We start from the raw sequence: 56,992 nt of genomic DNA, 5'->3' as shown, positions 1-56,992 counted from the left end.
GGCCTCGATCCGCGACGCGGGGGTGTTCTCGACGTCCCTCGTTCCTGACCGTGTGCTGCGCCTGTGCGCCACCCGTGACATCGGTGCCACGGCCGCCCGGCTGCTCCTCGACGACTCCTGGACCGGACAGGAGGACGTTCCGCTGGTCAGTCCCGACGACCTGACCCCCGAGGGCATGGCCGGCGTCCTCTCCGAGGTGCTCGACCGGCCCGTCCGCGTCGAGTTCACGACCACCGCGGAGCTCAGGGCGCGGTGGGTCCGTTTCGGCGCGAGTGAGGCATGGGTGCGGGGTTTCGCCGACATGGTGGACGCCCAGAACGCGCAGGGCTTCTACGGCGCCTCGCAGCCCAGCACCCCCGGCACCGCGCCCACCACCTTCCGCCAGTGGTGCGAGGAGGTGTTCAAGCCGGTCGCCCTTCAGCGCTGAGCCGGGGCTCATCGCTCCAGCAGCATCCGCTGCAGCTCCCGCGCCGCCCGCGGCGGTGCCACGTCGCTGCGGTGCGCGAGGGCGATCGTACGGTGCAGGCCGGGCCGGGCGAGCGGTGTGACCCGCAGCCCCCGGCCCGACCGGGCGGCGACCATGCGCGGCACGACCGCCACGCCCAGCCCGGCCCGGACGAACCCGAGCACCGCGTCCATCTCGCCGCCCTCCACCGCGAAGTCCGGCTCGAAGCCCTCGGCGCGGCAGGCCGCCACGGTCAGCTCCCGCAGGTCGTAGCCGTGCCGGAACATCACAAGACGCTCGCCCTCCAGGTCGGCGACACGCACCGTCCGACGGCCGTTCCCCGGCTTCGCCGCGTCCGGCGACGACACCACCACCAGGTCCTCCCGCAGCAGCTCCACCGTCGTCAGCGCGGGCGACGGCGTGGGCAGCGGCAGGACCACCAGCGCCAGGTCGAGCGCGCCGCGCGCCAGCTCCCGTACGAGATCGTGGGAGCCGCCCTCCTCGATCAGCAGCCGGATACCGGGATAGCGGTCGTGGAAGGCGCGCAGCACGTCCGGGAGCAGGCCCGTGCACAGGCTCGGCGTGGCGCCCAGCCGCACCCGGCCGCCGCGCAGCTGCACCAGCTCCTGCACCTCGTGCCGCGCGGTCTCCGCGTCCGCCAGGATGCGCCGGGCCAGGGGCAGCAGCGCCTCGCCCGCGTCGGTCAGCGTGATGTTGCCCCGCGCCCGCAGGAAGAGATCCGCCCCGAGCTCCCGCTCCAGCGCCTTGATCTGCTGCGACAGCGACGGCTGCGCGACATGGACCAGGTCGGCGGCCCGGGTGAAGTGCCGGGTCTCGGCGACCGCAACGAAGTACTGGAGCTGCTGGAACTGCACCCCACCAGCATAGGCGTTCCCTATGGAATCAAGCCGGACCATGTCTTGGACCGATCGGGGTGGCCGGGCCTAGCGTCTTGAGCCATGGCTCTGGCAACGCGGACGGACCGACGGCCGTCCATGGCACGCACCGTGTGGGACTCCACCGTCGGCAAGAAGACCGTGATGGCCGTCAGCGGCCTGATCATGCTGCTGTACCTGATCGCCCACATGATCGGGAACCTGAAGATCTTCTTCGGCGCCGGTGAGTTCAACCACTACGCGCACTGGCTGCGCACGGTCGGCGAACCGTTCATGCACTACGAGTGGACGCTCTGGCTCATCCGGGTGGTCCTGGTCGCCGCCGTGGTCGCCCACGCCACGTCCGCCTACCAGCTCAGCCGCCGCGACATCAGGGCCAGGCCCAGCAAGTACGTGCACAAGAAGCCGCGGGCGAGCTACGCGACGCGCACCATGCGCTGGGGCGGCATCATCCTCGGCCTGTTCATCGTCTGGCACATCCTCGACCTGACCACCGGCACCGTGCACTCCGGCGGCTTCCAGGCGGGCCGCCCGTACCAGAACGTCGTGGACACCTTCTCCACCTGGTACGGCAACGTCATCTACATCGTCGCGATGCTCGCGCTCGGCCTGCACATCCGGCACGGCTTCTGGAGCGCCGCCCAGACCCTGGGCGCCGGCAGCCGTACCCGGGACCGCGCCCTCAAGACCGTCGCCGACGTCCTCGCACTGCTGCTCACGGCCGGCTTCATCGCCGTACCCGTGGGCGTCATGACCGGAGTGGTGAGCTGAAGATGACCTACACCGATTACCCGACCGGTGAACCGGTCCTCGACACCAAGGCACCGTCCGGCCCCGTGAACGAGCGCTGGGACAAGCGCCGCTTCGAGGCCAAGCTGGTCAACCCCGCCAACCGGCGCAAGCACACGGTGATCGTCGTCGGCACCGGCCTCGCCGGCGGCTCCGCCGGCGCCACCCTCGCCGAACAGGGCTACCACGTCGTCCAGTTCTGCTACCAGGACTCCGCGCGCCGCGCCCACTCGATCGCCGCCCAGGGCGGCATCAACGCGGCCAAGAACTACCGCAACGACGGCGACTCCGTGCACCGGCTGTTCTACGACACCGTCAAGGGCGGCGACTTCAGGGCACGCGAGTCCAACGTCCACCGGCTCGCCCAGATCTCCGTCGAGATCATCGACCAGTGCGTGGCGCAGGGCGTGCCGTTCGCCCGCGAGTACGGCGGTCTGCTCGACACCCGCTCCTTCGGCGGCGTGCAGGTGTCCCGTACGTTCTACGCACGCGGCCAGACGGGCCAGCAGTTGCTGCTCGGCGCGTACCAGGCCCTGTCGAGGCAGATCGCCGCGGGCAACGTCGAGATGCACCCGCGCACCGAGATGCTCGACCTGATCGTCGTGGACGGGCGGGCGCGCGGAATCGTGGCCCGGGACCTGATCACCGGCAAGATCGACACGTACTTCGCCGACGCCGTCGTACTCGCCTCCGGCGGCTACGGCAACGTCTTCTACCTGTCGACCAACGCCATGAACTCCAACGCCACCGCCATCTGGCGGGCCCACCGGCGTGGCGCCTACTTCGCCAACCCCTGCTTCACCCAGATCCACCCGACCTGCATCCCGCGCACCGGCGACCACCAGTCCAAGCTGACCCTGATGAGCGAGTCGCTGCGCAACGACGGCCGGATCTGGGTGCCGAAGGCGAAGGGCGACACCCGGCCGCCGGACCGGATCCCCGAGGACGAGCGCGACTACTACCTGGAGCGCATCTACCCCTCCTTCGGCAACCTGGTCCCTCGTGACATCGCCTCCCGCGCGGCCAAGAACGTCTGCGACGAGGGCAGGGGAGTCGGCCCCGGCGGCCAGGGCGTCTACCTCGACTTCGCCGACGCCATCGAGCGGATGGGCCGGGGGGCCGTCCAGGCCAAGTACGGCAACCTCTTCGACATGTACCAGCGGATCACCGACGAGGACCCGTACGAGGTGCCGATGCGGATCTACCCCGCCGTGCACTACACGATGGGCGGACTCTGGGTCGACTACGACCTCCAGACCACCGTTCCCGGTCTGTTCGCGATCGGCGAGGCAAACTTCTCCGACCACGGCGCCAACCGGCTCGGCGCCTCCGCGCTGATGCAGGGCCTCGCCGACGGCTACTTCGTCCTGCCGGCGACCATCAACGACTACCTCGCCCGCAACCCGCACCAGGACGAGGTGAACGACGAACACCCCGTCGTGCAGGAGGTGGTGGCGGAGACCCAGGACCGGCTGAACCTGCTGCTGTCCGTCGACGGCGACCGCACCCCCGACTCCTTCCACCGCGAGGTCGGCGAACTCATGTGGGAGTTCTGCGGCATGGCACGCACGGACGCGGGGCTGCGCAAGGCACTGGAGCGCATCCCGCAGATCCGCGCGGAGTTCTGGCGGCGCATCAAGGTGCCCGGGACCGGCGAGGAGTTCAACCAGTCGCTGGAGAAGGCCAACCGCGTCGTCGACTACCTGGAGCTCGCCGAGCTCATGTGCCTCGACGCGCTGCACCGGAGCGAGTCCTGCGGCGGCCACTTCCGGGAGGAGTCCCAGACACCGGACGGTGAGGCCGCCCGCAAGGACGAGGAGTTCTCGTACGCGGCCGCCTGGGAGTTCACCGGCACGGGCGAGGCCCCGACCCTGCACAGGGAAGACCTGGTCTTCGAGTACGTCCACCCCACCCAGCGGAGCTACGCATGAGGCTCACCCTGCGCGTCTGGCGGCAGAAGAACGCCGACGCCGACGGCACCATGTCCACGTACGAAGTGGACGGCATCTCACCCGACATGTCCTTCCTGGAGATGCTCGACACGCTCAACGAGGAGCTCATCGTCAAGGGCGAGGATCCCGTCGCCTTCGACCACGACTGCCGTGAGGGCATCTGCGGGGCGTGCTCCCTGGTGATCAACGGTGACGCACACGGGCCGGAGCGCACCACGACCTGCCAGCTGCACATGCGGTCCTTCAAGGACGGCGACACGATCGTCGTGGAGCCGTGGCGGGCGGCCGCGTTCCCCGTGATCAAGGACCTCGTGGTGGACCGGTCGGCGTTCGACCGGATCATCCAGGCCGGTGGGTACATCACCGCGCCGACCGGGTCCGCGCCGGAGGCGCATGCCACTGCGGTGCCCAAGCCGGACGCGGACCTCGCGTTCGAGCACGCGGAGTGCATCGGGTGCGGGGCGTGTGTGGCGGCGTGTCCCAACGGGGCGGCGATGCTGTTCACCTCCGCCAAGGTCAACCACCTCAACGTGTTGCCGCAGGGGGCGCCCGAGCGGGAGACGCGGGTGTTGGACATGGTCGCGCAGATGGACGATGAGGGGTTCGGGGGGTGCACGTTGGCGGGGGAGTGTGCGACGGCTTGCCCGAAGGGGATTCCGTTGGTGTCCATCACGAGCATGAACAAGGAGTGGCTGCGGGCTGCGCGGAGAGTTGAGCGGTAGCGCCGGAAGGGTGGCTGGTGGGCTTCGGGGCGCGGGCTGTGGGGGCTGGTCGCGCCCACGCGGCGGAGCCGCAAACCGATACAGTCCCGCGCCCTTGAGGGCGTCGCAGTCGCCTGGGGTTCAGCATTCCCACATGCGGGCTCCCGGCGTCGGTCATGTGCTCGCCAACCAGGATCGGGAGAAACGAGGGGTACGCCACCGTCCCCGAAGTGGCCCGTCCCTGGAGTGAGCCATGACCGGCGTTTCCACGCTCGACCGTCCCCCGCAGAACGTGGCACCCACCCGCTACACCGTGATTCTGGCCCGAGACGAAGACGACGTGCGGGCCGCGCAGCGGCTGCGGCACGATGTGTTCGCCGGTGAGATGGGCGCCCTGCTGAACTCCCCGCAGCCGGGCCTCGACGTCGACCCGTTCGACGCGTACTGCGACCACCTGCTCGTCCGGGAGACGCTGACCGACCGGGTCGTCGGCACGTACCGGCTGCTGCCGCCGGAGCGGGCCGCGGTGGCCGGGCGGCTGTACTCGGAGAGCGAGTTCGACCTGGCGCCGCTCGACGCGATCCGGCCGGGTCTCGTCGAGGTCGGCCGCTCCTGTGTGCACCCCGACCACAGGGACGGCGCGGTCATCGGGCTGATCTGGGCCGGGATCGCCCGCTACATGGTGGACCGCGGCCACGAGTGGCTGGCGGGATGCTGCTCCATCCCCCTCGCCGACGGTGGCGCCCTGGCGTCGGCGACCTGGGACCGCGTACGGGAGAAGCACCTGGCGCCCGAGGAGTACCGGATACGGCCGCTGCTGCCGTGGGTGCCCGAGGAGACGGCCGCCGTTGCCGGGCGCACCGAGCTCCCCGCCCTCCTGCGCGGCTACCTGCGACTCGGCGCCTGGGTGTGCGCCGAACCCGCGCACGACCCGGACTTCGGGGTCGCCGACCTGTACGTACTGCTGTCGATGAGCCGGGTCAACGCCCGCTATCTGCGGCACTTCCTCTCCCTCGTGCCCGCCTGATGAGCGTCTGGCTGCCCAGCGCGCCCTGCACTCCGCGGGCGTGCGTGGAGGCGACGGGTTCCGCCGCTGCGATACCGCGAGCCGTTGTGCGGCTCGCGGCGGTCGTGGCGCTGATCCTGGTCGGGGTGGTGCTGTCGCCGCTCGGCGGGCGGATACCCGCTCGGGCGGTGCGCCGGTGGTGCCGGGCCGTCGTGCGGGCGGCCGGGGTACGGGTCCGCATCAGCGGTGGCCCCGTGCCCGGTGGGGGACTGTTGCTGGTCGCCAACCACATCTCCTGGCTGGACATCCCGCTGCTGGCCGCCGTGCGCCCGGCCCGGATGCTCGCCAAGGCGGAGATCCGGGGCTGGCCGGTGGCGGGTGCGCTGGCCGCGCGCGGTGCCCTGTTCATCGACCGCGACCGGTTGCGGGCCCTGCCGGAGACGGTCGCGTGCCTGGCGCGGGCGCTGCGTGCCGGCCGGGCCGTCGCGGTGTTTCCCGAGGGCAGCACCTGGTGCGGCCGGGCCCAGGGCCACTTCCGGCGGGCCGTGTTCCAGGCCGCCCTCGACGCGGGGGTGCCGGTCCAGCCGGTGCGCATCCGCTACCGGCACACCGGGGGAGCGGCCAGCACGGCACCCGCCTACGTCGGCGACGACTCGCTGCTCGCCTCGGTGTGGCGGGTGGTCGTGGCGCGCGGACTCACGGCGGAGGTCGAGGTCCCGCCCCCGCTCGGCACTGAGCACCACACCGACCGCAGGACCCTTGCCCTTGCCGCCGAGGCCCGGTCACTGGGCCGTACGCGTCGGACACAGGCCGTCGCACCGGACCGCCTGCACCCCATCGTGCCGGGCGCGGCGGGCCACCGCCTCGACGCGTGCGCGGAGGGCCTGCCGGCGATTTCGAGGCGCGTGACGAAAACGGCGTAATCCGCTCGGCCGCCTGTCGCGGGCTCCGGCCCCGGCCGACGGTGGAGGGGCCCGGTGCTGGGCACGCCCTGCACGGACGTACGCTGATTTTATGGTGCTTTATCATGCTAAGTCTGGACATACGGGAAGGCAGTCGTCGACCGGTGCAAGCACCCCCGTGTTCGTCGACTCTTCCGGCCGGCGTGCGCTGATACTCCGGCGTACCGGATACGGGATGGCCGGGCTGGCAGCCGCGTACATGGCGGTGCTGGGGCTGAGCCTGATGGGAGCAACGCCCTTCGCGCCGCAGACGATCCTGCCCGTCCCCGGCGACGCGGCGGGGCCGGCCGCACCGGAACAGTATCCCCAGGGCCGAACACCGTCGGCGCCGGGCGACCCGCTCGCTCCGGTCGGGCCGGGGCCGTACGGCCGGGGGATTGCCGGTCCGGGAGTCCTGCTCATTCCGCAGCTCACTCCGAACGGTGTTCCGCCTCTTCTCGCGCCCTTCGCGCCCGGAAGCCCGCCGATGAGCACAGTGCCCGCGCCTCCCGCCACCGCCGGACCGGAGGCACCGACCGCGAAGGCGTCCCCTTCTCCGTCGGAGCAGGCCACACCCCCGCCCGGTGATGCTCCTGCTCCCGCCCCGGCACCCGGCACCGGCGGCACTCCCGCCTCACCCCCGCCGTCGCCCGAGCCCGCACCGGAGACCAGCGCCCCACCCGCCCCACCGCCACCCGAGCCCACCGCACCGGCGCCGCAGCCCACCCCGCAGTCGACTCCGCCGCCGGCCGGCTCCTCCGCACCGTCCACCGACACGAGTACTTCCCTGCCCTCCGGCACATCGGTGGCCGAGGTTCCCTGATGCGTCGGCGCCAGCACCGGCCGGTCCCCGGTGCACCGACGTCACCCGGCCCACGGCGGAGCCGAGCGCCGCTGCCGTCCCGGCATCGCTTCCGCGTCGTCGTACCCCTCGTACTGCTGGCCTTCCTCGTCTCGGTCCTCCTGGTCGAGGGGTACACCACCCGGGGTTTCACCGGCGACCAGGCAGGGCGTGTCAGCCGATCGTCCGCCGGCGTCCCCCGGGAGGTCATCGGCGGCGGCCCGGTCGTCGACACCACCCATGATCACCTGCGCACCTATCGCACCCCGGACAAGACGGTGGTCCTGACCTTCGACGACGGCCCCGACCCGGTCTGGACGCCACGCATACGGGAGGTGCTCGACCGCTCCGGCACGCCCGGCACCTTCTTCGTCACCGGGCAGCAGGTCGCCCGCCACCCCGCAATCCTGCGCTCGCTCATCCGCTCCGGCCACGAGATCGGCGTACACACCTTCTCCCACCCGAACCTGACCACCCAGTCCGCGAGCGAGATCGACCGTGAGCTGGCGCTGACCCAACTCGCCCTCGCGGGAGCCGGGGGCATCAACAGCTCGCTCATGCGGATGCCCTACTCCTCGACCCCCTCCGCCCTGGACGGCCCGTCATGGTCCGTGGCCCGGCGGCTGGGCGACAAGGGGTACATCCTGGCGTTCATCGACAAGGACACCAACGACTGGCGGCGGCCGGGTGCCCGGGCGATCGTCGAAGCGGCCACACCGAGCGCGCCCGGCCGCGGCGAGGTCGTCCTCCTGCACGACGCGGGAGGGGACAGGTCACAGACCGTCGAAGCTCTCGAGACCCTGATCCCCCGCCTCCAAGCGCAGGGCTACCGCTTCACCACCCTCGGGGACGTCCTCGGCACCGACCGTCTCACCGGCCCCGTCGGCACCGGGGACCGGTGGCAGGGCCGGATCTTCGTGACCGCCGTGACCGTGTCGGGGACAGCGGTGTCGGTCGTCAGCGTGCTGCTGCTGGTCGTCGGATCACTCGTCCTCGGACGGTGTCTGCTGCTGCTCGTACTGGCCCGTCACCACGCCCGTCGGGCCCGACGGGCCCGTTCCGACCAGGACCGGCCCGTCACCCGGCCGGTCAGCGTCGTCGTCCCCGCGTACAACGAGAGGCCGTGCATCGCCAAGACGCTCCGCTCCCTCGCGGCCGGCGACCACCCCGTCGAGATCATCGTCGTGGACGACGGCTCCGACGACGGCACCGCGGACGTCGCGGAATCCCTCGGCATCGAGGGCGTCACCGTCATCCGCCGGCCGAACGGCGGCAAGCCGTCCGCCCTCAACACCGGCATCCTGCGGGCCTCCCACGATCTCGTCGTCATGCTGGACGCCGACACGGTCTTCGCCCCCTCGACCGTCCGCCGCCTGGTGCAGCCGTTCACCGACCCCCGGGTCGGCGCCGTCGCCGGGAACGCCAAGGTCGGCAACCGCCGGCATCTGCTCGGCCGGTGGCAGCACATCGAGTACGTCATGGGCTTCAACCTCGACCGGCGCGCGTACGACCTGCTGCGCTGCCTGCCCACGATTCCCGGTGCCGTGGGGGCGTGCCGCGCCGCGGCGCTGCGCGACGCCGGAATGATGAGCGGGGACACCCTCGCCGAGGACACCGACATCACCATGGCACTGCACCGGGCGGGGTGGGAGATCCGCTACGCGCCGGACGCGCTCGCGTGGACCGAGGCGCCGTCCTCGCTGCGGGAACTGTGGCGCCAGCGCTATCGATGGAGCTACGGCACCATGCAGGCCGCCTGGAAGCACCGTCACGCGCTGCTCGAGCGCGGCCACGCGGGCCGCTTCGGCCGCATCGGCCTGCCGTTGCTGGCCGTCTTCCAGATCTTCACCCCTCTCCTCGCTCCACTGATCGACATCCTGACCGTCTATGGTCTGGTGTTCGGCGACCCGCTCGGCACGATGCTGGCCTGGACCGGCGTGCTGGCGGTGCAGACCGTCTGCGCCGTCTACGCGTTCCACCTCGACGGTGAAAGCCCCCGACCTCTCTGGGCGCTTCCTCTGCAGCAGGTCGTCTACCGTCAGCTGATGTACCTGGTTCTCATCCAGGCGTGCCTCACCGCGATCAACGGATACCGGCTGCCCTGGCAGCGACTCAAGCGCAGCGGAGACGTGATGCTGCCTCCGCAGCCGTCCATGCGGGAACCGTGAGCGTCCGTAGGGTGGTTGTGGTGGGATCATGACAGCCCGACGACCCGAGGGGAGCGCGTGTGAGAAGGAGCCCGGTCGGCGAGACGGTCCTGGTGACAGGGGGCAGCGGCTTCGTCGCCGCCCATCTGGTGCGGCAGCTCCTGGAGCGCGGCTACCGGGTGCACACCACCGTGCGCAGTGCCGCGAACGCGGCGAAGGCGGACCCACTGCGGGCGATGGGCCGGTCGCACTCCGGCCGCCTGGAGATCTTCGAGGCGGACCTGCTGCGGGAGGGCTCCTTCGACGAGGCGATGAAGGGCTGCGCGGTCGTCTTCCACGTGGCGTCGCCCTTCCTCATGCCGGAGAAGATCAAGGACGGCCGCAGGGACGTGGTGGATCCCGCGCTGCTGGGCACGCGCAACGTGCTCGCGAGCGTGGAGCGGACACCGACGGTCGACCGACTGGTCTTCACGTCCACCGTCGGCGCGATCTTCGGCGACTACGTCGACGTCCTGGCCATGGACGACCGGATCCTGTCGGAGAAGTACTTCAACTCCACGAGCACCGTGGAGAACAACCCGTACCACTACGCCAAGACAGTGGCGGAGCGGGCCGCGTGGGAGGCGGAGAAGGCCCAGGACCGCTGGCGCATGGTCTCCGTCAACCCGGGGCTGATCCTCGGCCCTTCACTCACCCCGGCCTCCGACTCGGGCAGCCTCTTCCTCCTGGAGGAACTCCTCAAGGGCTACTTCTTCTACGGCGCCCCCGACTTCAGCTTCACCACGGCCGACGTGAGGGACGTCGCCCTGGCGCACATCGAGGCGGCGGAACGCACGGAAGCGCACGGCCGTTACATCGTGGCGGCGCCGGAGATGACGTCCTTCCGTGAGATGTCCCGCATCCTCCTCGCACACGACCCGCGAAACCTCCGCCTGCCGCGGACCGCCCTGCCCCACTGGCCCGTCCGCCTCCTCGGCCCCGCCTTCGGCCTCACCCAGGACTACATCCGCAAACACCTCGGCATCCGCTTCCGCGTCGACAACTCCCGCAGCGTCAAGGAGCTGGGCCTCACCTACCGACCGATCGAGGAGACGCTCGTGGACCACTACGAGGCGTGGCGCGAGCAGCGCAGCGGGCGTCCCGGAGGAGGGAACGGCGGATCGCCCTGACAGGATGGCGCCGACCGGCAACACAAGTAGGGGGGAATGGTCGTGGACGTGCTCGTTCTGTCGTGTGTCCTCGCGCTCGTCATCGGGGGATGCGTCTGCGTGGTGTGGGCGGAGCGGGGCGGCCCGCGCTGGGTGCGCGCGGTGGCCCTCGTCACCGTCGCCCTGGGCCACCTGGTGAGCGGGGCCTCGAGCAAGCGCCGGAGCTCGGGCGGCGACAGCTCGGACGACTGAACCGACCCGGCGGCCCACCCCCGGGCGGCGGTCAGCCCTTGGCGCGCGCCCCCCGCCGCAGATACGGGGCCGTCGCGCTCCCCTCCACGCCCGCCACCTCAACGGGCGGCCCCGCCGCGACGATCCGGCCGCCCGCGTCGCCGCCGCCCGGGCCCATGTCGATCACCCAGTCGGCGCCGGCGACGACGGACATGTCGTGCTCGACGACGATGACGGTGTGCCCGGCCTCGACGAGGCCGTGCAGCTGGCGGAGCACGACCTCCACGTCGGCGGGGTGGAGGCCGGTCGTCGGTTCGTCGAGGAGGTAGAGCGTGGGGGAGCGGCGGCCGCGCTGGAGCTCGGTCGCCAGCTTGATGCGCTGGGCCTCGCCGCCGGACAGCTCGGTCGCGGGCTGCCCGAGCCGCAGATAGCCGAGGCCCACGTCGAGCAGGGCGGCCAGGCTGCGGGAGACGGCCGGGGTGTCCACGAAGAACTCGGCGGCGCTCTCCACCGTCAGGTCCAGCACTTGCGCGATGTTCCGCCCCCGGTACGTCACTTCGAGCGTCGCGGGTTCGTAGCGGGCGCCGCCGCAGTCGGGGCACGGCGCGTAGGTGCTCGGCAGGAACAGCAGCTCGACGCTGACGAACCCCTCGCCCTGGCAGGTCTCGCAGCGTCCCCCGGCGAGGTTGAAGGAGAAGCGGCCGACGCCGTAACCCCGCGCCCGCGCCTCCTCCGTGGCCGCGAAGACCCTGCGGACCACGTCGAAGAGGCCCGTGTAGGTCGCCAGGTTGGAGCGCGGGGTGCGGCCGATCGGTTTCTGGTCGACGGCGACGAGCCGGCCCACGCCCGCCAGGTCCTGCGTGATCTCGCCGATGAGCGTGGACTTCCCGGAGCCCGAGACGCCGGTGACCGCGGTGAACACACCCAGCGGGAACTCGGCCGTCACCTGGCGCAGGTTGTGCCGGGTGACCGGACCGACCGTCAACTGCCCGTGCGCGGTCCGGACTTCGCGGGCCGGTGCGGCGGAGCGGTCGAACAGGTAGCGGGCCGTGGCCGACTCAGGGACGGCCGCGAGGTCCGCCACCGGTCCACTGTGCAGCACGCGTCCGCCGTGCTCGCCGGCGCGCGGTCCGACGTCCACGAGCCAGTCGGCGGCACGGACCACGTCCAGGTGGTGCTCCACCACGAACACCGAGTTCCCCGCCGCCTTCAGCCGCTCCAGCACCGTGAGCAGCGCCTCGGTGTCCGCCGGGTGCAGTCCGGCGGACGGCTCGTCGAGGACGTACACGACCCCGAACAACCCCGAACGCAGCTGTGTCGCCAGGCGCAGCCGCTGGAGCTCGCCCGCCGAGAGGGTGGGGGTGGCGCGGTCGAGGCTCAGGTAGCCGAGGCCCAGCTCGACGACGGGCGCGATACGGGACCGCAGATCCTCAATGAGGACACGCGAGGCCTCGTCGTGTGCCGTCAGCGTCCCGGCGATCTCCGTGAGCGGCAGCGCCGCCAGCTCGGCGATCGTGCGGCCCGCGACGGTGACCGCCAGCGCCTCGGGCCGCAGCCGGCTGCCGCCGCAGGCCGGACAGGGCGCGCTGGTCAGGAACCGTTCCGCCTTCGCCCGCAAGGCCTGGCTCTTGGAGTCGGCGAACGTCTTCATGACGTAGCGGCGGGCACTCATGTACGTGCCCTGGTACGGCCGTTGGATACGGTCGGCGTCCCGCACCGGGTGCACGGTGACCACGGGCTGCTCGTCCGTGAACAGGATCCACTCCCGCTGCTCGGCGGGCAGCTCGCGCCACGGGCGGTCCACGTCGTACCCCAGCGCGTCGAGGATGTCGCGCAGGTTCTTGCCCTGCCAAGCGCCCGGCCACGCGGCGATCGCGCCCTCGCGGATCGACAGGGACGGGTCGGGGACGAGGGACTCCTCGGTCGTCCGGTGGACCCGGCCCAGGCCCTGGCACCCCGGGCAGGCACCCACCGCCGTGTTGGGGGAGAAGGAGTCCGAGTCGAGGCGCTCGGCGCCGGGCGGATAGTCGCCGGCGCGGGAGAACAGCATCCGCAGCGAGTTCGACAGGTTGGTGACCGTGCCGACCGAGGAACGGGACGTCGGCGCCGACCGGCGCTGCTGGAGCGAGACCGCGGGCGGCAGACCGGTGATCTCGCCGACCTTCGGCGCGCCGACCTGATGGATCAGCCGGCGCGCGTACGGCGCCACCGACTCGAAGTAGCGGCGCTGCGCCTCCGCGTAGATCGTGCCGAACGCCAGCGACGACTTGCCCGAACCGGAAACGCCGGTGAACACGGTCAACGCGTCCCGGGGGATGTCGACGTCCACCCCCTGGAGATTGTGTTCGCGGGCGCCGCGAACGCGGACGAACGAGTCGTGCGAGCGGGGCATGAGCGGGATCTCCATACGGGCTTTCGACTGCGGCTGGACAGACTCCCCAAGATCGAGGCTACTGCGCTGTGCGTCAGCTCTCGTCGTGGGGTTCGCGTGTGTCGTCAGCCGCGGACGGATGCCGCGCTGCGGCGGTGCCGGGTGCGGGCGATGATGAGGGTGGGGATGAGAGAGAGTGCGGCGACGCTGGTGCCGACCATGGCGGGCCCGGTGGCGCCGAGCGTGGAGATGGCCAGGGCTGAGCCCAGGCCGGGCGCCTTACCTGCGAAGCGGACGGCCAGGGAGATCAGCACCGGGTTGGCGCCGAGCCCGAAGAAGCCGCTGACCGGACGAGCCGGTCTTCGGAGGTGGTACCCGGTTCGGCGGTGTAGATGGTCAGATCGTCTACCGCCCGGCTCGACAGGGGCAGTCCATGGTGAGCCTCCTCGGTGGGCGAGCACCGAGGACGCTGCATGAGAATTGACCCCATTGACAATCGGCCCCGGGGGAGAGTCGCTGCTCCCGAGGCTCACTCGTCCGCGGCGCCCACCAGCATCCGCACCTCGAACTCCTCGTAGGGGGCGCTCTCGCGGCGGTCGCTCAGTACCGTGCCGAGCCAGCCGAGGAGGAAGCCCGCCGGGATGGAGACGATGCCGGGGTTCTGCAGCGGGAACCAGGCGAAGTCGGAGGTCGGGTAGATCGAGGTGGGCGTGGACGAGACCACCGGGGAGAACACCACGAGCAGGACGGAGGAGATCAGCCCGCCGTAGAGGCTCAGCAGGGCCCCCTTGGCCGTGAAGCGCTTCCAGAAGAGGCTGTACACCAGCGTCGGCAGGAGCGCGGACGCCGCGATGGCGAAGGCGAGGAAGGCCAGCGTCGCGCTGTTCGCGCCCCAGGCGACGAGGGCGAGCAGCATGCCGAGGACACCGATGAGGACCCCGGCCAGTCGGGCGACGGTGAGTTCCTCCCGCTCGCTCGCCCGGCCCTTGCGGATCACCTCGCCGTACAGGTCGTGGGCGAGGGAGGAGGCCGCGGCCAGGGTGAGGCCGGCGGCGACGGCGAGCAGGGTGACGAAGGCCAGACAGGAGAGCAGGGCGGTGAGCACACCGCCCCCCAGTTCATGGGCGAGCAGCAGTACCGAGGCGTTGCCGGTGCGGTCCGTGTCCGCGATGGTCTCCCGGCCGACGACGGCGGTGGCGCCGAGGCCGACGATGCCGGCCGCGAAGCAGACCAGGCCGACCAGTCCGACGGCCCACACGACCGAGGAGCGCAGTACCCCGACGCTGCGCGGGGCGAGCAGCCGCATCAGCACGTGGGGGAGGGCGGCGAGGCCGAGGACGATCGCCAGTTCCAGGCTGAAGAAGTCCAGCTTGCTGGTGGTGCTGGCGCCGTAGCGCAGGCCCGGTTCGAGGAACTGCAGGCCGTTGCCGCTGCGGTCGGCGGCCGCGGAGAGCAGGGTGTTGGGATTCCAGTCGAAGCGGTGGAGCACCCATCCGGCGGTGACCGTGATGCCCACGACCAGCATCACCGCCTTGATGATCTGGATGACCGTGGCTCCCGGCATGCCGCCGAGCGATGCGTACATGATGACGATGGTGCCGATCACGACCACGCACAAGGTGCGCGTGGCCGGGCTGGGTTCGCCCGTGAACTGGGTCAACAGGGCGACACTGCCGACGAGTTGCGCCACCAGATACAAGGTCGCGACGGCCAGTGTGCACACCGCGAGGGCGAGCCGCACGGGCCGCTGCTGCCGGGGCATGCGCAGGGCGACCGTGTCGCCCAACGTGAACTTGCCCGTACGGCGCAGGGGTTCCGCGATCAGCAGCATCACCATCATCCAGGCGACGGTGGTGCCGCCGAGATACATCAGCCCGTCGTAGCCGGTCAGCGCGACCAGGCCCGTGCTGCCCAGCAGCGTCGCCGCGGACAGGTAGTCGCCGCACATGGCGAGGCCGTTGCGCAACGGCGACATGGTGCGGTTGCCGAGGTAGAACTCGCCGATCTCGTCGCGCTGAGGAGCCGTCAGCAGCGCGGTGAACAGGGTGGCCACGACCACCGAGAGGAACAGGACGAACGTCAGCTGAAGGCTGAAGTTGTCGGTGACGGCGGCGGAGGTCGTCACCACGTGGGGAACCCCCTCGTACCCTGCGCCTGCGCCGGCGCCGGTGTTTGTGCCTGTGCGGCCGGACGGGGGCGCAAGGGCTCGTGCCGCAGCTGGGACCGGAAGTGGTCGGCGAGCGGGTCGACCTTGGTGCGCATGTACGTGGCGTAACGCCACGCGGTCACCGCCATCACCACGAACTGCCCCAGACCGAGGGCGAGTCCGAGCGTGAAGTGTCCGATCAGGGGCTCGTTCATCACGCCGGGTGCGAAGCTCGACAGCAGCACGTACAGCAGGAACGCACCGACGGACAGCGCCGTGGCCCGTGTCGCGAACCGCAGCCGGGCACGGCGCAGCGAGCGGAATTCCGGATCGTGCGATATCTGCTGCGGACTTATCGGCCGGGACTGTGGAGCGTGAAATGCGGACGAGTCGTCGGGCCACGGTGAAAATTCGGGCACAAACGCACCTTCTTCGCTGCCGTGTGCCCCGCACGGTGCGGGTTTTGTGGGGGGATCGTGAATCCGAATTCCCTGGTTTTCGGATTCCTCTGGGTGTCCGAGGTCGAATGCGGAGTATTGCAGCGGGCTCCTTGAGCAATCAACAGTCGGGCGGGAATTGCGTATGCCCGTGGCCCCTTCGCGATCCCCCCGCCCGTCAGAAGCGGGCGCCGACCGCAGCACCGCCGCGCGGGACGAGGAACGAGGGCGCCGGTGGCAGGGAGCCGTCGGACGCCCGGGCGCCCGTGAGCGGGGCAGGGTCCGTGCTGAGGACGGACGAGGCGTTCCATGTCCCGCCGAGGTCCCAGGAGTTGCCGGTCGCGACCGTGCCCGACCCCACGGCCGCCGCACGTGCGTCCGTGACGGACAGGTTGGCGGTGACCACGGCCCGGCCGCCCGAGGTGTCGACGTCGAAACCGGTGCCCCCATTGCCGTACGTGCTGTTCCTGCTCAGGCTGAGCGCGCCCGGGTTGCCGTTGTCCGTCAGGCCGTGCGCCGCGTTCTTGAAGGCGGTGGAGCCGCGCACCGTGTGGCCCACCGCGGGCGCCGGGCTGCCTCCGCCGAGCTTGAACCCGTTGCCGTCGCCCGCGAAGTCGGGGAAGCCCCAGCGGTTGAAGCCGTTGCCGTACGAGACGGTGTTCTCGATGGTGATCGGCGAGGTGAACTTCCAGGCGTCGAATCCGTCGTCGACGTTGTTCCACAGCCGGGCGCCCCGCACGACGTTCCCGGTGCCGCTGCCCTCCTTGACGGCCAGCCCGTCCGCGCTCTCGCCGTTCTTGCGCGGGTCGCGGTTGCCGTAACTGTCCAGGTTCAGGATCTGGTTGTTGCTGGAGGCGCCTTGGAGCTGGAAGCCGGACTCGTAGTTGTCATGAGTGGACAGGCGGGAGAAGACGTTGCCGTTGCAGCCGTCGCAGTACACGCCGTACGGCCCGTTGACGATCTCAAGGTCCGAGATCCGCCAGTACGAGGCCTCCTGGTGGATCGTCCCCCGCTCGGCCCGCGGGATGCCGCCGCCGACGGGGGTGTGACTCGCGGGCAGCTTCTCACCGTCGACGACCACCCGCTCGCGCTGGTAGGCGCCCAGGGCGATGGGCTGGGACGCGGTGCCCGAGGTGGCGATGGTGATGTTGTCGGTCAGGGCGTACGTCCCGCCCCGTACGGCGATGACGTCACCGGGCTTCGCCAGGTCAACCGCCCGCTGGATGGTCCTCAGCGGGCGGGCGAGCGTGCCGGGGGCGGTGTCGTCGCCGTTCGTGGCGACGACCAGTGTCGTGCCCGCTGTGGCGGCGGACGCCGGGCCGATGGGGCCCAGTGTCGCCACCAGGGCCGCGCTCGCCAGTGCCGCCGTCCAGATCGCCGTGTTGCGCATGGGGTGTCCCGCCTCCGCCTGCTGCCGGTGTCAGCCGTCGTCGGCTGACGTCGCACAGCAGTGGCCGCCCGAGGCGCCAAGGTTGCCGGGGTGCGTAGGGTGGCCTTGTGACGACCAGCAGCAGCCCTGCGGCGGCCGGCGGCGAACGCCCGCTCGCCGTGTTCGACCTCGACAACACCCTCGCCGACACGGCGCACCGCCAGCGGTTCCTGGAGCGCAAGCCGCGCGACTGGGACGCCTTCTTCGCGGCCGCGCCGCAGGATCCGCCGCTCCCGGAGGGCATCGCGCTGGCCGTGGAGAGCGCGCGGGAGTGCGAGGTCGTCTACCTCACGGGACGGCCCGAGCGGTGCCGTCGGGACACCCTCGACTGGCTGGAGGCGCACGGGCTGCCCACGGGGCGGGTGTACATGCGGCGCAACGACGACCGCAGGCCGGCCCGGCGCACCAAGCTGGAGATCCTCCGCAGGCTCGCCCGGACCCGGGAGATCCGCATGCTCGTGGACGACGACGAACTGGTCTGCGCGGACGCCGAACGCGAGGGGTTCGCGGTCGTCGTGGCACGCTGGGCGACACCCTCCGCCGAGCTGAAGGTGGCGCAGGAGGGAGAGGGACGGACCTGAGAAGGCCGCGTGCCCCGCCCTCCTTCGATGCCCTACTCGGACTCCTCCAGCCGGAACCCGACCTTCAGTCCGACCTGCCAGTGCGAGATCTCGCCCTCCTCGAGCTGGCCGCGCACCTGTGTCACCTCGAACCAGTCCAGGTTGCGCAGGGTCTGTGAGGCGCGGGTGATGCCGTTGCGGATGGCCTGGTCGACGCCGTCGGGAGAGGTCCCGACGATCTCCGTGACCCGGTAGGTGTGATTCGACATACGGGTTCCCTTCCAGGAGTACGCACGCGTGTCACGCGTCACTCCACCGTGCCCCAAGCTGCGGGGCCGCGCGAGACGTCGGGCCGCGGAAGGGCGCCCGGGACAGCCCGGCCGCCCTGCGTGGCATGCGCTTGTGCACCTCCCATCGGCTGATGTCCGCGGATCAACGCACCGTGCTCAGCGACAGCGCGAAACGCCCTTCCGTGTCGGTCCACCAGTGCGTCAACTCCAGCCCCGCAGCCGCGAGTTCCGAACGGACGCCCTCCTTGCGGAACTTCGCCGACACCTCCGTGCGCAGTTCCTCCTCCGCCGCGAAGTCCACGGCGAGGTCGAGGACGGGGATCTTCACCGTCTGCGCGGTGAGGGAGCGCAGGCGCATCTCGATCCACTCGTTCTCCGCGTCCCACAGCGCCACGTGGTCGAAGGCGGCGGGCTCGAAGTCCGCGCCGAGTTCCCGGTTGACGACGGCCAGGACGTTCTTGTTGAACGCGGCCGTGACGCCGGCCGCGTCGTCGTACGCCCGGACCAGCACCTGCTCGTCCTTCACCAGGTCGGTGCCCAGCAGCAGCGCGTCACCGGGGAAGAGCAACGACCGTACGGACGCCAGGAAGGCGGCGCGCTCGACGGGCAGCAGGTTGCCGATCGTGCCGCCGAGGAACGCCAGCAGCCGCGGCCCCGGCGTGTCCGGCAGGGTCAGCGTGTCGGTGAAGTCGGCGATCAGGGCGTGCACGTTCAGCCCCGGCCGCTCCGCGATCAGGGCCTGCCCGGCCCCGGTGAGGGCGCTCTCACTGACGTCGACGGGGACGTAGGTGTGCATGCCGATGAGCGCGTCGAGGAGGTGGCGGGTCTTGTCGGAGGAGCCGGAGCCCAATTCGACGAGGGTACGGGCACCGGTCGCGGCGGCGATCTCCCCGGACCGGGCGAGCAGGATCTCGCGTTCGGCGCGCGTGGGGTAGTACTCGGGCAACTCCGTGATCCGGTCGAACAGTTCGCTGCCGTGGGCGTCGTAGAACCACTTCGGCGGCAGCGTCTTGGGCTGGGCGGTCAGACCACGCAGGACGTCGACGCGCAGGGCGGCGTCCGTGGCGTCCTCGGGCAGGGTGCGGGTGACTTGGAACGGACTCACGTACGTGGCTCCTCGGACGGTGTGGATGCCGCGTCCTCGCTCGTGGCCTCGCTCAGGTCCTTGAGCGGGGTGAGCAGGACGTCGGCGCGGCTCGCCGTGAGCAGGGTGTGGTCGGGGACCTCCTGCCAGAGCGGATCGTCGTCGTAGGGCTCGGAGGCGACGACCGTGCGCCGGCCGGGCTCCGAGAGGTACCAGAGCGTGTCTCCCCAGGCGGTCGCGGCGATGGTCTCGCCGTTGGTGAGCAGCAGGTTGAGCCGGGACCCGGGAGCCGCCGCGGCGACTTCCAGGACCGTGGCGGCGAGCGCCTCCCCCTCGTCGTCGCCGGCCCGCAGACGGGCCAGGACCAGCGCCCACACGAGCGCCGAGTCGTTGCGGGCCTCCAGGGACAGCAGGTCCGCCGGGGAGAGGGTGGGCGCGAGCGGGGCCAGCGATTCAGGCCAGCCGGGGACGGCGCCGTTGTGGCTGAACAGCCAGGTGCCGGTGGCGAACGGCGCCGCCGCGGCCTCCGCGTCCGCACCCGCCAGGGTGGCGTCCCGGACGGCGGCGAGCAGGGCGCGGGTGCGCACCACCCGGGCCAGGTCGGCGAAGGACAGGTCGGCCCAGATCGGCCCGGCCCGGCGATAGCGCGCGGGCACCGGATCGTCCGGCGCGTACCAGCCGACGCCGAACCCGTCGGCGTTGACCGTCCCGTGCTTCTGTCGCCGGGGCGCCCACGACTGCCGGTACAGGCCGTGCGGGGGTTCCACGAGAAGCCGGCCGAGCGGCTCCTCGGGTCCCAGGTACGCCAGATGACGGCACATCAGGCGTCCACCGAGCGGGCGGTGCGGAAGCCGGAGAAGATCTGCCGCCGGATCGGATGGTCCCAGTTGCGGAACGTACCCCGGCACGCCACCGCGTCCACGGCGAACGAACCGCCGCGCAGCACCTTGTGGTCGGTGCCGAAGAACACCTCCGAGTACTCCTTGTAAGGGAACGCCTGGAAGCCCGGGTACGGCAGGAAGTCGCTCGCCGTCCACTCCCACACGTCGCCGATCAACTGCCGTACGCCCAGCGGGGACTCGCCCTCCGGATAGCTGCCGGCGGGCGCCGGGCGCAGGTGCCGCTGGCCGAGGTTGGCGTGCTCGGGCGCCGGGTCGGCGTCGCCCCACGGGTAGCGCATGGAGCGGTCGCCCGCCGGGTCGTACCGGGCGGCCTTCTCCCACTCCGCCTCCGTCGGCAGCCGGCGCCCGGCCCAGCGGGCGTAGGCGTCGGCCTCGTACCAGCACACGTGCAGCACCGGCTCGTCGGGCGGTACGACCTCGGTGACGCCGAACCGACGCCGCAGCCACTGCTTGCCGTCACGGCGCCAGAACAGCGGGGCATACAGGGAGTTCCGGCGTATGTGCGCCCAGCCCTCCGCGGTCCACCAGCGCTCGTCGTCGTAGCCGCCGTCGTCGATGAACGCCTGGTACGCGGCGTTCGTCACCGGCGTGGTGTCGATGTGGAACGGTGCCACCTCCCGCCGGTGCGCGGGCCGTTCGTTGTCCAGGGCCCACGGCTCGCTGGAGGTGCCCATGGTGAACGGGCCGCCGGGGACCAGGACTTCGGCCGGTCCGGTGACCAGCGGCGCGGGCTCGGGATCCGGGGCGGTCAAGGCCTGCGGTCCCTTGCGCAGCTGATGGGTGATCAGCATCGTCTCGTCGTGCTGCTGTTCGTGCTGCGCGATCATCCCGAAGGCGAATCCCGCCTCCGTCAGCCGCGTCCCGTGGAAGTCGGCGCTCTCCAGGACGTCCAGGGCGCGTCCGCGCACCTCCGCCGCGTACCGGCGGGCCTCGTCCGGCGGCAGCAGGGGCAGCGAGGGGCGTTCGGCACGGGGATGCTCGAAGGCGTCGTACAGGCCGTCGATCTCCGGTCGCATCGCCTCCCGGCCGGCGACCGCGCGCAGCAGCCACTGCTCCTCCTGGTTGCCGATGTGCGCCAGGTCCCAGACCAGGGGCGACATCAGCGGCGAGTGCTGCGCGGTGAGGTCGGGTCCGTCGACGCAGGTGGTCAGCAGGGTGGTGCGCTCCCGTGCGGTGACGAGTGAGGCGACCGCCCGCTCACGGACGGAATCGGCGTCGACCGCGGGCTCGGCGTCGAGGGCGGGCTCGGTCATGGGTGGATGTCCTTCCCGTGTGCGCGACCGTCCGCGTCGCGCGGTTGTTCGAGCAGATCGTCGGCGGGGCAGCGGCCCGGCCGGACGTAGCGGTCCAGGTACGCCGCGACGGCGTCCACGACCTGGGGGGTGGCCCCGAGCCGCGGCAGGGCCTCCAGCGCCGCCGTGAAGCAGCCGACGGCCGCCTCGTGCAGTTCGGGGTCCGTAAGGCCCTGCCGGGCCGCGTCGAGCCACAGCGGATTGTGCGGTGCCGGCAGCCCCAGAGCCCGCTCGGCCAGCGGTTTCACCATGCGGTACGTCGTCTCGGCGGCCTCCGGGTCGTCGAACAGCGCGGTCGTCACGGCGAGCGGCACGATCCACCCGTCCTCACCGGGCTGCGCGTCGATCATCCGCAGTTCCAGGTGCCCGCGCGGCCGGACCGGCGGGAACAACGTGGTGATGTGGTAGTCGAGGTCCTCGCGGGTGGGCGGCGGCGCACCCGACCTCGTCCACTCGCGGAAGGTCAGCCCCTCGGGCACGTCCCACGGGCCGCTGTCGCGCCGTACGCACATCACCGGGGCGTCCAGGACGTGCCGGGCCCAGGCCCCGCGTGGCTCGACGTCCAGGTCGGGGGCGCCCGCGCGGCCCGCGCCGATCTCCATCCACAGCAGCTGGCGGGTGGAGCGCCAGCCGGTGGGCTCCCGGTCGAGCAGCGGGGAGTTGGCGAACGCCGCCACCAGGACCGCGCCCAGTGTGTGCGCCAGCCACCAGCGCCGACCGACCCCGAGCGGGCCGGGCTCCTCGTGTCCGGCGTCCAGGCAGACCTGGACGGAGGCCGAGGTGCACATCATGGCGCGGCCGGCCGGTCCCGTACGGTCGAGAGCGGCCTCCATGGCGTCGTAGCGAGGTTCGCGCAGGAACCTGCGGGGCGCGTGCCAGGGATCGGCGCCCAGGCCGACGAGAGCGAGGCCGTCCCGGCGCAGGACCGCGCGGACGGCGGCGAGGTCGGCGGAGACGGTGCGGACGCAGTCCATCAGGGAGGCGGCGGGCGGTGAGCTGAGTTCCAGCTGGCCGCCGGGCTCGACGGTGAGCGCCGACCTCAGGGGCACGGTCCGCAGGGCGGCGTACGCCGCTCTGAGTCGTTCGGGTGACACGGGGAGCCGCGGCTCGCGCAGCTCGTGAACGAGCCATTCCACTTCCACCCCGACGGTGCGGGGCGGTCCGGTCTTGAAGCAGATGCCCCGGACCAGGGCCTCCACCTCGGCTTCGGTGACGGCGGTGCGGTGGGCCGTACAGCCGCCGGCCGAGCCGTCACTTTGCGTATCGGACATGTCGGGATCCTCCTGAGATTCCACCATGCCATCGGCCCGGCTTCGGTGGCGCCGGACCGCATCACTCGTCCCACCCAAGACCCTGGAACCGATTCGCACAAGGGTGCACAACGGTACTTTCGGGACCTGGAGCAGCTGCTTCCAGGGTCTTCTCGTACCCGGGAAACTCCGTTGCACCGCACGACCAGCATCGCTCACGATGCGTTCATGAGCACGACGGGGGAGACGGACGGTACGCAGGAGGCCGTGCGACGCGCGGTCACGGCGCCCACGGGGGTGACGCCGTGAGCGCGCGTCTGCGGGGCATCGCCCGCGAGACCGAACAGATCGTGGCGGCGGGCGCGTACCGTGCGCCGGACGGGCGCGAAGTGCCCCTGACGGCGGCTATACGCGCCGCGCGCGAAGGTACGCGGATGGTGGGGCCGGAGCCGGTCGCGGTGACGCCGCCCGAGGCCGTCGACGGGGGCACCCGTGTCGAGGTCACCGGCGAGAGCAGCACCGAGGCAGCCCGCCGGCTCGCGCGGGAGGGCCGGGTCGCCGTCCTGAACTTCGCCTCCGCCCGAAACCCCGGTGGCGGCTACCTCAACGGCGCCCAGGCCCAGGAGGAGGCCCTGTGCCGCGCCTCCGCCCTGTACACGTGCCTGGTCGAGGCCCGGGAGTTCTACGACCACCACCGCGCCCACCGCGACCCGTTCTACACGGACCGTGTCATCCACTCACCGTCCGTTCCCGTCTTCCGCGACGACCGGGGCCGGCTGCTCGACGAGCCGTACACCGCGGGGTTCCTGACCGCGGCCGCGCCGAACGCCGGAGTGGTCCTGCGTACGGCGCCGGAGCGCGCGCCCGAGCTGCCGCGCGCCCTGGCCGTCCGGGCCGAACGGGTCCTGGAGACGGCCGCCGCCCACGGCTACCGACAACTGGTGCTGGGTGCGTGGGGCTGCGGGGTGTTCCGCAACGACCCGGCGCAGGTGGCGGGCGCGTTCCGGACGCTGCTCGACGAGCCCGGCGGACGCTTCGCACGCACGTTCACGCACGTGGTGTTCGGGGTGCTGGACCGGACCCCGGGGAACGTGGTCCGGGGCGCCTTCGAGAAGGCCTTCGGCGAGCGGAGTGCTCAGGTCCAGCCGTAGCGCTCGTGCAGGCGCTGCCGCACCAAGTTGAACCGCATCCGGTCCAGCGCGCACGCCTCCCGGCGCATGCCGTCCTCGTGCAGCCGCAGGACGCGGTCCACGTCCACCCAGGAGTCCCGCCCGGAGCGGTCCCACGGCCCGCTGCCGATCGCCACCCACTCCCGGTCGCCGTCATGGCGCTTGCTGCTCAGCTGCACGGCGAGGAAGGTACCGGCCGCCTCACGGGCGACGACGAGCACCGGGCGGTCCTTGCCCCGGCCGTCGTTCTCCTCGAAGGGGACCCACGTCCAGACGACCTCGCCGGGATCGGGGTCGCCGTCGTGCGCGGGGGAGTACTCGGTGCGCACCCGGCCCACCTCGCGCGGGTCGGCCTCGGTGGTCGCGGAGGGGCCGAAGCGGCCCGGGACGTCCTCATCGGTAAACGCGGTCACGGGGGCACCTTACGGGCTGCCCCCGTGACCGTCTCACCGGCGGGTCACTTCCCTTCGACCGGCACCCTCTGCGACGGCGGTGCGACGGCCCCGTTGAGGGACGCGGTTCCGTTCGAGGTCTGCCCGTTCTGGTTCATCGACGCGAGCAACTGCCGCGCCAGGCCCAGCCCGGTCCCGCCCATGGTGAGTGCCTTCGCGAACACGTCGGCCATGCCGTCGGCGCCGTTCAACAGCACCATGTTGTCGACATTGCCGAAGGCGGACGCGCCCGCCTGGACGATCTCCGGCCACTTCTCGGCGAGTTGCTGTGCGACCACCGCCTCCTGGTTCTCGGCGAGGGCGGCGGCGCGGGCCTTGATGGCCTCCGCCTCCGCGAGACCCCGCGCCTTCGTCGCCTCGGCCTCCGCCAGACCACGCGCCTGCGCGGCGGCCGCCTCGGCCTCACCGGTGGCCCGGGTCGCGGCCGCGGTGGCCGTACCCCGGGTCTTGGTCGCCTCGGCCTCGGCTCCGGCGGCGGTCTTCACCCGGGTCGCCTCGGCGGCGGCCGCGAGTTCCGTCTCCTTCGCCTTGGCCTGCGCCGCCGAAATCCGCGCGTCACGTTCGGCCTCGGCCAGCGTGCGCTTCTCGTACGCCATCGCGTCGGCCGGCTTGCGGACATCGGCCTGGAGCTGCTGCTCGCGCCGGTGCGCCTCCAACTCGGCGACCCGGGTCTCCTGGACGACGACCTCCTGACGGGCGGCCGCGTCGGCGTGCGGACCCGCCTGGCGGGCCTTCGCCGCCGCCTTGTCCCGCTCGGCCTGGTAACCGGCCTGGAGGATCTCGCTGTCCCTGGTGGCCTCCGCCATCCGGGCGAACGAGGCCTGCTCCGCCTCCGTGGCGAGACGGTTCGCCTCCGCCTGCGCGATGCGGGCGTCCCGCTGCACGGCCGCCGCGTGCGGCATGGCCAGGTTCTGGATGTACCCGGTCGGATCCTCGATCTCGTGGATCTGCAGCGAGTCCACGATCAGGCCCAGCTTCTCCATCTCCGTACCGCAGGCGGCACGGGTCTGCCCCGTGAGCTTCTCCCGGTCACGGATCATGTCCTCGACCGTCAACCCGCCCACGATGGACCGGAGATGGCCGGCGAACACGTTGTGCACCCGCTCCGACATCATCTTCTGCTGGTCGAGGAAACGGCGGGCCGCGTTGGCGATCGACACGAAGTCGTCGCCGACCTTGAAGATGACCACACCCCGCACCTTCAGCGGAATGCCCTGGTGCGTCACGCAGTCCACCTGCAGTTCGGTCTCGTTCAGGTCGAGCGACAGCTTGCGCACCACCTGCACACCGGGCATCACCAGCGTGCCGCGCCCCGTGACGATACGGAATCCCATGCCCTCCTCAAGCCCCTCCACACGGTGCTTGGAGCCGGAGATGACGAGTGCCTCATTGGGTTCCGCGACCCGCCACATCAACTTGAACAGACCGATCAGAACGAGAACGGCGACGACCGCCGCCCCCGCAACGACGCCGACAACCATCGGCATACGCCCCCTTTGGATGGTGCCCTCTCGGCACCGAACGAAGGGAGTGTGCGCCTGCGTGACGCCGGGGTACAGAGACTGACGGATCCTTGTCGAAACCTTGACGCGTACGGCTCTCACCTGGGGCGCGGTGGGCTCAACTGTCGTACGTGGACCGGCTCAACCGTCGTACGCCTCCGTCACGTAGACGGTCCTGGGCGGCAGGTGCTCCACGACCATCACCACGGTCCCGGGCGGAATGCGGCCGGTTCCGTTCGCCGGATACGCCAGGAAGTGTTCGGCCCCGCCCCGCACCCGCACGATCACCTCGCCGACGAGCCCGGGCCCGACCGTACCCGTGACCCGCCCCATGAGCCCGACCAACGACGCGTCCTCCATGGCCACAGGGTAAGGGCCGCCAACGGCTGACGCGGGCGCTTCTCGTGTCGTACGAGGGAAGCGGCATGCCCGCATGTCTGCCCACGGCGACGCGGCGCCGTGCTCATGGCCGGAGCGCCCTGCTCACACCGCCGGCGAGGAATCCGTGAGCGTGGTGTGCGGCGGCCACAGCTCGTGCCAGCGCAGTTCCGCCTCCAACTGCGCCGCGAGCGACAGCAGCAGAGGCTCGCTGTGCGCCGGGCCGAGGAGCTGCGCACCCACCGGCAGTCCGCCGGGCGCGAAGCCCGCCGGTACGTTGACGCCGGGCCAGCCCAGGACGTTCCACGGCCAGGCGTACGGGCACGCGGCGATCATGGCGCGGTCGGTGGCGAACCCGCCGAGGTCCAGCATGGCCCCGATCCGGGGCGGGGGAGCGGCCGTCGTCGGCGCGAGGACCACGTCGTACGTCTCGAAGAAGGCGCCGATACGGCGGTGCAGGACCGCTTCCGCACGCCGCGCCGCCCGCAATGGTGCGCCGCCGAGCAGCCGGCCCAGCCGGGCGGCCCCCCGGGTGCGCGGGTCGAGGAGCGCGGGGAAGGGCGCGTCGGCCACCCACTCGGCGATCCCCGCGGTCGCCCGGGGGATGAAGGTCAGCCCGATCTGCCCGTAGGGAGGGTCGGCCTCCTCGACGGTGTGGCCCAACGCGGCCAGTTTCTCCGCGAGTTCGACGACATGGGCGCGCACTTCCGGGCGCAGGCGGGCGGGCAGGGCGGTGAACGGCGGCTTGAGCGCGAGCGCGACGCGCAGACGGCCGGGGTCGCGGCCCACCGCGGCAGAGGCGTCGACGGCGGGCGGCCGGTGCGGGTCGAGGTCGTGGTTGCCGCTCGCCGCGTCCAGCAGCAGCGCGCCGTCGGCCACGGTCCGGGTGAGGGTGCCGTTGACCGTGATGCCCTGGAAGGACTCGCCGCGCGGCCAGGTCGAGATGCGGCCGCGCTGCGGCTTGATGCCGATCAGGTGGGTCCAGGAGGCCGGGATGCGCACCGAACCCGCCCCGTCGGAGCCGAGGGCGCCCGGCACGAGTCCGGCGGCGACGGCGGCCGCCGAACCGCCCGACGAACCGCCCGGGGTGTGCTCGGTGCTCCACGGGTTGCGGGTCGAGCCGAACGCCGGCCCCTCGGTGAAGGGCCACTGTCCCAGCTCACAGGTGTTGGTCTTGCCGACGATCACCGCCCCGGCCGCGCGCAGCCGGCGTACCGCCTCGCCGTCCTCGGCCACCGGCGGGTGTTCGCCCTGGCAGCCGAACGCGGTCGGCTCTCCCGCCACGTCCATGTCGTCCTTGACGGCGACGGGTACGCCGAGCAGGGGCCGGCGCATCCCGGCCGACAGCTCACGGTCGGCCGCCTCGGCCTCGGCGAGCGCAGCCTCGGCCCGCACCAGGCGGAAGGCGTTGAGGGTGCCCTGCGCGGTCTCGATCCGCGCGAGCGTCCGCTCGACCAGCTCACGGGCCGACACCTCCCCGTCGGCCAGCGCCCGGGCGGTCTCCACCAGGCCTTCGGCGCGGTCGGCACCGTTGGCACGGTCGGCAGGGTCGAGCGTCATGCGGGTACCTCCGGGCACTCCGGGACGGCATTGTCCTAGGCGTTGTCCTACCGAACGGTAACGTGTGGCGGCGTGGTCACGGAACGCCACGCCCGGGAGGTGTGCCGCCTTCCGCTACACGGTGTCGGGTCCCGCCCGCCACACGTTCCCCACAGGTGCGGTTCCGTCTTGCACAAACCATTGACGCGCCTGGGGCGCACCCCTACCTTTCGATCGACTTTCCGAACCTTGTTCGGGATGTCGAACGATCGAGTCCTCAGGACTCCACAGCCCAGGGAGAGCCGCCCGTGACCAGACGTCCCCCCACCCCGTCCCGCCGCACCCTGTTGCGCGCGATGGCCGCCCTGCCCGCCTCGGCGCTCGTGCTGGGCGAGGTGCCCGGCCTGCTCGGCACGGCCCTCGCCGCGGCCCCGCCCAGCGGCTCCGCCACCCGCTACACGATCGTCCCGTTCCTCAACAGCAACGACGGCACCGTCAACGTCTACCAGTCCGACGACGCGACGGACTTCCGCCTCCTGAAGTCATCTGCCTACACCCCGCCCAGCGACCGCATCCGCGACGCCAGCGTCTTCAAGCACACCGACGGCTACTACTACATCACCTACACCACGCACACCTGGCAGGACGTCAGCACCACCATCGGGTTCGCGCGCAGCTCCGACCGCCTCAACTGGACCTTCCTCTACAACTACACCGTTCCGATCGCCAACCTCTCCCGGGCCTGGGCGCCGGAGTGGTTCGTCGACAGCGACGGCAGCGTCAACGTCATCGTGTCCTGCTCGACCACCAACGACGAGTGGATCTTCACCCCGTACGTGCTCAAGGCCACCAACTCCGCGCTCACCGCATGGAGTTCACCGGTCGCCATGTCGGGCATCGGCGCCAACCACATCGACACTTTCATCGTGCGGATCGGCTCGACCTACCACGCCTTCACGAAGAACGAGACGGCCAAGTACATCGAGTACGGCACCGCCTCGCGCCTCACCGGCCCCTACACGATCTCGAAGACGGGCGACTGGGCCGGCTGGGGCAGCTACCGCGAGGGGCCCGCGCTGGTGCAGCTCGACAACGGCGGCTGGCGGATCTTCTTCGACGGTTACGGCGACGGCAAGTACTACTACAGCGACAGCTACGACACCTTCGCCACCTGGAGCGCGGCGAAGGCCCTGCCCGCCGTATCCGGTACGGCGCGCCACTTCACCGTCATCAGGGAGACGGTGTCCGGCGGGGTGAGCCTCGCGAAGAACGTCACGCGCTCCTTCCAGTCGGCCAACTTCTCCACCCGGTACTGGCAGGAGCAGTCCTCGCTCCTCAACCTGCCCGTGGTGAGCGGCTCCAGCACCACCGCCGAGAAGCAGGCGTCCACCTTCACCGTCGTCGCCGGTCTCGCCGACGCCAACGGCTACTCCTTCCGTGACGCCGCCGGCAACTACCTGCGCCACTACTCGTTCCGGGGCCGCTTCGACCCGAACGACGGCACCTCGACGTTCGCCAAGGACGCCACGTTCATCGCCCGGACGGGCACCGCGAGCGGCTCGGTGCGCTTCGAGTCGTACAACTACCCCGGCTACTACCTGCGCCACTACAACTACCAGCTCCGCGTCGACCCGTCGGACGGCACGGACCAGTTCCGGCAGGACAGTTCGTTCGTGCCGGTGACGGCCTGGGCCTGACCTGCGCCTGAGCTTCCCCGCCGAGTGTGCACTGGTTGTGCACTCGGCGGGCTGCCCCTACGCATCGACGAACCCGCCGAGATGCCCGCCGTGCGAGACGTGCGTGCTGTCGTCCGCCCGCACCGACGCCCTGTCCCGCGCGCGACGGTCTCCCTACGCGTGCCCCTCGGAGTTCGCCGACCAGCGTCTTCATCTCCCATGGCGTGTGGGTCGGCTCGAGCGTGTGCAGCGACCCCGGTGGCACCGCGCGGGCGGAGTGTGAGGCACGACGCCGGGCAGGCCGCCGCCGGATCCTGGCCGGAAGGCGCAGTGCGGCCACGGCTGCCTCATGAACCCGTCGCCCGAGCCCGGCAGTGGCGATCGGCAACGCCGTCCGTCATGCGGCGAGCGCGGTCGAGGGTGAGAATGCGGAGGCGGCGGTGTCTCCAGGCCTTACTGATGGTCCATGGTCTGGATCGGCCTTCTCATGCGCGCGCACCGGCCAATGACGGCGAACGATTTCGCCCGCTATGGTGAAAGCGGAAGCGGACAGCAGTCCGGCTTGGGGAAAGTATCGGACGGCTGTCCAGTTAGGCAAGGGCTTCGGATGCAAGCCCGGGAAGAGGGCGTGTGGAGTCGAGGACTGGCGGGCCTCAGCGGTCGGACGCGCAGCGCAACCGGGAGCGCATCCTGGAGGTGGCGCTGGTCGAACTGTCGCGCTCGGCGGACGTCCCGCTGAGTGCGATCGCCAAGAAGGCGGGCGTCGGGCAGGGCACCCTCTATCGCAACTTCCCCAACCGTGAGGCACTCGTTCTGGAGGCGTACCGCCACGAGGTGCAGCAACTCACCGACAGCGCAGCCGAGTTGCTGAGGAACATGGAACCGGACCAGGCCCTTCGTGCATGGATGGACCGCCTCGCCCGCTTCATCATGGCCAAGACCGGACTGGCTGACGCGCTGCGCCAGGCGGCCGGTGCGACGGGAGGGCCGGAGTCGTCCGGATACTCGCTGGTGTTCGGATCGATCGAGTTCCTGCTCAACGCCAATCACGAAGCCGGCACCATCCGCCCGGAGGTGACCGCTGACGACTTCCTCCGCGCCATCGCCGGCATCTGGCAGATCGACATCAGTGGCGACTGGCGCGCCCAGGCCACCCGGCTGCTGGACATCGTCATGGACGGCCTGCGTGCGGGGGCCCCGGGGCGGCGCTGAGGGCGGCCTTGTCGACGGCGCGAACCACGTCGGCCTGAGTGGCCTGACTTTCCGGTCTTCGTGCTCGGCCCTCTCGGGATACAACCTTGCTAACCGGATAGCTGTCCGCTACGTTCCCGGTATCGGACGGCTATCCGTTCGGCTCTGCCGCTGCCACGACAAGGGCGGCCGCCGGTGCGACAGGCGTACGCCCACTCCTGCCCTAGACGCTCACGGAAGACTCCCTTGCCATGAAACTGCTCATCCTCGGGGCGACCGGCCCCACCGGCCGTCATGTCGTCGACCTGGCCCTGCGCTCCGGTGACTCGGTCACCACCTTCGTACGCAACCCGGCGGCTCTCGGCGACCTGACCGACCAGGTCACGGTGGCCACCGGAGACGCCACGTCGCACCGCGACATAGCCGCCGCCGCGGTGGGACACGACGCGATCGTCTCCGCGCTCGGCAGGGGCAACTCCATACGCGCCGACGGCCTCTTCACGCGTGCCTCGGCGGCTGTGATCGGTGCGGCCAAGGAGGTGGGCGTCTCCCGGCTGGTCTGGCTGTCGTCGTTCGGCGTCGGCTACACCCTCGACGAGTCGAGCACCGCCCAGAAGGCGATCTACCGCACCCTGCTGCGGTCGATCTACGCCGACAAGGAGATCGCCGACGAGCGGATCCGCTCCAGCGGTCTGGACTGGACCGTGGTCTACCCGACCCGGCTGACCCACGGCCCCGCCAAGGGTGCCTACAGCGCGGGGGACAGTCTGCCGATGAAGGGCAACCCGACCATCAGCCGCGCGGACGTGGCCGCCTTCATGTATCAGGCGGCACACGGCAGCGAGTGGATCCACCGCAGCCCCGTGATCACCGACTGACGGTGACGATCGACCATGGCACCGTCCGGAGGTCCGACTCGATGATCGGCCTGCCGGGCGATGCCGCTCGGCGCGTGGCCGGGCCGTCGTCGGGACATGGCGCAGCAACAAGGATCTGGTGCCCCTCGCGGACGATCGCCAAGGTCCTGTCGCGGTGAGAGCGAGGCACCGGAGAATCGGCGCGCCGAGAACGGGCTCCGCCCACGCCTGCCGACCACCAGGCCAGGAACAGGCCGACCTGGTCAGCGTGCCGCCCTCCGAAAGCTTCGCGTGGGAACGTGCGCACCTTGCCCGCGCCATCGAGCGCCGCCGACTCGGCCCCCCGTCCTGTTCTTCGATCTGATCCTGGAGATCATCCACTCCTTACAAACCTTCACGCCCGCGTTCGTGATCAGCGGGGGAACCGGAGGACCGTCGGACTCGACGTTTACACCGACGCGGTCGACGGCGTGAGCGGCCTGTCCCTGTGGCGGCTGTTCGGCACCTCGCTGCGAATGTTCGTCGACATGGACGGCAGTGCCATGTTCGGCCCCATGTTCGCCATGTCCGTCCTCACCCTGGTACCCGTGCTGCTGTTCTTCCTGGCCTTCCAGCGGCTGCTGGTGGAGGGTGTGCAGACGACCGGACCCAAGGGCTGAGAGGGCGCGCCACCATGACCCGTACGTGGTTCGCCCGTTTCGCGGACTCTCTACTGCTCGGCGTCCTGCTGCTGTTCGCCTCGCTGCCGGTGGTCACCGCCTTTCCCGCGCTGCTCGCGGGCTGCGTCCTGTTGCGCGAACAGGCCACCGAGGGACAAGAGGTGACGGTCACTCACTTCCTGAACCGTTGCGCTCGGTGTTGCGCTCAGGTCCCGCCGTGTGGACCGCCCCACTGTCGTACCGGCGCTGCTGTGGCTGGACGCGCTGGCCCGGGACGCCCGGGGCTCCGGCACGGGACCCGCCTTCGCCACGGCCGCGGCGGTGCTCGCGGCACTGGGGCTGCGGTGCGCGGCCGCGTGGCGGGAGGACATGCGGTGGCGTACGACCCTGGCCTCCGTGTTCCGGACCGTGCCGCAGCGACCGATCGCACTCGCCCCGCTCGCCGCGGCGAGCGGAACCGCCGCCGTGCTGCTGACCATGGCTCCGGTCCTGCTGCTCATCGCCCTCGGCCCGCTGGCCCTCGCCGCCACGGCCGCGGACACCTGGCGGGCCCGTGACGCGCTGAGCCGCCCCAGCCATGACAGCCATGACAGCCATGACATCCATGAGAATCCATCCCCGAACGGAGATCTGCATGTCGTCCGACACCGCACGACCCCGAGCCGCCGTGGTCGGTCTGGGCGCCCGCGCCCGGCTGTTCACCCAGGCACTGGCCGGACCCTACGCGGACCGGTTCGAACTGGCCGGCTTCTGCGATGTCAACCCACACCGGATGGCGGTCCACAACACCTGGCTCGCGGAGCACCACCCGGGCCGGACGCCCGTACCGACGTACCTCGCAGAGGACTTCGACGAAATGCTGCGCCGCGAGCGGATCGACCTGGTCGTGGTGTGCAGCGTGGACCGCACCCACGACCACTACATCGTCCGGGCCCTCGAGGCGGGCTGCGACGTCGTCACCGAGAAACCCATGACCACGGACGCCGACAAGGCCCGCCGCATCCTGGATGCTCAGCGGCGCACGGGACGGGACGTGCGGGTCGCCTTCAACTACCGCTACAACCCCGTGCATTCGGCCGTACGGGAACTCGTCGCGTCCGGAGAGATCGGCGAGGTCGGATCGGTGCACTTCGAGTGGCTGCTCGACCTGCGCCACGGCGCCGACTACTTCCGCCGCTGGCACCGCGACAAGGTCAACTCCGGTGGGCTCATGGTCCACAAGGCCACCCACCACTTCGACCTGGTCAACTGGTGGCTCGGCACACGACCCGAGAGCGTGTACGCCCAGGGCGGCCTGTTCTTCTACGGCGACGAGGCCGGCCGGCGCCGAGGCCTCGCCCGTGACTACCACCGAGCGCACGGCTCCCCGGCCGCCGGTTCCGACCCCTTCGCCGTGCACCTGGCCGACTCACCCCTGCTCAGCGCGCTGTACCTGAACGCAGAGGCACATGACGGCTACCACCGCGACCAGAACGTGTTCGCCCCCGGGGTGACGATCGAGGACGACATGGCGGTCCTGGTCCGGTACGCCACCGGGGCCACCCTTACGTATCACCTGACCGCCTACTCCCCCTGGGAGGGCTACCGGATCGCCTTCAACGGCAGCGCAGGCCGCCTGGAGCTGCTCGTGGAGGAGTCGACCTGGACCCGCCCCAGGATGCCGACGAACGGCTCCGACCCCGTCCTGCACGGCGCCGAGGCGGACGACACGGCCGGACGTACCGAACTGCTGCTGCGCCGCTTCTGGGAGAAGCCGCGCGAGATCGAGGTCGCGACCGGCGAGGGCGGGCACGGCGGCGGTGACGTACGCATGCTCCAGGACCTCTTCGGCACCCGCGCCCCGGACCCCCTGCACCGCGCGGCCGACGCGACCGACGGCGCCCGCTCCCTGGTCACCGGCCTGGCCGCGAACCACTCCTTCGAGACGGGCCTCCCGGTGCGAACAGGGGACCTGCTCGAATTCTGACGGCGGTTGCTTTATCTATCGAGATTCGATAGATTCCCATCGCAGAACGATGGGGAAGGTGGGGCCATGGGAAAGCTGACAGTGCGTGCGCTGCGTGCGGTGCTCGTGGGGGTGCTCGTCGGCACCGTGTTCGTGCAGGCCATGATGGTGTGGGTGTTGGTCAGTGGGAGCGACCCGGAGGACGGGTCGCTCCCACTGACCGCGCTGCGCGTGATCACGATTCTGGGCATGGTGTCGGTCCAGGTCGCCGTGGTCTGCGTATGGCGACTGGTGACGATGGTGCGGCGCGGAACCGTGTTCTCCGACGCCGCCTTCCGGTACGTGGACGGCGTGATCGGCGCGATCGTGGCGGCTGCCCTCGTGTGGTTCGCGGTCACGGCCGTCAACGCGCCGGGCCAGCGGGACGACCCGGGCGTCACCGTGATCATGGGCGGGGTCGGCGTGGCCATCCTGGGCGTCGCGCTCATCGTGCTCGTACTGCGGATGCTGCTTGCCCAGGCCGTCGCCCGCGACGTCGAAGCCACGCAGATGCAGGCCGAGTTGGACGAGGTGATCTGATGCCGATCGCCGTCGACATCGACGTGATGCTGGCCCGGCGGAAGATGTCCGTGGGCGAGCTCGCGGACCGGGTGGGCATCACTCCCGCCAACCTGGCGGTGCTCAAGAACGGCCGCGCCAAGGCGGTGCGCTTCGCGACGCTCGCCGCGCTCTGCGAGGTGCTCGAGTGCCAGCCGGGCGACCTGCTGCGCTGGGAGGTCGAGGAAGCCGCCGGCGAATGACGTGGTGCACGCCGCAGCGGTCGCTGGTGGTGCACGCCCAGCCTCCCTACCAGGTCACCGGCAGTTCGTAGACCCCGTAGACGACCCCGTCGTTCTTGAACGGGATCCGGTTCAGGTCGGCGGCGCGGCGCAGGGTGGGGACGCGGCGGAAGAGGGTGCCGTAGACGATCTGGAGCTCCAGCCGGGCCAGGGGCTGGCCGAGGCACTGGTGGACGCGGAAGCCGAAGGCCATGTGCCGGCGGGCGTCGCGGCCGACGCCGAGCCGGTCCGGCTCGGGGAAGTGGCCGGCCTCCCAGTTGCCGGTGGCGCCGGGGATGATGACGCCGTCTCCGGCGTGGATGACCTGCCCGCCCGCCTCGACGTCCGCCAGGGCGACCCGGCGCTGGCCGTTGTGGACGACCGTCAGATAGCGCAGCATCTCCTCCACCGCGCCGGCGACGACCTGCGGATCGTCGGTGTCACGGACGACGGCCAGCTGGTCGGGGTGCTCCAGGAACGCCAGGACGCCGAGGGCGATCATGTTGGCGGTGGTCTCGTGCCCGGAGCCGAGCAGCAGCAGGCCCAGCATGGCGGCCTCGTGGCGCGTGAGCTCGCCGGCCCGTGTCCGGCCGGCGAGGTCGGAGAGCATGTCGTCGGCCGGGTGGGCGAGTTTGGCCTGGAGCTGCTCGTCGAGGTACGTCAGCAGCTCGCCGGTGGCGGCCCGGGACTCCGCCGGCGTCGCGTCCCGGCGGACGCCCACCTTGCTCCTGCTCTGGAAGAACTCATGGTCGTCGTACGGGACGCCGAGCAGTTCGCAGATCACCAGCGACGGCAGGGGCAGCGCGAGGGCCTCCACCAGGTCGACGGGGCGCGGCCCGGCCAGCATGGTGTCGATGAAGTCGTCGGTCATCCGCTGGACCGTCGGCCGCATGGCCTCGACGCGCTTGATGGTGAACGGGGCGGTGACCATTCGGCGGACGCGGGCGTGCTCGGGATCGTCCATGTTGAGGAAGGACGGCGGGTTCTTGGCGAAGGCATCCTGGAAGGCGGCGCTCGCGTGCGGGAATCCAGGCAGCCGGGGGTCGACGCTGAGGCGGTGGTCGCCGTACAGGGCCCTCTGGTCCGCGTAGCGGGTCACCAGCCAGGGTGTGCTGCCGTCCCAGAGCCGGACCCTGGACACCGGGTGCTCGGAGTGCAGCCGCATCATCTCGGGAGGTGGCGCGAACGGACAGTCGGCCGCTCGCGGCATGGGGAACTCCGGTACCGCGTCGTCCGTCTCCTCGTGCGCGGCGGGCGTCAGCGTGTCGGACACGGCACTCCTCGGGGTGGGGGGAAGGGGCCGGGGCCATGGAAGCCGAAGACCCTGACAACTCACCGCCAGAAAGCTGACACGTGGTCGATGTGGGGCGGATCACACGGACAGCCGCCCATGGCCTACGGCCGTGCCAGCCGGCGCATCTCCAAGGCGAGGTGAAGCCTGAGACGGCCCTGCGGGGTGCGGACCGGCCAGCCCAGCAGGTGCTCGGCATGGGTCAAACGGTCCTGGAGCGTGGAGTGGTGGACGTTCGCCTCGGCGGCGGCCGCCCGCAGGCTCCCCGTCGTCGCGACGGCGTGCAGCGTGACCAGCAGCCAGGGCACGTCCGCGGCGGCCGCGTCCAGCGCCCGCACGTCCGGCGGCGGCTCGGCCCCCGGCGCGACGAGGTCGGCCAGCAGCGCGAGACCGCCGAGCTCGTCGGCGTACACCACCCGGGGGCCGGGGTCCTGCGCGGTGTCGGCCGCGGTGAACCGCAACGCGGTGCGCGCGGCTGCCCAGGAACCGGGCAACTGGGCGAGGGGGACGGCGGGACCGACGCCGAGCCGGCCGATGGTGGTGACGGCCGCGTCGGCCCGCGTGGGTCCGGCGTGAGCCGCCCCGGCCGAACCGGCCGCTGCTCTGAGGTGCCCGTCGTGCGGCGAGAGGGCCCGAGGACGGTCGGCGGCCGTCTCGCCCCGCCGGCCCGCCGCGTCCTGCCCGCGGTGCCCGTCCTCCCCGATCCGCACATCCGCAGAGACCACCCGGGGCCGGCCGCCGAGCGGGGCCAGGGCACGGGCACGGGTGCCGGGGTCCAGCCCGAGGCGGCGGGCCGCGTGGAGCCGGGCGGCTTCGGGGGCCGTGGCGTCGAGGACCGTCTCGACCAGCGCGGGGTCGTCGACTGGGGCCCGGCCCCGGGTGCGGTCCAGCACGAGCCGTACGGCGCCCGCGGCACGCTCGAGGATCACCGCGTCCACCACGCTGGGCGGGGCCTCGGTGCGCTCCAGCCACAGCGCGGGAGCGCCGCCCGGGGTCAGTGCGGCAGAGGGCCACACCGGATCGGGCGGCAGGGCGGTGTCGCGGCGGGTGCCGTCCGCCTCGATCCGGATCCGCACCAGCCGGTCCGCGTCGACGAGCCGCGCCGCCACCCCGGAGAGCACGGCGGCGCCCCGCACCAGCGCCTCCATGCCCGCCCGCGACTCGGCCAGTCGATCGAAGTAGGCGATGACCCGCACCGCCGCCCCGGCATCCGGGTCCACCGCGGTCAACCGCCCGGCCAGCTCTTTCATGCGCCCATCATGCGCCACGGCCCCTCAGGGCAACAGCACCGAGCGCAGGTCGAACCCCCGCCCGGCGCCCACGCCCACGGCCGCGGTACAGACCCTTCCCCTGGGGCGACGCGCCCCCTCACTCCGCCAGCAGCCTCCGCAGCCAGTCCAGGTGGGCCGCGCGGGCCGCGCGGGAGAGGGTGGCCTGGGGGGCGAAGCCGTCGAAGCCGTGGAAGCCGCCGGGCCAGACGTGCAGCTCGGCGATGCCGCCGGCCTGCCAGACGCGGGAGGCGTAGCCGACGACCTCGTCGCGGAAGGTCTCCGCGGAGCCGACGTCGAGGAAGGCGGGAGGCAGGCCGGAGAGGTCCTCGGCGCGGGCGGGGGCCGCGTACGGGGAGACGTCGGGGCCGCCGCGCAGCTCGCCGAGCAACGCCGTCCACCCGGTCTCGTTGGACGTACGGTCCCAGATGCCCAGGCCCGCCATCTGGTGGGAGGACGGCGTGTCGTTGCGGTCGTCCAGCATCGGGCACATCAGGAGCTGGCCGATCGGCCGCGGCCCCTGGCGGTCCCGGAGGAGCAGGGCGAGCGCCGCGGTCAGGCCGCCGCCCGCGCTGGCACCGGCGATCACGATCCGCTCGGGGTCGGCGCCGAGCTCCTTGGCGTTCTCCGCCGTCCACAGCAGACCGGCGTAGACGTCCTCGACCGGCGCCGGGTGCGGATGCTCGGGGGCGAGCCGGTACTCCACGGACACCACCACCGCGTCCAGCTCCTTCGCCCAGGCCAGCGGCCCGTCCACGCCGACCCGGTTGTTGCCGAGGATCATGCCGCCGCCGTGGACGTGGTAGATGACGGGGCGCGGACCGGAGGGGGCCGGGGCCGCGGGGCGACAGATCAGCAGCGAGATGGCGGGCGCGCCCTCGGGCCCGGGCACCTCACGGTCCTCCACCTCGAAGAACCCGTCCACTGCCAGGTCCAGATCGGCCAGCAGCTCGATGCCCGGACCCCGGCGGGCGTCCTCGATGTCCTCCGGGGTCAGGCTCGGCGAGATCACGTCCTTGATCAGTTCCAGCGCTGCGGCGAGTTCGGGGTCGAACGGGGGCGGGACCGTGGTCATGGCGTACTCCTCAGAGGGAACGCGGCGGCTCCTGCCGCCATGATGCGTGCCGACATGATGCGCGCGTCCGTGGCCGCCGGGAGCGCCGCCGTCCGGCGGGACCTGCCCGCCATTCGGCGGGCAGTCCGCCCCGGCTGACCTCCGCCCTTACCGGGTCATTACCTTCAGTTCACCTGGTGGAGGTGGAAGGGATCCGGCCATCCGACAACGATGTTCATTCCCCCACAGGCCCTTGGGAGTACCTCCAGTGAACGTGTCCCTCACCGTCTGGCTGCTGACCGTCGCGGCCCTGTGCGCGCTGGTCGCCGTCGACTTCTTCATCGGCCGCAAGCCCCACGACGTGTCACTCAAGGAGGCGGGCACCTGGACGATCGTCTGGGTCGTGCTGGCGTGCCTTTTCGGCCTCGGCATCTTCCTCTACGGCGGTGGTGGACCCACTGGTGAGTTCTTCGCCGGCTACATCACCGAGAAGTCGCTGAGCGTCGACAACCTCTTCGTCTTCGTCCTGATCATGGGCAAGTTCGCGGTGCCGACCCAGTACCAGCAGCGCGTGCTGATGGTCGGCGTCATCATGGCGCTGGTGCTGCGGGCCGGGTTCATCGCCGCGGGCGCCGCGATCATCTCCGCCTTCTCCTGGGTGTTCTACCTCTTCGGCGCCTTCCTGATCTGGACCGCATGGAAGCTGGTCCAGGACGCGCGCAAGGAGGAGCACGAGGAGGAGTACCAGGAGAACAAGCTGCTCAAGGCGGTGGAACGGCGCTTCGGTGTGGCCGACCGCTACCACGGCACCAAGCTGTGGATCGAGCAGAACGGCAAGCGGGTGATGACCCCGATGCTGGTCGTGATGCTCGCGATCGGCTCCACCGACGTCCTCTTCGCGCTCGACTCCATCCCCGCGATCTACGGGCTGACCCAGGACCCGTACATCGTGTTCACCGCCAACGCCTTCGCGCTGATGGGCCTCAGGCAGCTGTACTTCCTCATCGGCGGCCTGCTGAAGAAGCTGGTCCACCTGTCGTACGGACTGTCGATCATCCTGGGCTTCATCGGCGTCAAGCTGGTGCTCCACGCATTGCACGAGTCCGGGGTCCACGTCCCGGAGATCAGCATCCCGTTCTCGCTCGGCTTCATCGTGCTCGTCCTCGCGGTCACGACGTTCACCAGCCTGCGGGTCTCCAGGAAGCAGGAGCAGCAGGCCGCGGCCGAGGCGACCGGAGCGCCGTAACGGGAGGGCCGGGGGTCAGTCGGTCGCGGGGGCCGCTTCCGCGCGCATCATCACGCAGTCGAACTCGATCACCCGGCCCGTGTTCGCCTCGCGGGTCACGGGGTACATCCCGGTGATCCCGAAGCCGCCCGCCTCGTACGTGGCGACCGCCTCGCCCATGGCCGGGCTGCCCTCGTACAGCCGCAGCACGGCGACCTCCGACTGCAGGCCCACGAACTCCTTGACGCGCTCCCCGGCCCCGGCGAACACCTCCAGGTCGTAGCCCTGCGTGTCCATCTTCAGGAAGGGACGCGGGTCGGCGATGCCGTCGAGGGCCTTCTCCATCATCCCGTCGAGCCGGCGGATCTGGATCTCCTCCGTCTCGGACTTGGCGAACCGCAGATAGCGGTCCTTGCCGTAGTCGCTGGGCGGCAGGACGGAGTTCATGCTGTTCCAGCCGGTGTGGATGGTGCTCGCGGTGTCCTCACGGCCGAGGCCGTAGTTGTACACCCACCAGTCCGGATCGTTCTCGGCCGCCTTCTGGAGCTTGGCGAAGGTCCCGGAGGTGGGCTCGAAGGACACGATCCGGCCGGTGTAGCCGTGGCGGCGCAGCCGCCGGGCGTACTGGCCGGCGTTGGCGCCCACGTCGAACACACAGTTCACGCCGTAGAACTCCAGCATGGCGGCCACGTGCTGGTGACACAGGTACTCGGCCGCGGACAGCTGCAGCTTGCGCTCGTCCGCCAGGGCGGCGGGGTCGAGCAGCAGCCGTGCCCCGCTGTCCCCGAGCCGGACGCTCTTCGCACTGGGGACGCCCTGCTGCTGTTGCGCGCGGGCCTTGCTGCGGCTCACCACCCAGGTGTCGTCGCCGGCGTCCGTCACCGTCCAGCGGCCGTTGTCCCGTGCCAGCACGTCGGCGCCCTGGGCCAGGGGGATTCTCAGGCGGGGGGCGCGCCGGGAGACCACCGCCGTTCCCGGGCCGAGGTCGGTCACGTGCACACCAAGTCGAGGCATCAGCGTCAGCAGTCGTCGATAAAAGGTCCGCATCCACCTACCCAATCAGAGAGGACGGGCAGTGGTCGCGGGCTTGCACGATTTTCCAGCACCTTGACCCAGAAAACGCTTGCGGGAGCCCAGCCGGAGCTCTGCTGGAACTCCGCCGGAGCGGGCCCGGACGCGCGAAGGGGGCCGGAATCCTCCGGCCCCCTTCGCGCGGTGGGTGGTGATCAGGCGGCGACGGCCTCGTTCGCGTGGCCGTGCAGGCGGGCGACGACCTCGGTCAGCTGGGCGGCGACCTCGGCGTCGTCGGCCGGGTGGGTCTCGGCGAAGCGGGTCACGGAGCCGGGGATGGAGAGCTTGAGGTCCTCGATGACCTTGCCGCCGGCGATGCCCACGGCCTTGCGGGCCTCGTCCTGCGCCCACACACCGCCGTACTGGCCGAACGCAGTACCGACCACGGCGACCGGCTTTCCGCCGAAGGCACCGGCGCCGTACGGCCGGGACAGCCAGTCGATGGCGTTCTTCAGCACGGCCGGGATGGTGCCGTTGTACTCGGGGGAGAAGAGCAGGAAGGCGTCGGCGGCCTGCGCGACCTCACGCAGCTTGGCGGCGGCGGCCGGGACGCCGCCCTCGACGTCGATGTCCTCGTTGTAGAAGGGGATCTCCGCCAGTCCCTCGAACAGCTCGACCTCCGCACCCTCGGGGGCGAGCTTGACGGCGGCCTCGGCGAGCTGGCGGTTGTGCGAACCGGCGCGAAGGCTGCCGACGAGCGCGAGAATGCGAACGGACATGCGAACTCCCTGACGTGTGAAACAGTGTCGTTACGATCCGGACCGGGGTCCGCTTAATTTCTACCATCCTAAGCGGACCAGGGTCCAGTTTTGTTCCCGGTGCTTTACGCTGTTTTCATGTCCGCCGCGCTGCAGCCCTTCCCGAAGTCGCAACAGCCACCCGCCCAGCCCGAGTTGCTCCAGCTCGGCCCCGCCGAGGACGAGCCGTGCCTGCGAGCCGACGCGGCCCGCAACCGAGCCCGACTGCTGGAGGCCGCCGCGCGACTGGTGGCGGAGCACGGCGCGGCCGGGGTCACGATGGAGGCGGTCGCGGCCGCGGCCGAGGTCGGCAAGGGCACGGTCTTCCGCCGCTTCGGCGATCGCACCGGCCTGCTGACCGCGCTGCTCGACCACTCCGAGAAGAAGTTCCAGGCCGCTTTCCTCGGCGGCCCCCCGCCGCTGGGCCCCGGAGCGCCGCCCGTGGAGCGGCTGCGCGCGTTCGGCCGCGAACTGCTGCGCCGTTCGGTCGACGAGATGGATCTGCAGCTGGCGGCCGAGCCGAGTCCCGAGCGCCGGTTCTCCGTCCCGGTGCGCCGGCTCCACCACAACCATGTCGCCCTGCTGCTGAGACAAGCGGTGCCGGACGCGGACAGCGAGTTTCTCGCCCACACGCTCATGGGCTCCCTCAACCCCGTCCTGATCCACCACCTCACCGGCCCGTGCGGACTGCCCATGGAGCGTCTGGAGAAGGCCTGGTGCGATCTGGTCGCGCGGGTCACGCGTACGGGATGAATCGCCTCCGTACGGACGTCCGTTCGTAGAAACCCGGACGATGTTCCCCCGCCCGGACCGCCGTTCCGTGCTTCTGCCAAGATGCCGTACGTCATGGTGCAGATACCGAATATGCCCGCGCCCCGGTCGCCCGCAGCACCGCGCCCGGTACCCACGAGCGCCGATGTGGCCCGCCTGGCCGGCGTCTCGCGCGCTACCGTCTCCTACGTCCTGAACAACACCAGCGCCGTACGGATCAGCGAGCCCACGCGCCGCCGGGTCCACGAGGCCGCGAAGGAACTCGGGTACGTACCGCACGCGGCCGCCCGCAGTCTGCGCGCCGGACACAGCCGGATGGTGCTGATGCCCGCCCCACCGGTGCCGGCCGGCCCGCTGTACAGCCACTTCGTGCACGACTTCCAGCAGGCGCTCAGCCGGCTCGACTACACCGTCGTGCAGTACGGCGTCAGCGGCCTGCGCGGTGACGAGGCCGCCCGCGCCTGGGCCGAGCTGCGGCCGGTCGCCGTGCTGGTGCCCGGTCCCGGCATCGGGCCGGACGGGGTCGCCGTCCTCAAGCGGTCCGGAGCCCGTGCCGTGGTGACGCTCGGGGCCGAGCCCGTCGAGGGGGCCCACGCGCTGCTGATGGACCACGAAGGCGTCGGCAGGAGCGCCGCCGAGCACCTGTACGCCCGAGGGCGCCGACGCATCGGTGTCGTCGTCCCCGAGGAACGGGGCATGGAGATGTTCTCCCGCCCCCGCCTGGAAGGTGCCCGCGCCGCCCTGCGCGGCACCGACGCCACCGTGACCGTGCTGCCGCTCGCGTTCACGGAGGAGTCCGCGGCCGGACTCGCCGGCCGCTGGCGCGAACTGGGGCTCGACGCCGTGTTCACGTACAACGACGAGTACGCGATGCTGCTGATGCGTGCCCTGCAGGACGAGGGAGTGCGCGTCCCGCAGGACACGGCCATGATCGGCGCGGACGACCTCATGCTCGGCCGGCTGCTGCGGCCCCGGCTCAGCACCGTCCGCATCGACCTGCCCGCCGGGCGCGATCTCGCGGGGCTCGTCGACCGGGCGGTGCGCAACCCCGGTGCGGTGCCGGAGGCGCGGGAGACCTACGGTGCGATGGTGGTGCGGCGCGAGTCGAGTTGAACCGCCAGGGTCATGTGGTGCTCACCCGGCGTTCCCGACCACTAGTCTGTTGAGCGCTCAACCAAAGGGTAGGCGTTCGACCACCGCGTGCTGAATCGGAGAGCCGTCATGCCGTTGCTCGACCAGAAGACCTGGCAGTCCCGCCCCCTGTCGGGCCCCGAATACACCGTCACCGAGCCCGCCACCGGCGACCGGCTCGGCACGGTCACCCTCGCCGCAGCCGAGGACGTCCGACCGGCCGCCGAAGCGGCCCACCGCGCCCAGACGGAGTGGGCCCGCGTGCCCCACTTCGTCCGCGCCGGGGTGCTGCGCAAGGCCGGTGACCTGTTCGCGGCCCACGCCGAGGAACTGCGCGAGTGGCTCGTGCGTGAGTCCGGTTCGATCGCCGGCAAGGCGGACTTCGAACTGCACGTCGCCGCCCAGGAGTGTTACGAGGCCGCCGCCCTCGCCTCCCACCCGGCCGGACAGGTGCTGCCCAGCGAGGCCCCGCGCCTGTCGTACACCCGGCGTGTCCCGGTGGGCGTCACGGGCGTGATCGCGCCGTTCAACGCCCCGCTGATCCTCTCCATACGCTCCGTCGCCCCCGCCCTCGCGCTGGGCAACGCGGTCCTGCTGAAGCCGGACCCGCGCACCGCGGTCTGCGGCGGGTTCTCCCTCGCCGCGGTCTTCGCCGAGGCCGGCCTGCCCGAGGGGCTGCTGCACGTCCTGCCCGGCGGCCCCGACGTGGGCCAGGCGCTGGTCGCCGACCCACGGGTACCCGTGATCTCCTTCACCGGCTCCACGGCGGCCGGACGCGCCGTCGGCGAGGCGGCGGGCCGCCACCTCAAGCGCGCCCACCTCGAACTCGGCGGCAACTCCGCCATGGTCGTCCTGGAGGACGCCGACCTCGACGCCGTGATCTCCACGGCCGCCTGGGGCTCGTTCTTCCACCAGGGCCAGATCTGCATGACGACCGGCCGCCACCTGGTGCACCGCTCCCTCTACCAGGAGTACGTCGAACGGCTCGCCGCCAAGGCCGACTCCCTCGCCGTCGGCGACCCGCACCGCGCACAGGTCCACCTCGGTCCGCTCATCGACGCCACCCAGCTCTCCAAGGTGCACGCACTGGTCGAGGCCAGCACGGGCGCAGGCGCCAAGCTGGCCGCGGGCGGCACCCACGACCAGCTCTTCTACCGCCCGACCGTCCTGGCCGACGTCGACGACCGCACCCCCGCCTACGCCGAGGAAGTCTTCGGCCCGGTCGCGCCCGTACGGCCCTTCGACACCGCCGACGAGGCCGTGGCGCTGGCCGCGCAGAGCCCGTACGGCCTCTCGCTGGGCATCGTCACCCGCGACACCGCACGCGGTCTCGACCTCGCCGAACGCATCCCGACCGGCATCGTCCACATCAACGACCAGACCGTGAACGACGAGGCCGTGGCACCCTTCGGCGGCATCGCCGCCTCCGGCACCGGCGCCCGCTTCGGCGGCCAGGCCAACCTGGAGGCGTTCACCGAGCTGCGCTGGACGACGGTACGGGGCGACGTGGCGCCGTACCCCTTCTAGACCGCGCGGGAGCGGCCTTACTGCTCGGCCTCGGCCTGGGCGCCGCCCTGCTGCTCGGCGATCGACTTGCGGACCTCGTCCATGTCGAGCTTGCGGGCCTGCCCGATGACGTCCGTCAGGGCGGACTCGGGCAGGGCGCCCGGCTGCGCGAACACGGCGACCTGGTCACGGACGATCATCAGCGTCGGGATCGACTGGATCCCGAAAGCCGCCGCGAGCTCCGGCTGCGCCTCGGTGTCCACCTTGCCGAACACCAGGTCGGGGTTCTCCTCGGCCGCCTTCTCGTAGACCGGCGCGAACTGACGGCACGGCCCGCACCAGGACGCCCAGAAGTCGATCAGAACGAACTCGTTGTCCGTGACCGTCTGGTCGAAGTTCTCCTTGGTGAGCTCCACGGTGGTGCTGCTCATGGCGTAGATCCCTCTTCCTGGTGTAGTGGGCGAAGCCGTCGGCACAACGCGGCCGGACGACCAGCTATTCCGCATGGTGTCCGGCGCGCATACCCGTGTGGCCACGTCGCACACCACCCACCAGACTGACCCCATGACGGAAACGGAAACCATCGCGTACGACGTCGTGGTGCTCGGGGCCGGGCCCGTGGGGGAGAATCTCGCCGACCGCACCCGCGCGGCCGGCCTGACCACCGCGGTCGTGGAGAGCGAGCTGATCGGCGGCGAGTGCTCGTACTGGGCCTGCATGCCCAGCAAGGCCCTGCTGCGCCCGGTCATCGCCCGCGCCGACGCCCGCCGCGTACCGGGACTCAGCCAGTCCGTGCAGGGCCCCCTCGACGCGGCCGCGGTCCTCGCACACCGCAACTACTACACCTCCGAATGGAAGGACGACGGCCAGGTCGACTGGCTGGAGAGCATCGGAGCCGACATCTACCGCGGCCACGGCCGGCTCACCGGGGAGCGCACTGTGACGGTCACCGCCCCCGACGGCGAGCGCCGCGTCCTGACCGCCCGGCACGCGGTCGCTGTCTCCACCGGCAGCCGCGCCCAGCTGCCCGACCTGCCGGGTCTCGCCGACATCAAGCCCTGGACCAGCCGGGAGGCGACGAGCGCGCAGAGCGTGCCCGGCCGCCTGGTCGTGGTCGGCGGGGGAGTGGTGGCCACCGAGATGGCCACCGCCTGGCAGGCCCTCGGCTCGAAGGTCACCGTCCTCGTCCGCGGCAAGGGCCTGCTCAACCGCATGGAGCCCTTCGCCGGCGAACTGGTCGCAGAGGCCCTCAACGAGGCCGGCGCGGACGTGCGCACCGGTACCTCGGTGGTGTCGGTGAGCCGCGAGAACGGCAGCGTCGTGGTCGTCACCGACCGCGGCGACCGCATCGAGGCCGACGAGATCCTCTTCGCCACCGGCCGCGCCCCGCGCACCGACGACATCGGCCTCGACACGGTCGGACTGGAACCGGGCGGCTGGCTCGCGGTCGACGACAGTCTGCGGGTGACCGGCACCGACTGGCTCTACGCCGTCGGCGACGTCAACCACCGGGCGCTGCTCACCCACGAGGGCAAGTACCAGGCCCGCATCGCCGGCGCCGCGATCGCCGCCCGGGCCTCCGGTACGACGACCCCCGCGTCGGAGCCATGGGGCGCCCACGCCGCCACCGCCGACCACGCCGCCGTCCCGCAGGTCGTCTTCACCGACCCGGAGGCCGCCGCCGTGGGCCTCTCCCTCGCCGAGGCCGAGCAGGCCGGCCACCGGGTCCGGGCCGTGGACGTCGAGTTCTCCTCCGTGGCCGGCGCAGGCCTCTACGCCGACGGCTACCGCGGACGCGCCCGCATGGTGGTCGACCTGGAGGAGGAGATCCTGCGCGGCGTCACCTTCGTCGGCCCCGGCGTCGGCGAACTCATCCACTCCGCGACCATCGCCGTCGCCGGCCAGGTACCGATCAGCCGGCTCTGGCACGCGGTTCCGCCGTACCCGACGATCAGCGAGGTGTGGCTGCGGCTGCTGGAGGCGTATAGGGGGTGAGAGCGGAGTCCGGCACGGCGCGGTTGATCGTTCGCGGGGGGCGTTGAGCACGAAGAGCCCTCCGCTTCGGGGCCGATGGCGGCCGCCTCGGTGATCAGCCGGGCAGGGGGAAGCCCAGGGCCTCGGCCGCCCGAGCGGGGGTGGCCTGGGCCCAGTACTCGGCGGCCGCCTGGTGCGAGGACAGGGAGCGGAGCTCGGCCCGGTCGAGGTAGAGGACGCCGTCCAGGTGGTCCGTCTCGTGCTGGACGATCCGTGCGGGCCAGCCCGTGAACACCTCGTCCAGGGGGCGCCCGTGCTCGTCCTCGCCGGTCAGCCGCACCTCGGCGTGCCGGGCGACCACCGCCTGGTACCCCGGGACGCTCAGACAGCCCTCGTAGAACGCGGCACGGGCGGTGCCGACGGGCTCGTAGACCGGGTTGACCAGCACCCGGAACGGTTGCGGCACCCGGGCACGGGCCACTCTGACCTCCTCCGGAACCGGCGCGGGGTCCTCGATGACGGCGATCCGCAGTGCCACGCCGACCTGCGGCGCGGCGAGGCCCACACCCGGCGCCGCGTGCATGGTGCGGCGCAGGGCCTCGACGAAAGGCGCGAGGAGCGCGGGCTCCAACTGTCCTTCGAAGCGCTCGGCGCCACGCCGCAGCACCGGGTCGCCGGCCGCGACGATGGGCAACGGGCCGTCGGTGTCGAGGAGTTCCGCGACCCGCTCGGCAAGGGGCGCGCGGTCAGGGGGAGATGCCATCGCGCCAGCATGCCACGACACCCACGGCGACCGGGGCACTCTGCTGTGACGCAGACCACTTTGTTCGCCGGGAACTCGGCCGCCCCGCGCTCCGACTACTGGAGCGACACGGGCTGAGACAGGCCCAGGACCACCCGGAGAACCCGCCGATGACCACCGCTTCCTCGACCTCCCCCACTTCCGGCTCCGCTCCAGCGGGGGGACCCTCATCGGACGAGGCCCCGCAGCAGAGCGCCCCGGTGCCGACGCCCGGCACATGGGCCCCGCTGCGCCCGCTGATCCTGCGACTGCACTTCTACGCGGGCGTGTTCGTCGCGCCGTTCCTGCTCGTCGCCGCCGTCACCGGATTCCTCTACGCCGGCGCCTTCCAGGCCGAGAAGCTCGTGTACGCCCATGAGATGACCGTGTCCGTGGGGGAGACGAAGCTGCCCGTCTCCGAGCAGGTGGCCGCCGCCCGCAAGGCCCACCCAGGGGGCACGGTCTCGGCCGTACGCCCCTCCCCGGAGGCCGACGCGACGACCAGGGTGCTGCTGTCCGGCGTCGAGGGCGTCGACCCGAACCACACTCTCGCCGTGTTCGTCGACCCGTACACCGGCAAGGTGCGCGGCGCCCTCGAACAGTACGGCGCCACGGGGGCGCTGCCGCTGCGCACCTGGATCGACGAGTTCCACCGTGACCTGCACCTCGGCGAAACCGGCCGGCTCTACAGCGAGTTCGCCGCGAGCTGGCTGTGGGTGATCGCGGGCGGCGGCCTGGTGCTGTGGTTCTCCCGGCGTCGCGCCCGGCGCACAGTGCGCGGTACCAGCGGACGCCGCCGCACCCTGGGTCTGCACGGCAGTGTCGGCGCATGGGCCGCCGTCGGATTCCTCTTCCTCTCGGCGACCGGCCTGACCTGGTCGACGTACGCCGGGGCCAACATCGACGAGCTGCGTACGTCGCTCGGCCATTCCACTCCTTCGGTGTCCGCGACGACGGGCGGGGACCATTCGGGCCACGGTGCGGCGGCCGGTGCGGACTCCGGCGGCGACGCCGGACACGGCGTGGGCCTCGACAAGGTGCTGGCGGCGGCACGCGCCGAGGGGCTCGGCGACCCGGTCGAGATCGTCCCGCCCGCGGACGCCTCCTCGGCGTACGTCGTCAAGCAGGTGCAGCGCAGCTGGCCCGAGAAGCAGGACTCGGTCGCGATCGACCCGGCGACCGGCGAGGTCACCGACGTCCTGCGGTTCGCCGACTACCCGCTCCTGGCGAAGCTGACCCGCTGGGGCATCGACCTGCACACCGGCGTCCTCTTCGGCCTGGTCAACCAGATCGCCCTGATGCTGCTGGCGCTGTCACTGGTCCTGCTGATCGTGTGGGGCTACCGCATGTGGTGGCAGCGCGGCCGCGGCTCCGCCTTCGGCCGCCCGGTCCCGCGCGGTGCCTGGCAGCAGGTGCCCCCGCAGATCCTCGTCCCGCTGGCGGCCGTCGTCGCCGTCGTGGGCTACTTCGTCCCGCTGCTGGGCATTCCGCTCGTGGCCTTCGTGGTGCTGGACATGATCCTCGGCGAGATCGCGTACCGGCGGGGGCGGCGGACGTACGGGAAGGCGGCGTAGCCGGCGCGTACGTGGGACGTGGGGGCCGCACACCACCAACGGCGCCGGGCCCGACTCCGTGGGGGAGCGGGGCCCGGCGCGCTGTCGTGAGGGTGCGGATCAGAGCCGCTCGAAGTCGCCCGCGAGGGCCGAGGCGAGGCGCAGGTGCGGTCCGGCCTCCTCGTGGCGCCCCTGGCGTTCGAGGGTGCGGCCCAGCATCAGCCGGGCGTACTGCTCCACCGGGTCGCGCTCGACAATGACACGCAACTCCGTCTCGGCGCGGTGCAGTTGGGCCGAGTGATAGTAGGCGCGCGCCAGCAGCAGCCGGGGTCCGGTCTGCTCCGGCACCTCCTCGACCAGCCCACCCAGGGCGCGGGCCGCGGCGGCGTAGTCCTTGGCGTCGAAGAACATCCGGGCACGCTCCCAGCGCTCCGCCGGGGTTCCGTGGTCGTAGTACGTGATGTCCACTCTGACCTCCTTCGACGCCGACAACCGAGTAGATTGGTTCAATATTCCACTACATCGTGAGGGGCCCTCGGCGCCGACGGTGAACGCGATCGGGAGCGCGCTGACGCGACACCCCTCACGGGACTAGGTTGGGCGACATGAGCAATCTTGATCGCGTGGCGGCTCCCGCCGTGTGCGGCGGCCGTGGTTTCGTCGTGGCGGAGCCCGTCCGCGAACTCCTCAGTCCTCGCCGGGTCCAGCTCGGCGAGGCCACCGAAGTGCGCCGCCTCCTGCCCAACCTGGGCCGTCGCATGGTCGGCGCCTGGTGCTTCGTCGACCACTACGGCCCCGACGACATCGCCGACGAGCCCGGCATGCAGGTGCCCCCGCACCCGCACATGGGACTTCAGACGGTGAGCTGGCTGCACGAGGGCGAGGTGCTGCACCGTGACTCCACGGGCAGCCTGCAGGCGATCCGCCCGCGCGAACTGGGCCTGATGACCTCCGGCCGGGCCATCAGTCACTCCGAGGAGAGCCCGAAGTCCCACGCTCGCTTCCTGCACGGCGCCCAGCTGTGGGTCGCCCTCCCCGACACCCACCGCCACACCGACCCGCACTTCGAGCACCACGCCGAGCTGCCGGTCGTCACGGCTCCCGGCCTCGAGGCCACGCTGATCCTGGGCGGCCTCGACGGAGCGACCTCGCCCGGTACGACGTACACCCCCATCGTCGGCGCCGACCTCACCCTCGCCCATGGCGCGGACGTGCACCTGCCCCTGGAGCCCGACTTCGAGTACGCCGTCCTCTCCATGTCCGGCGAGACCCACGTCGACGGCGTTCCCCTGCTGCCTGGCTCCATGCTCTACCTCGGCTGCGGCCGCACCGGACTCCCCCTCCGCGCCGAGTCGGACGCGAGCGTGCTGCTGCTGGGCGGCGAGCCGTTCGAGGAGGAGCTGATCATGTTCTGGAACTGGATCGGGCGGACCCAGGAGGAGATCGTTCAGGCCCGCCAGGACTGGATGACGGGCACGCGCTTCGGCGAGGTGAAGGGCTACGACGGGGCTCCGCTGCCCGCACCGGAACTGCCGCCGGTGCCGTTGAAACCGCGGGGGAGGGCGCGCTGACCTGTGGAAACGCGTCAGCTTTGGTGGCCGCACGGTGGAAGGTGGTCGGGTAATTCTCACGGTCTTCCACCTGCTTTCCGGAAGGCGCCCAAACGCCCCGCTGGCTCAGGCCGGTGCGGTTGGCGACTTCCACGGAGTGGCTGTCCATGGGCGGCTGTGGCAGGACTCTTGCTGACCTGATGCTGACTCCGCTGACGCCTCGGCAGGCTCGAGTGAGGGGCTCCTTTCCGCGCTTCGGCGCTTGCGTAGGCGTTTGCAGGTTCGGTGGTGTCCGGACCGATCTTCTTCACCGCCTTGGTGTCCTGGATGGCCTTCTTCGCCACGGGCTGGGCCGACTTCAGGAGGCTGTCGAGGCAGTTGGCCGTCTTGTGAACCCAGCACCTTTGGTGGCCGGTTTCGGAAAGGACCTCGTTCAGCGCGTGCCAGAAGCCGAGGGCGCCGTCGCCGACGGCGAGGACGGGTGCGCGCATGCCGCGCCGCTGGGCAGTCCCGCAGCACGTCCGCCCACGACTGGGACGACACGCGGTAGCCGTCTGCCATCGCGATCAGTTCGGCGCTGGACACAGGGGGGAGGCGGTGCGGCAGGCGTACACTGCTGAGCAAATGACCTTTTAATGCGCTAAACCTCGTAATCCGGGCAAGGGTGTAGCCGGTGCCGTCGGATACGGCGTTCGGTGTACCCGCGAGGCCTGCGGCACGCTCCGCCGCGTGGTGGCCTTCACCCATCGGCGCTCGGAGGCGACGCGGGCGGATCCCGTAGGCGCCAGGAGGAAGATTTCGCAATGACCCGGCCCGATGACCCGCGGACCGCGGCGGCCCGAATGTTCGCCGAGGGCGGCGCGTTCGGCGAGCTTCTGGCCGGGATCGACTGGGCGGTGACGCCGCTCGGGCCCCCCGAGTCCTGGCCGGGGCCCCTGGTGGACACCCTGCGTCTCATGCTCACCTCCGAGCAGGGGATGGCGCTGTACTGGGGCGCTGAATTCGCCACGCTGTACAACCTGGGCGCCGCACCCATTCCTGGCGCCAAACACCCCTGGGCGCTCGGCAAGCCCTACAAGGATGTGTTCCCCGAGGTCTGGGCCCCCGTGAGCTCCCACTTCCACTATGTGACCGGCAGCCGCAAGCCCCTGCTGATCCCGGACGAGCCGCTCATCATGGAGCGCCACGGTTTTCTGGAGCAGTGCTACTTCGACTCCGCCTTCCAGCCCGTGCTGCTGGACGACGGCACCGCCGCCGGCGTGCTGCAGATCCTCACCGAGACCACCGGCCGGGTGCTGGGCGAGCGCAGGCTGCGGCTGCTGAGCGAGACCGGCGCGCGCACCGCCGGGCTGCTCACCCCGGGCGAGGTCGCCCGCGTGGTCGCAGAGGTGGCGGGCGGCTACCCCGAGGAAATCCCGTTCCTGGGTCTGTACCTGGCCGCAGAGCCGGGGGTGCCGTCGGCGGCCTCCGCGGGGTTCCGGCCGGCTTCCGAGACCGTCTCGCTGAGCGCGGCCGGCGGGTCGGAGGTGGCGGCCCTGCTGGCGCGGGTGGCCGCCGACGGGACCGCGGCCACGCTGCCGGCCGCGGCGTTCGGCAGCGGCAGCACCGCCGGGCAGCACGCCGCGGCTCCCCGGCTCCCGGTCGAGGAGGTGCTGGCCCTGCCACTGAACTCCGCGGGCCGGGTAGAGGGTGTGCTGGTGGTGGGCGTCAACCCCTGCTTCCCTCCCGCCGGGGCCTACCAGGACTTCCTGGAGGTGCTCGCCTCCACCGTGGCCGGGGCGCTGTCGGCCGCGCTCGCCCACGACGAGCAGCGCCGACGGGCGGAGGCGCTGGTAGAGCTGGACCGGGCCAAGACCGCGTTCTTCGCCAACGTCAGCCATGAGTTCCGCACCCCGCTCACGCTGCTGCTGGGCCCGCTTCAGCAGGCCCTCGCCGACGAGGACCGGCCCCAGCGGCGCGAGCAGCTGGCGATGGCCGAGCGCGGCGCCCTGCGGCTGCTGAAACAAGTCAACACTCTCCTGGACGTGGCCAGGGCCGAGGCAGGGCAGATGCGGGGGAACTTCGAGCCTGTCGACCTGGCCGGTGCCACGGCCGAGCTGGCCGGGGTGTTCCGCTCCGCCTTCGAGGTGGCCGGGCTGAAGCTGGAGGTGGACTGCCCGCCGCTGCCCAAGCCGGTGTCCCTGGACCGGGAGATGTGGGAGAAGATCATCCTCAACCTGCTGAGCAATGCCCTGAAGTTCACCTTCACCGGCGGCGCCCGGGTGCGGGTGGCCGCGGTCGGCGACCGGGCCCGGCTGACCGTGACCGACACCGGCACCGGAATACCCGAAGACGAGCTGCCGCGTCTGTTCGAGCGATTCCACCGGGTCCGCGGTGCCCGCTCCCGCTCCCACGAGGGCAGCGGCCTCGGCCTGGTGCTGGTGAAAGACCTGGTGGAAGCGCACAGCGGCACCGTCACCGTGGACAGCCGGCTCGACCGGGGCACCACGGTCACCGTGGACCTCCCCTTCACCTCTGCTTACCGGCCCCGCCAAGACCGGCAAGCCCCCAGCGCGGAGCCCCCCGGGGAAAACCGAAGCGGCGGGCCGGGCCGCGCCGGGGCCTATGTCAACGAGGCGCTGGGCTGGCTGGAGGCCGACACCGCCCCCGCCGCGGCCACCCCCGCGGCACGCACCCCGCACGCCACCGCGACCCACGACGCCCCCCATCGCCACGGCCCGCACGAAACCGGCCGGGCCCGCCTGCTGGTCGTCGACGACAACGCCGACATGCGCGCCTACCTCACCCGGCTGCTGCAGCCCGACTACGACATACTGCTCGCCGCCGACGGCCGGGCCGCCCTGGAGATGGCCCTGGCACAGCCGGTGGAGCTGGTGCTCAGCGACGTGATGATGCCCCGCATGGACGGCTTCGAGCTGGTCCGGGCGCTGCGCGCGGACCCGCGCACAGCCCGCCTTCCCATCGTCCTGCTCACCGCCCGTGCCGGCGAGGAGGAATCCGTGCAAGGCCGGCACGCCGGCGCCGACGACTACCTGGCCAAACCCTTTTCCGCGCGCCAGCTGCTGGCGCGGATCCGCACCGGGTTGGAACTGTCCCGGCTACGCGAACAGGTCCTGACCGAGACCCGCAACCAGCAGGTCATGCTGGCCTCCCTCGCCGACGCGGGCCTGCGGCTGTCCGCCACCCTCGAACCCGGCCAGGTGCTGCAGGGTGCCGGGGAGGTGCTGGTGCCCGACCTCGCCGACCAGATCAGCATCCACCTCACCGACACCGACCCCGCCGCGGCACCCGTCCCGGCGCAGTCGCCCCCGACATACACCGCCGGCGTCCCCCTTCTTGCCCGCGAGGTACTCGCCACCGCAGCCGCCCACGCGATGCGCGGCACGCCCGCCCCCCAAGAACCGGCGCCCGCCACCGTGCTGGCCCTGCCGCTGCACTCCCACGACCAGGTCCTGGGGGCCCTCGTCCTCGCCCGCCACTCCGGGGGCTACTCGGCGGTCGAACGCAAGTATCTGGAAAACCTCGCCCACCGCCTGGCCCTGGCCTATGACAACGCCACCCGCTACCACACCGAGCGCCGCCTCGCCCTGACCCTGCAGCGCGCCCTGCTGCCCCACCGCCTGCCCCAGGTTCCCGGGATGCGGCTGGCCGCCCACTACCGGGCCAGCAACCGCGGCGCCGAGATCGGCGGCGACTGGTACGACGTGCTCGCCCTGCCCGACAGCACCATCGGCCTGGCCATCGGCGACGTCATGGGCCACGACGTGGACGCCGCCACCGTGATGGGCCAGCTCCGCTCCGCCCTGCACAGCCTCGCACTTGAAGGCGCGGGCCCGGCCCAAGTGCTGGCCAGGCTGGACGCCTACCTGCAGTCGCTCGCCACCGACCGCTTCGCCACCTGCCTGTACGCCGTCTACGACCCCCACCGCCACCGCCTGCGCTACGCCGCCAGCGGCCACCTGCCGCCCCTGCTGGTGGCGGGCGGGCGAACCGCCTACCTGGAGGTGGACCCCGCCCCGCCGCTGGGACTGGGCAGCACCCCGGTCGGCCGCGAGGTGGCATTCCCGCCCGGCACCAGCCTGCTGCTGTACACCGACGGCCTGGTAGAGAACCGGGCGCTGTCCCTCGACGCCGGCCTGACCGCCCTGCACGACGCCTGCGACACGCTGCCCGCCGCCGCCCGCACCGACCCCCAGCGGATCACCGAGCGGGCCCTGGCCCTGCTGAACAACCCCGACCGGGTCGACGACGACACCGCCCTGCTCGCCGCCACCGCCGAACCATCGCGTCATTCCGCCTGACCCGCCGGCTGACGGAAGTGTCACACAACCGACCGCTACTGCTGGCGCTCGGCGCCGTCCGAGCGTTCGGCGGTGGCCGCGGTGTCCGTGCCGTCGCTTTATTCACGAGTCGTGGCTCTGGCTCAACTTTGTGGAGCCGCCACGCTCGGTACGGTTGGCGGCACCGCTCTGACTGGTCAGGCTCCGAGACATGCGTGGACCAGTGTTGACGATCGAGCTCGCTGAGGCGCTCCCGCATACCGTGATGCGGCGGCTCCGGGAGTTTTCTGGGCCCGCGCAGCGGGGGAGGGTGCGCTGACCTGGGTGAACGCCGGAGCGATGGCGTCTTATGAGAGGGAGGCGGGCCGGGCGACGCCTCCCACTTCGCGACGCTCACCGGAAGACGGCTGGGTAGGTTTGAGGACCTGAGTCGGTGTGGTGGGTGATTCCACGGTGTGGCTGTCTGTGGGCAGCTGTGGCAGTGCCGTTGTTGATCTAATGCTGACTTTGCTGACGTGTTGTCAGGTGGGGTGCATGGGCTCCATGCGTAGTTCTGCTGCTTGAGGCTGTCGCTGGGAGACAACGAGAAGGAAGCGAGCACGGCCTCCCCGCGATTGTGCAGGGCTGCCGTGCTCGCTGCTGGAGGCGCTCGGAGAGGCCGGTTGCTTGTAGTTGTAGTGGCGGATGTACTTGGTCGGGAAGTTGACGGACTGGAAGGAGGTGCCGACCCCGCTGTTGCCCGTGGTGGGGCAGAAGGTGGCGTCCTGCGCGAACGAACTGGGAGCCGGGGGTGAGGGTTCCGGTGCTGGTCGAGCCGCTGTTGTAGCCGGCGGCGGTGATGTTGGCCTGGACGGCGTTCTCGGTGGCGTCAGAGGGGTAACCCTGGGTCATGACGCCTTCGTAGAAGGTGCCCTGGGCCCACTTGCTGTTGTCACCGCCGATGCCGAGGATGATCGCGCCTTCCTTGTGCATCGGGTTGTAGCCGGAGACGGTGGGGCGCACGCCGTTGTAGAACGTGGACAGGCCGCCCGACTGGGCGTCCCCGCCGCGGAGGGCCCACTGGTTCGGGCCTCCCTTGAGCATGGCGGTCAGGAACCGGTTGTCGACGCTGGGGTCATTGGCGTTGAATCCGCGGTTGACCCCGGAGAACAGGCCGTTCTCGAGGTCGGCCATGACCCAGGGGCCGTTGCCGCTGCCCCAGCCCCAGCCCTTGTTGTTGCCGAAGTAGAGGGCCTCCATGTGGCCGTTGCCGGTGTCCAGGTTGTTGGTCTCGGCGTTGCCGTAGTCGAAGCAGCAGCCGCCGTTGAAGTGCTTGCCGTTGAAGATCGCGTACATGCCCTCGGGCTGGTCGCCGGTGGCGATGCCGTTGGTGTTGTTGTTGCGGTAGCCGGTGCCGGGGGCGACGTAGACGCCGTACGCCTTGTGGCCGCCGACGGTGACCGGCGCCTCGAAGGCGTTGGCGAGGTTGTCCGGCCCGCCGGCGGCTCCGCCCCCGGGCGCCTGGGTGAGGTTGTTGCCCCTGGGGGACTGGTCGTAGATGACGGTGATGACGCAGCTGGTGTTCGCGCAGAAGGAGTCCTGCGCGGCGGCGTCGGCGACACCTCCGGCGGCCAGCGGGACGATGTTCTTGGTCGTGTTGTCGGAGGCGCGCTTGACCTGGTACAGCGGGCCGTTGTACGCCCCGTACAGGGCGCGGGTGGTGCTGTGCGCGGCGACGCAGGGGGTGCCGCCCGCGGCGTAGATGTCGCACGGCCCC

At 71.5% G+C, this 56,992-nt stretch carries 50 protein-coding genes and 2 pseudogenes (1 of these 52 cut by a window edge); 26 read left to right on the top strand and 26 right to left on the bottom strand.

Annotated elements, in window-relative coordinates; all coding sequences use genetic code 11:
• Positions 1-427 carry the final stretch of an NAD(P)H-binding protein gene (locus IG99_RS37125; RefSeq protein ID WP_037682232.1) on the top strand. Its footprint begins 467 nt before the window's first position, so only the last 427 of its 894 coding nucleotides appear in the window; its start codon lies off the left edge, out of view; its stop codon occupies positions 425-427.
• 8 nt (positions 428-435) lie between these two features.
• Here IG99_RS37125 and IG99_RS37120 read toward each other — a convergent pair whose 3' ends face one another.
• Positions 436-1,320 (bottom strand): LysR family transcriptional regulator, encoded by an 885-nt coding sequence (locus IG99_RS37120; protein WP_037682231.1) that lies wholly within the window; start codon positions 1,318-1,320, stop codon positions 436-438.
• Between the two features lie 120 nt (positions 1,321-1,440).
• Between IG99_RS37120 and IG99_RS37115 the strand changes: the two genes are divergently transcribed.
• From IG99_RS37115 to IG99_RS37080, 8 genes are all read left to right on the top strand, one after another.
• Entirely contained in the window at positions 1,441-2,112 is a 672-nt protein-coding gene (locus IG99_RS37115) for a succinate dehydrogenase (RefSeq protein ID WP_037682230.1), read from the top strand.
• 2 nt (positions 2,113-2,114) lie between these two features.
• Positions 2,115-4,061 carry a fumarate reductase/succinate dehydrogenase flavoprotein subunit gene (locus tag IG99_RS37110; RefSeq protein WP_037682228.1) on the top strand — a complete coding sequence of 649 codons (1,947 nt, stop codon included), beginning with the start codon at positions 2,115-2,117 and terminating at the stop codon, positions 4,059-4,061.
• A complete protein-coding gene (locus IG99_RS37105) occupies positions 4,058-4,804 on the top strand; it encodes a succinate dehydrogenase/fumarate reductase iron-sulfur subunit (protein WP_037682225.1) in 747 nt (248 codons plus the stop codon). The genes IG99_RS37110 and IG99_RS37105 overlap by 4 nt, the downstream gene beginning before the upstream one ends.
• 232 nt (positions 4,805-5,036) lie before the next feature.
• Positions 5,037-5,810 carry a GNAT family N-acetyltransferase gene (locus IG99_RS37100; protein ID WP_037682222.1) on the top strand — a complete coding sequence of 258 codons (774 nt, stop codon included), beginning with the start codon at positions 5,037-5,039 and terminating at the stop codon, positions 5,808-5,810.
• The gene (locus IG99_RS37095) at positions 5,810-6,712 is read left to right on the top strand and encodes a lysophospholipid acyltransferase family protein (RefSeq protein WP_078948137.1); all 903 of its coding nucleotides are present in this window, start codon (positions 5,810-5,812) and stop codon (positions 6,710-6,712) included. The genes IG99_RS37100 and IG99_RS37095 overlap by 1 nt, the downstream gene beginning before the upstream one ends.
• A gap of 840 nt (positions 6,713-7,552) precedes the next feature.
• Positions 7,553-9,739 (top strand): bifunctional polysaccharide deacetylase/glycosyltransferase family 2 protein, encoded by a 2,187-nt coding sequence (locus IG99_RS37090; protein ID WP_037682219.1) that lies wholly within the window; start codon positions 7,553-7,555, stop codon positions 9,737-9,739.
• Between the two features lie 59 nt (positions 9,740-9,798).
• On the top strand, positions 9,799-10,887 hold the full coding sequence (locus tag IG99_RS37085) for an NAD-dependent epimerase/dehydratase family protein (protein WP_037682217.1): 1,089 nt from the start codon (positions 9,799-9,801) through the stop codon (positions 10,885-10,887).
• Between the two features lie 36 nt (positions 10,888-10,923).
• The gene (locus IG99_RS37080; protein WP_037682215.1) at positions 10,924-11,118 is read left to right on the top strand and encodes a hypothetical protein; all 195 of its coding nucleotides are present in this window, start codon (positions 10,924-10,926) and stop codon (positions 11,116-11,118) included.
• Between the two features lie 31 nt (positions 11,119-11,149).
• Here IG99_RS37080 and IG99_RS37075 read toward each other — a convergent pair whose 3' ends face one another.
• The 5 genes from IG99_RS37075 to IG99_RS37055 all read right to left on the bottom strand — a co-directional run bounded on the left by IG99_RS37075 (position 11,150) and on the right by IG99_RS37055 (position 17,441).
• On the bottom strand, positions 11,150-13,489 hold the full coding sequence (locus IG99_RS37075; RefSeq protein ID WP_037682243.1) for an ATP-binding cassette domain-containing protein: 2,340 nt from the start codon (positions 13,487-13,489) through the stop codon (positions 11,150-11,152).
• Positions 13,490-13,593: 104 nt separating this feature from the next.
• Positions 13,594-13,782: a hypothetical protein gene (locus IG99_RS37070; protein WP_037682213.1), complete on the bottom strand. Its 189-nt coding sequence runs from the start codon at positions 13,780-13,782 to the stop codon at positions 13,594-13,596.
• Between the two features lie 215 nt (positions 13,783-13,997).
• Positions 13,998-15,596 (bottom strand): sodium/solute symporter, encoded by a 1,599-nt coding sequence (locus IG99_RS37065; RefSeq protein ID WP_037682211.1) that lies wholly within the window; start codon positions 15,594-15,596, stop codon positions 13,998-14,000.
• Positions 15,590-16,033 carry a DUF485 domain-containing protein gene (locus IG99_RS37060; RefSeq protein WP_037682209.1) on the bottom strand — a complete coding sequence of 148 codons (444 nt, stop codon included), beginning with the start codon at positions 16,031-16,033 and terminating at the stop codon, positions 15,590-15,592. The genes IG99_RS37065 and IG99_RS37060 overlap by 7 nt, the downstream gene beginning before the upstream one ends.
• Before the next feature lie 196 nt (positions 16,034-16,229).
• The gene (locus IG99_RS37055; protein WP_037682207.1) at positions 16,230-17,441 is read right to left on the bottom strand and encodes a right-handed parallel beta-helix repeat-containing protein; all 1,212 of its coding nucleotides are present in this window, start codon (positions 17,439-17,441) and stop codon (positions 16,230-16,232) included.
• 107 nt (positions 17,442-17,548) lie between these two features.
• On the opposite strand from IG99_RS37055, the gene IG99_RS37050 reads away from it, so the two are divergent.
• Positions 17,549-18,061, top strand: coding sequence for a phosphatase domain-containing protein (locus IG99_RS37050; RefSeq protein WP_051866366.1), 513 nt, complete (start codon positions 17,549-17,551; stop codon positions 18,059-18,061).
• A 32-nt stretch (positions 18,062-18,093) separates the two neighbouring features.
• Here IG99_RS37050 and IG99_RS37045 read toward each other — a convergent pair whose 3' ends face one another.
• The 5 genes from IG99_RS37045 to egtA all read right to left on the bottom strand — a co-directional run bounded on the left by IG99_RS37045 (position 18,094) and on the right by egtA (position 22,879).
• Positions 18,094-18,309, bottom strand: coding sequence for a dodecin (locus tag IG99_RS37045; protein ID WP_037682204.1), 216 nt, complete (start codon positions 18,307-18,309; stop codon positions 18,094-18,096).
• Positions 18,310-18,472: 163 nt separating this feature from the next.
• A complete protein-coding gene (egtD, locus tag IG99_RS37040) occupies positions 18,473-19,435 on the bottom strand; it encodes an L-histidine N(alpha)-methyltransferase (RefSeq protein ID WP_037682203.1) in 963 nt (320 codons plus the stop codon).
• Positions 19,432-20,235 (bottom strand): ergothioneine biosynthesis protein EgtC, encoded by an 804-nt coding sequence (gene egtC / locus IG99_RS37035; protein ID WP_037682201.1) that lies wholly within the window; start codon positions 20,233-20,235, stop codon positions 19,432-19,434. Before egtC ends, egtD begins: the two co-directional genes overlap by 4 nt.
• Complete coding sequence (gene egtB / locus IG99_RS37030; protein WP_037682200.1) at positions 20,235-21,569, bottom strand: ergothioneine biosynthesis protein EgtB; 1,335 nt, start codon at positions 21,567-21,569, stop codon at positions 20,235-20,237. The genes egtC and egtB overlap by 1 nt, the downstream gene beginning before the upstream one ends.
• Positions 21,566-22,879, bottom strand: a complete 1,314-nt coding sequence (gene egtA, locus IG99_RS37025; protein WP_037682199.1) for an ergothioneine biosynthesis glutamate--cysteine ligase EgtA — start codon at positions 22,877-22,879, stop codon at positions 21,566-21,568. The genes egtB and egtA overlap by 4 nt, the downstream gene beginning before the upstream one ends.
• Positions 22,880-23,163: 284 nt before the next feature.
• Here egtA and IG99_RS37020 point away from each other — a divergent pair, with 284 nt between their 5' ends.
• On the top strand, positions 23,164-24,009 hold the full coding sequence (locus tag IG99_RS37020) for a TIGR02452 family protein (protein ID WP_037682198.1): 846 nt from the start codon (positions 23,164-23,166) through the stop codon (positions 24,007-24,009).
• Here IG99_RS37020 and IG99_RS37015 read toward each other — a convergent pair.
• The 4 genes from IG99_RS37015 to IG99_RS37000 all read right to left on the bottom strand — a co-directional run bounded on the left by IG99_RS37015 (position 23,994) and on the right by IG99_RS37000 (position 27,919).
• Positions 23,994-24,440, bottom strand: coding sequence for a type II toxin-antitoxin system PemK/MazF family toxin (locus tag IG99_RS37015; protein ID WP_037682195.1), 447 nt, complete (start codon positions 24,438-24,440; stop codon positions 23,994-23,996). The genes IG99_RS37020 and IG99_RS37015 overlap by 16 nt on opposite strands.
• Before the next feature lie 44 nt (positions 24,441-24,484).
• Positions 24,485-25,966 (bottom strand): SPFH domain-containing protein, encoded by a 1,482-nt coding sequence (locus IG99_RS37010; protein WP_037682192.1) that lies wholly within the window; start codon positions 25,964-25,966, stop codon positions 24,485-24,487.
• Positions 25,967-26,122: 156 nt separating this feature from the next.
• Positions 26,123-26,341, bottom strand: a complete 219-nt coding sequence (locus tag IG99_RS37005; protein ID WP_199815690.1) for a hypothetical protein — start codon at positions 26,339-26,341, stop codon at positions 26,123-26,125.
• A gap of 123 nt (positions 26,342-26,464) precedes the next feature.
• Positions 26,465-27,919, bottom strand: coding sequence for an amidase (locus IG99_RS37000; RefSeq protein WP_051866364.1), 1,455 nt, complete (start codon positions 27,917-27,919; stop codon positions 26,465-26,467).
• 287 nt (positions 27,920-28,206) lie between these two features.
• Here IG99_RS37000 and IG99_RS36995 point away from each other — a divergent pair, with 287 nt between their 5' ends.
• The 4 genes from IG99_RS36995 (at position 28,207) to IG99_RS36980 (ending at position 32,281) form a co-directional block, all read left to right on the top strand.
• Positions 28,207-29,595, top strand: coding sequence for a glycoside hydrolase family 43 protein (locus tag IG99_RS36995; protein WP_037682190.1), 1,389 nt, complete (start codon positions 28,207-28,209; stop codon positions 29,593-29,595).
• A 609-nt stretch (positions 29,596-30,204) separates the two neighbouring features.
• A complete protein-coding gene (locus IG99_RS36990; protein WP_037682189.1) occupies positions 30,205-30,786 on the top strand; it encodes a TetR/AcrR family transcriptional regulator in 582 nt (193 codons plus the stop codon).
• Between the two features lie 230 nt (positions 30,787-31,016).
• Positions 31,017-31,643: an NAD(P)-dependent oxidoreductase gene (locus tag IG99_RS36985; protein WP_037682187.1), complete on the top strand. Its 627-nt coding sequence runs from the start codon at positions 31,017-31,019 to the stop codon at positions 31,641-31,643.
• 449 nt (positions 31,644-32,092) lie between these two features.
• A complete protein-coding gene (locus tag IG99_RS36980) occupies positions 32,093-32,281 on the top strand; it encodes a hypothetical protein (protein WP_037682185.1) in 189 nt (62 codons plus the stop codon).
• Positions 32,282-32,331: 50 nt separating this feature from the next.
• Here IG99_RS36980 and IG99_RS36975 read toward each other — a convergent pair whose 3' ends face one another.
• A complete protein-coding gene (locus IG99_RS36975; protein ID WP_158973314.1) occupies positions 32,332-32,760 on the bottom strand; it encodes a hypothetical protein in 429 nt (142 codons plus the stop codon).
• 155 nt (positions 32,761-32,915) lie between these two features.
• On the opposite strand from IG99_RS36975, the gene IG99_RS36970 reads away from it, so the two are divergent.
• From IG99_RS36970 to IG99_RS36960, 3 genes are all read left to right on the top strand, one after another.
• Complete coding sequence (locus IG99_RS36970; RefSeq protein ID WP_037682182.1) at positions 32,916-34,247, top strand: Gfo/Idh/MocA family protein; 1,332 nt, start codon at positions 32,916-32,918, stop codon at positions 34,245-34,247.
• Between the two features lie 66 nt (positions 34,248-34,313).
• On the top strand, positions 34,314-34,805 hold the full coding sequence (locus IG99_RS36965; protein WP_037682179.1) for a DUF2975 domain-containing protein: 492 nt from the start codon (positions 34,314-34,316) through the stop codon (positions 34,803-34,805).
• Positions 34,805-35,026, top strand: coding sequence for a helix-turn-helix domain-containing protein (locus IG99_RS36960; protein WP_037682177.1), 222 nt, complete (start codon positions 34,805-34,807; stop codon positions 35,024-35,026). The genes IG99_RS36965 and IG99_RS36960 overlap by 1 nt, the downstream gene beginning before the upstream one ends.
• A 46-nt stretch (positions 35,027-35,072) precedes the next feature.
• Here IG99_RS36960 and IG99_RS36955 read toward each other — a convergent pair whose 3' ends face one another.
• The 3 genes from IG99_RS36955 to IG99_RS36945 form a co-directional block, all read right to left on the bottom strand.
• Positions 35,073-36,317 carry a cytochrome P450 gene (locus IG99_RS36955; protein WP_037682175.1) on the bottom strand — a complete coding sequence of 415 codons (1,245 nt, stop codon included), beginning with the start codon at positions 36,315-36,317 and terminating at the stop codon, positions 35,073-35,075.
• A gap of 122 nt (positions 36,318-36,439) precedes the next feature.
• Positions 36,440-37,585: a helix-turn-helix domain-containing protein gene (locus tag IG99_RS36950; RefSeq protein WP_037682174.1), complete on the bottom strand. Its 1,146-nt coding sequence runs from the start codon at positions 37,583-37,585 to the stop codon at positions 36,440-36,442.
• A 118-nt stretch (positions 37,586-37,703) separates the two neighbouring features.
• The gene (locus IG99_RS36945) at positions 37,704-38,678 is read right to left on the bottom strand and encodes an alpha/beta hydrolase (protein ID WP_037682172.1); all 975 of its coding nucleotides are present in this window, start codon (positions 38,676-38,678) and stop codon (positions 37,704-37,706) included.
• A 247-nt stretch (positions 38,679-38,925) separates the two neighbouring features.
• On the opposite strand from IG99_RS36945, the gene IG99_RS36940 reads away from it, so the two are divergent.
• Positions 38,926-39,903 carry a TerC family protein gene (locus IG99_RS36940; protein WP_037682171.1) on the top strand — a complete coding sequence of 326 codons (978 nt, stop codon included), beginning with the start codon at positions 38,926-38,928 and terminating at the stop codon, positions 39,901-39,903.
• A 15-nt stretch (positions 39,904-39,918) separates the two neighbouring features.
• On the opposite strand, the gene IG99_RS36935 is transcribed toward IG99_RS36940, so the two are convergent.
• Complete coding sequence (locus IG99_RS36935) at positions 39,919-40,875, bottom strand: FkbM family methyltransferase (protein ID WP_234312084.1); 957 nt, start codon at positions 40,873-40,875, stop codon at positions 39,919-39,921.
• 233 nt (positions 40,876-41,108) lie between these two features.
• On the bottom strand, positions 41,109-41,672 hold the full coding sequence (locus tag IG99_RS36930) for an NADPH-dependent FMN reductase (protein ID WP_037682167.1): 564 nt from the start codon (positions 41,670-41,672) through the stop codon (positions 41,109-41,111).
• A 117-nt stretch (positions 41,673-41,789) separates the two neighbouring features.
• Here IG99_RS36930 and IG99_RS36925 point away from each other — a divergent pair, with 117 nt between their 5' ends.
• From IG99_RS36925 to IG99_RS36915, 3 genes are all read left to right on the top strand, one after another.
• Positions 41,790-42,443 carry a TetR/AcrR family transcriptional regulator gene (locus tag IG99_RS36925; RefSeq protein WP_037682166.1) on the top strand — a complete coding sequence of 218 codons (654 nt, stop codon included), beginning with the start codon at positions 41,790-41,792 and terminating at the stop codon, positions 42,441-42,443.
• Between the two features lie 81 nt (positions 42,444-42,524).
• Positions 42,525-43,574 carry a LacI family DNA-binding transcriptional regulator gene (locus IG99_RS36920; RefSeq protein WP_078948134.1) on the top strand — a complete coding sequence of 350 codons (1,050 nt, stop codon included), beginning with the start codon at positions 42,525-42,527 and terminating at the stop codon, positions 43,572-43,574.
• A 108-nt stretch (positions 43,575-43,682) separates the two neighbouring features.
• Entirely contained in the window at positions 43,683-45,119 is a 1,437-nt protein-coding gene (locus tag IG99_RS36915; RefSeq protein WP_037682164.1) for a benzaldehyde dehydrogenase, read from the top strand.
• 17 nt (positions 45,120-45,136) lie between these two features.
• On the opposite strand, the gene trxA is transcribed toward IG99_RS36915, so the two are convergent.
• On the bottom strand, positions 45,137-45,529 hold the full coding sequence (gene trxA, locus IG99_RS36910; protein WP_037682162.1) for a thioredoxin: 393 nt from the start codon (positions 45,527-45,529) through the stop codon (positions 45,137-45,139).
• A gap of 133 nt (positions 45,530-45,662) precedes the next feature.
• On the opposite strand from trxA, the gene IG99_RS36905 reads away from it, so the two are divergent.
• A complete protein-coding gene (locus IG99_RS36905) occupies positions 45,663-47,093 on the top strand; it encodes a dihydrolipoyl dehydrogenase family protein (protein ID WP_037682240.1) in 1,431 nt (476 codons plus the stop codon).
• Between the two features lie 94 nt (positions 47,094-47,187).
• On the opposite strand, the gene IG99_RS36900 is transcribed toward IG99_RS36905, so the two are convergent.
• Positions 47,188-47,835 carry a peptide deformylase gene (locus IG99_RS36900; protein ID WP_037682161.1) on the bottom strand — a complete coding sequence of 216 codons (648 nt, stop codon included), beginning with the start codon at positions 47,833-47,835 and terminating at the stop codon, positions 47,188-47,190.
• Between the two features lie 149 nt (positions 47,836-47,984).
• Here IG99_RS36900 and IG99_RS36895 point away from each other — a divergent pair, with 149 nt between their 5' ends.
• Positions 47,985-49,427 carry a PepSY-associated TM helix domain-containing protein gene (locus IG99_RS36895; RefSeq protein WP_037682159.1) on the top strand — a complete coding sequence of 481 codons (1,443 nt, stop codon included), beginning with the start codon at positions 47,985-47,987 and terminating at the stop codon, positions 49,425-49,427.
• 99 nt (positions 49,428-49,526) lie between these two features.
• Here IG99_RS36895 and IG99_RS36890 read toward each other — a convergent pair whose 3' ends face one another.
• On the bottom strand, positions 49,527-49,874 hold the full coding sequence (locus IG99_RS36890; protein ID WP_037682158.1) for a tetratricopeptide repeat protein: 348 nt from the start codon (positions 49,872-49,874) through the stop codon (positions 49,527-49,529).
• Positions 49,875-50,011: 137 nt separating this feature from the next.
• On the opposite strand from IG99_RS36890, the gene IG99_RS36885 reads away from it, so the two are divergent.
• Positions 50,012-50,977, top strand: coding sequence for a pirin family protein (locus IG99_RS36885; RefSeq protein WP_037682157.1), 966 nt, complete (start codon positions 50,012-50,014; stop codon positions 50,975-50,977).
• Positions 50,978-51,276: 299 nt separating this feature from the next.
• On the opposite strand, the pseudogene IG99_RS46560 reads toward IG99_RS36885, so the two are convergent.
• Positions 51,277-51,529, bottom strand: a pseudogene (locus IG99_RS46560) (transposase); the annotation flags it as partial.
• A gap of 230 nt (positions 51,530-51,759) precedes the next feature.
• Between IG99_RS46560 and IG99_RS36880 the strand changes: the two are divergent.
• A complete protein-coding gene (locus IG99_RS36880) occupies positions 51,760-55,257 on the top strand; it encodes a SpoIIE family protein phosphatase (protein ID WP_037682155.1) in 3,498 nt (1,165 codons plus the stop codon).
• 647 nt (positions 55,258-55,904) lie between these two features.
• Here IG99_RS36880 and IG99_RS36875 read toward each other — a convergent pair.
• Positions 55,905-56,992: pseudogene (locus IG99_RS36875) on the bottom strand (arabinofuranosidase catalytic domain-containing protein); the annotation flags it as partial.

This window comes from Streptomyces griseus subsp. griseus, from assembly GCF_000720255.1.
In the GTDB taxonomy this organism is placed as follows: Bacteria; Actinomycetota; Actinomycetes; order Streptomycetales; family Streptomycetaceae; genus Streptomyces; species Streptomyces griseus_I.
This window is presented reverse-complemented; position numbering and strand designations above follow the sequence as displayed.

What these genes read in the sequence shown, in the direction of transcription:
- IG99_RS37115 (WP_037682230.1), top strand. Translation starts at nt 1,441, where the DNA reads ATGGCACGCACCGTGTGGGACTCCACCGTCGGCAAGAAGACCGTGATG.
- IG99_RS37110 (WP_037682228.1), top strand. Translation starts at nt 2,115, where the DNA reads ATGACCTACACCGATTACCCGACCGGTGAACCGGTCCTCGACACCAAG.
- IG99_RS37105 (WP_037682225.1), top strand. Translation starts at nt 4,058, where the DNA reads ATGAGGCTCACCCTGCGCGTCTGGCGGCAGAAGAACGCCGACGCCGAC.
- IG99_RS37100 (WP_037682222.1), top strand. Translation starts at nt 5,037, where the DNA reads ATGACCGGCGTTTCCACGCTCGACCGTCCCCCGCAGAACGTGGCACCC.
- IG99_RS37095 (WP_078948137.1), top strand. Translation starts at nt 5,810, where the DNA reads ATGAGCGTCTGGCTGCCCAGCGCGCCCTGCACTCCGCGGGCGTGCGTG.
- IG99_RS37090 (WP_037682219.1), top strand. Translation starts at nt 7,553, where the DNA reads ATGCGTCGGCGCCAGCACCGGCCGGTCCCCGGTGCACCGACGTCACCC.
- IG99_RS37080 (WP_037682215.1), top strand. Translation starts at nt 10,924, where the DNA reads ATGGTCGTGGACGTGCTCGTTCTGTCGTGTGTCCTCGCGCTCGTCATC.
- IG99_RS37075 (WP_037682243.1), bottom strand. Translation starts at nt 13,489, where the DNA reads ATGCCCCGCTCGCACGACTCGTTCGTCCGCGTTCGCGGCGCCCGCGAA.
- IG99_RS37055 (WP_037682207.1), bottom strand. Translation starts at nt 17,441, where the DNA reads ATGCGCAACACGGCGATCTGGACGGCGGCACTGGCGAGCGCGGCCCTG.
- IG99_RS37045 (WP_037682204.1), bottom strand. Translation starts at nt 18,309, where the DNA reads ATGTCGAATCACACCTACCGGGTCACGGAGATCGTCGGGACCTCTCCC.
- egtC (WP_037682201.1), bottom strand. Translation starts at nt 20,235, where the DNA reads ATGTGCCGTCATCTGGCGTACCTGGGACCCGAGGAGCCGCTCGGCCGG.
- egtB (WP_037682200.1), bottom strand. Translation starts at nt 21,569, where the DNA reads ATGACCGAGCCCGCCCTCGACGCCGAGCCCGCGGTCGACGCCGATTCC.
- egtA (WP_037682199.1), bottom strand. Translation starts at nt 22,879, where the DNA reads ATGTCCGATACGCAAAGTGACGGCTCGGCCGGCGGCTGTACGGCCCAC.
- IG99_RS37010 (WP_037682192.1), bottom strand. Translation starts at nt 25,966, where the DNA reads ATGCCGATGGTTGTCGGCGTCGTTGCGGGGGCGGCGGTCGTCGCCGTT.
- IG99_RS37005 (WP_199815690.1), bottom strand. Translation starts at nt 26,341, where the DNA reads ATGGAGGACGCGTCGTTGGTCGGGCTCATGGGGCGGGTCACGGGTACG.
- IG99_RS37000 (WP_051866364.1), bottom strand. Translation starts at nt 27,919, where the DNA reads ATGACGCTCGACCCTGCCGACCGTGCCAACGGTGCCGACCGCGCCGAA.
- IG99_RS36985 (WP_037682187.1), top strand. Translation starts at nt 31,017, where the DNA reads ATGAAACTGCTCATCCTCGGGGCGACCGGCCCCACCGGCCGTCATGTC.
- IG99_RS36975 (WP_158973314.1), bottom strand. Translation starts at nt 32,760, where the DNA reads ATGGTCAGCAGCACGGCGGCGGTTCCGCTCGCCGCGGCGAGCGGGGCG.
- IG99_RS36970 (WP_037682182.1), top strand. Translation starts at nt 32,916, where the DNA reads ATGTCGTCCGACACCGCACGACCCCGAGCCGCCGTGGTCGGTCTGGGC.
- IG99_RS36965 (WP_037682179.1), top strand. Translation starts at nt 34,314, where the DNA reads ATGGGAAAGCTGACAGTGCGTGCGCTGCGTGCGGTGCTCGTGGGGGTG.
- IG99_RS36960 (WP_037682177.1), top strand. Translation starts at nt 34,805, where the DNA reads ATGCCGATCGCCGTCGACATCGACGTGATGCTGGCCCGGCGGAAGATG.
- IG99_RS36950 (WP_037682174.1), bottom strand. Translation starts at nt 37,585, where the DNA reads ATGAAAGAGCTGGCCGGGCGGTTGACCGCGGTGGACCCGGATGCCGGG.
- IG99_RS36945 (WP_037682172.1), bottom strand. Translation starts at nt 38,678, where the DNA reads ATGACCACGGTCCCGCCCCCGTTCGACCCCGAACTCGCCGCAGCGCTG.
- IG99_RS36930 (WP_037682167.1), bottom strand. Translation starts at nt 41,672, where the DNA reads ATGTCCGTTCGCATTCTCGCGCTCGTCGGCAGCCTTCGCGCCGGTTCG.
- IG99_RS36925 (WP_037682166.1), top strand. Translation starts at nt 41,790, where the DNA reads ATGTCCGCCGCGCTGCAGCCCTTCCCGAAGTCGCAACAGCCACCCGCC.
- IG99_RS36920 (WP_078948134.1), top strand. Translation starts at nt 42,525, where the DNA reads ATGCCGTACGTCATGGTGCAGATACCGAATATGCCCGCGCCCCGGTCG.
- IG99_RS36915 (WP_037682164.1), top strand. Translation starts at nt 43,683, where the DNA reads ATGCCGTTGCTCGACCAGAAGACCTGGCAGTCCCGCCCCCTGTCGGGC.
- trxA (WP_037682162.1), bottom strand. Translation starts at nt 45,529, where the DNA reads ATGAGCAGCACCACCGTGGAGCTCACCAAGGAGAACTTCGACCAGACG.
- IG99_RS36905 (WP_037682240.1), top strand. Translation starts at nt 45,663, where the DNA reads ATGACGGAAACGGAAACCATCGCGTACGACGTCGTGGTGCTCGGGGCC.
- IG99_RS36900 (WP_037682161.1), bottom strand. Translation starts at nt 47,835, where the DNA reads ATGGCATCTCCCCCTGACCGCGCGCCCCTTGCCGAGCGGGTCGCGGAA.
- IG99_RS36895 (WP_037682159.1), top strand. Translation starts at nt 47,985, where the DNA reads ATGACCACCGCTTCCTCGACCTCCCCCACTTCCGGCTCCGCTCCAGCG.
- IG99_RS36885 (WP_037682157.1), top strand. Translation starts at nt 50,012, where the DNA reads ATGAGCAATCTTGATCGCGTGGCGGCTCCCGCCGTGTGCGGCGGCCGT.
- IG99_RS36880 (WP_037682155.1), top strand. Translation starts at nt 51,760, where the DNA reads ATGACCCGGCCCGATGACCCGCGGACCGCGGCGGCCCGAATGTTCGCC.